The organism is Brevibacterium aurantiacum, from assembly GCF_007558825.1.
Classification (GTDB): Bacteria; Actinomycetota; Actinomycetes; order Actinomycetales; family Brevibacteriaceae; genus Brevibacterium; species Brevibacterium aurantiacum_A.
Genome location: NZ_VLTK01000017.1, coordinates 1 through 56,939, shown reverse-complemented (window position 1 = coordinate 56,939; position 56,939 = coordinate 1). Strand labels below are relative to the sequence as shown.

Here is a 56,939-nt window from a genome sequence, read left to right as displayed (position 1 = left end):
CTTGGCGATACTTTTGCGTTCGACTACATGCCCGAGCTCATGCGCCCACGTAAACCTATTGCGCCGCTCGACATGGCGCGAGTTGAGAACGATTCGAGCGGGCCGGCCCTCCGCCTTCGAGACGACTCCGGAGAGGTCGTTTCCTAGGTCAGCCGCGTACGCTTCGGCGTTCAATTCGTCGTTGAAAGGACGTAGACGCACCGGGTAGCGCCCGTCCCAACAAGTGTTGAGTAGATCTTGCGCCTCTCGTCTCGCCGCCTGATAGACAAGCTCGGCCATTGCCGCCCCCTCTCCTGTATGTACCTCTAAAAGCGCCTTGGAAGATGTAAGTATTCCACTCACCACTGACGCGGGCCTCTTAATCACCATACTTCACCTCGTCTTCGCGCATGCCGTGCCACGCTAGGTTGAGAAGTGAACGGCCCCGACCCCACCGTGAGGTGAGGCCGGGGCTCTGCTGCGACTGCGTGCGTTAGTCTGTTGCTATGCTCTCAACGCCGAGCCCAGTATGAGCGTCTGCGCTGTCGTGTGGTGTGACCGTGTCCCGGTGGCGCGTGGCCTGTGTATGCGCTGCTATGCACGGTACAAGCGTGGAATCGGTCCGAACGAGACAAGGCAGTACACGACGCGAGAGACCAAAGAACGACGGCGCTATGAGGTTACGGCACGGCGCGAGGCAGGCGAGTCCATAGCCGACATAGCCGCCTCAGTGGGTGTCAATGAGTCGACGTTGGGCAAGTGGTTCGGGGAATGGGGTGTGCGACCGGCAGTCGGTAAGCACGGTCGCTCGTTGGCGCCGAACCGGTGGAAACCGTGGGCACGTGAAGATGCGGTGGTCGCGTACACGCGCACGGATCTGCCGATCGCGGAGCGTGCTGCTATGCTCGGTCGGTCATACAGTGGCGTCGCTGGTTTCGTCCGCGACTACCGGCAACGATCGAGCGACCCATACGGGATCAAGTAAGCGCGAAAGGGCACCATTCGGACGAGCGAGGGATGGTCTCCAAGTAGGCAGCGGCGGTATGCCCCAATCCCGTCGCCCACCAGTATTGAAGGCTAAGGCTCATGGCTATTCCAGGCGATCGATTCAAGTTGGCTATTGCTCTGGCTGCCGCAACGGCGATGGTGGCTGGCATCACCACTATTGTCACCTTGGCACGCTCTCATAGAACAGACGGTGACCACGAATATCACCCGTGGGACCACACTGTTTCACCCTCTGACAGCGCCGAATAGTCTCGAAATAGTCTTGAGAACTCCACAGATGCCCTAGGTAGCCCATTCGAACTGTAAGGGCGAACCATGGAACTGACCCAGAACAGCCAAGACGAATGCACTCTGCGCAACGACGACGGTACGGTCGTTTACCACGTTGCGATCACAGGGGACGTGTTCAAGGACATCAATGTTCCTGAGCTTCAACCAGCCCAAGACGTCCAGTTCGAACTCGCCCCACCAGCCCACAACGGCGCTCGGACGAGTTGCGAGTCACGTGGGAGACACACCTCGGAGAGAAACAGGTACACACGCAGGCGGTTCACTAGTTAATGACGATCTGCCTGCTGTGCTCGCGGCTCTGACAAACTTTGTGACGGGCAGAATCTGGCCTAGAGTAACTCGAACTATTCGTTTATATCTGCGCCAGAGAGATTCGAGTTGTATACGCTCCTCAATAACACTGACGCTTCGAAGTTTGACTTGCATTTGGCTGGAAAACTCGTAGCTTCGCTGCACTACACATTCGACTCTTTCGAGAACGAATTTCACTTCTTCCACTGCGAATCGTTCGAATCTGACGACGCTGACAATCACTGCAGCGAGCTCGTAAAGCGGGCTATCGCTACAGCTCGGAAGAATTGGCTGAAAGTACACGTCACGTGCCCGATTGCGCTCAAACACATGGACTTGGGCGCTTAGAAAATGTCTGGAAACGACAAGGCCCCCACCGCGTTTTGCGGCGGGAGCCTAAACTTTGTCTACATCAGTGCCTCGGTTCGTAGCCGTCAAGCGGTGGGGCGTCGCCGAATTCGGCCACAAACTAGCTGCGCCTACGCCTCGAGTAGATGACCGCACACCAGATCAAAGTCGATCCGACTAGAGCTGCACAAAAGACCCACGAGACAAAAACCACCATCAATTGCAAAATCCACCCGTCTTCCGTACTGAGGTAAGTTACGGTCGCGGCGATGCTAAGCCCTACTGACAGAACGGAAAGAGCTACCAGGGCCCAGAACAGGATCTTCGCAATGATCGATTTCATAGTCAGTTATTCTTCCCCAGACCTTTGTAATGTCCCTTGCCGAATGTTCGCACGAAAGTCGAGTACATCGCAGCTTTTGAAAAGCAGTTAACCCTGCGGGACGATCATCGAGACCGGCACGCATTCCTACCGACTCGCCCACACACGACAGAACGCGCCTTGAGTAATCCTCGACGGGGCAGAACCGCCAGTGGTTCTGCCCCGTCCAGTGCTAAGGAAAAGCGTGCGTGCCTCGTCTAGTTGTCGATTTTGTCCCAGTCCGCGGGTTCATCGACGACTGGGAAGTTGCCATCCAGCCGAATGTCGCCAACGGTAATGACCTGAATATGACCAATCGCAAGCATTTTACGGGCGTTGGCCTGCTGGTACATCACGGACTCGATGGCTGCATCAGTCAACAGATCGAGAACTTCCCCCTCAGGGGATTCTCTGATCGTCGACATGTAAAAATAGCCATACACGGTATCGCCAGGCTCAACCCAATGCCCCTCCGAATCATTGATGAACCGTTCTTCCCAACTGACTTCGTACTCCGAGTGTTCGGCCTCGAACCGCTCACACTCTCGCTCGTCAGTCACAATCCCTATGAACGGATCGATCATCTCTTCCGAGTCGAACGGCGAAGGCTGTTTAGCGAAGAGTAAAAATACCTTCTGGTTACCCATAATCACCTCATCTGCATGTCAGCGGGCTCTAGTGCGGACCGCATTGCACTGAGAGTATCGGCGAAGTCACCCGCGCCCAAAGCGTCCGGCCCTGATACCGCAGTCGGTCGATCAATTCGGCTGCTGCGTCGACCAACGAGCAAACGACGAATGACCCCGGCCTCACCGAAGTGGGGCCGGGGCCAGCACGTCGGGAGTTCACTCATTGGTCAAACCGCTACGCCGGGCAATTTCTCTGGCGCATGGTCGCTCGTCATGTACGTCAGGGTGGAATAGATGGGTGGATCAGGGTTCGCGCCGAACCGGCGGAAGGTTCCGGTTGATTCGAATGCGGTCGGGTATACGAACTGTGCCGGCGGGTCGCCAACCGTCTGCGAATAGCGGGGAACTACAGACTTCGGTGAGCCTAAGAGACGTGGTTGCTGCACTTTAGCCCTATGACCTGAAAGAACGCCATCGTGCCAGATCAGCAGGGCTGCAGATCTCCACCATTACGATTCGCGATCGCCCTCACACGATCAGGTCGACGTATACCACGGCCTCACAACCTGCGGAATATCAGGCACTTACCGGGCGCCTTTCAATCCTTCGCGAGAAGATGGAAACCGACTACTCGACAATCCTCAGCCCTGCTAGGACACCGAACAAGGACGGTTATGAGGCCGGTGGCGAAATCGCGCGAGGAGATGGGCCGACCTTCGAGATCAGCGACATCGATTCCAGCGGAACGATTACGGCAGTCGGCAATACGATCAACTCCCCTGCGGGACCCCAGACGTTCAAACCTCACGAGGTGAGCCTGGACCGTTCGTGGGTCCAACGCTCAGCACGCCAACATTCGATCAATCACTTCGGCGTGCCGCAAGATGAGGGTTGAGACCAACTTGCGCTATCGCCGCACGTAGAGAGGGTATGAGCAATCTCAATCGCGTACAGGCAGGCATCCCCGAGGGTGGGCAATTCTCTGAGGCTGCGAAGCCACGTCCGGACTTACCGCCACTGGATGAGAACCTAGCCCAATCGTGGTCTCAGGAATACGTGCCCTCAGTCGATGCTGATGCTTCGATGGACTCGTTGGAGGACTCGATTGCCCAGATGAGCGATGAGCAGCGCCGTGAGCTCTTGGAGACTGAGGAACTGGCCCTGGATTCGACTGATCCTGAGGAGCTGACCGAACTAGCTTCTCATCCATCGCCTCTGGTCCGTGGCGCCGTCGCTGCCAATGAGTCGATGGATGAGCGGGCGCTGGTGACGATGCGCGATGACCCGGACCCGTTCGTGAGGGTCTCAGCGTTGGAGAACTCGAACATGAGCGACCACGCGGTCATCCAATACGCGAAGACTCGAGCCGGTGACGATGAGCTGCGAGCCTGTCTGACCGGGCGCGAGGACAACGCTGCTGTCGCGGCAGCGGTGGCTGCCAACCCCAGGACTCCCCCAGAGACGCTGTCGCAGTTGGCCTCGGTTCGAGACGACACTGTTCAGGCCGAGATCGCGGCCAACCCCTCTGCGAGACCTGAGGCGCTGAACTATCTCTCCGCCCACTCCAATCCGGCCATTCGAGCAGCTGTGGCAGCGAACCCGAATGTGCCCGCGAGAACGTTCGGCACGCTGGAACGCGAAGGAGACCCCAACGTTGCCGGAGTCATCGACGCCCAGCGCCGCAACCATAGCTCAGCCTTCTACGACGGGAGAGACGTCTACGAAGCCAAAGCCTGGAACAACGAGCAGAAGGCCTACCGCAAGCATGTGAAGAAGATGGCCAAGCGGGGCCTCGATGAGAAGGGTCAGCCTCTCCCTCAGTCAGGGCTGAGCAAGGGCCGGCGCCGTGGTGGAAGGCTGAGGCGTCGCGTTGTCTCCTACTGGGTGCTGCGTGGCTCCTATGACATTCTGCGAGGCAGTGTGAGAGCATCCATGCGAATGTTCAAATAGCAGGCACGAACCGCGACTGGCCTCGACTTCCGATGAACGTGAAAAGCACAGCCTCAATCGCTCAAGGAGATCATGGCACTCCTCGGAGCGTCGAGAAGTTCAGGAAGATGGTTCTGGATAGGAACAACACAAGAGTCGGCATGGACGCGGTCTTCGTCGCGACACACGTCGATACGGTCACGAGGACTCATGGACGGCGAAAGAAGAAGTCTCCGTTTGCCGCCTTGGTCCTCTCCGTGATCATCCTTGTTGTTTATCGATCATCGCATGAGGCCTGCGCAAAGCATTCTCATTGAAGGATGATTGGCGGCCACTGACGCAATTGCACGCGGTTTGCTCGCTATATTAGGCCTGAAACTACAGACCAGCCACTGTCGGAGGTCAGACGCTACTGCCATCCTCAACAGAACCTGCAATACAACTACCCAGGTGATGGCGATGGGAGACTGACTGGTCGAATCTGTGGGCCGGCATCAAAATGCCCACACCGAAATCAGATCAACCCCTCCTCGCGATGTTCATCGGAGGATTGAGGTTCAACGACGGGAGAACACGATAGGACATACTGGACAAACACGATTTCATTCAGATCATGCGATCGCAACTCGCTCAATCTGGCTTTGTGCGTAGGCCCAGCAACCGCGTTGTTCAAAAATACTCGCCACAAAGAGAGGCGCTATGCCGACACATCCTGTCAATCTCGCCGCGGTGCATCGATCCCGATCACTGCAGAATGCCGGCAAAATACGCACCGATGGTTTCCCGGTCTTCGAGGGGGAGGACTTCGGCGACATACTGATCAGGCCGCACAATGACCACAGCGCCAGTGTCACGATTGATGTCACGCCCTGTGAAGATGTCACCATCGCTGCTGACTCCTGAGAATGCTTTCTCCTGGTCGACCAGACCGTATCGTCCCGTGTGCGGGCGCAGTAGGACAGGCAGTTCCCCGGGCTCAATTTCGCGGTGGGGTCGCTGTGAAATACCCCGGACGTCAATAACGCCGTCCACATCCCAACCGCGTGGAGTATGGCGGACGATTGGTGACTCGGGGTTCTGGGCCAACCAGTCGCATAGAGCGAGGAAAGACCTCTCGCTGACGTCGGCGAACATGTAGAGCCGAAATCGCCCGTCAGCGCGGTGCACATGTCCAAGCTCCATCTTCAACGCATCAGCGATACGCATCACGGGGAAAGAATGAAATCGGGTGCCGACCTCGAAGCCTGTCGCGAGTGATTGGTTCGACCCGCTGCCTGTCAACCGAGAAGCCGGATACTGGACACCCAGTCCTGCCGTGTATCTTCCGGCCTGGACGAAATAGTCTTTCAGTTCGTCCGGATCGACTCCACTACCGTTCGGATCATCCGAATCTTTGGGTCCCGCTGCCATCATCGCCGACCATTCCCTGTCGAAGTCAATCAGCTGCTGGGCCACTGGTTGTCGCTCCTGCGAGTACGTCTCGAGCAGACTCGAATCCGAGAGACCTCTCAGCACGGTACTGAGCTTCCAGCCAAGATTCAGAGCATCCTGCATCGAAACGTTCATGCCCTGCCCGGCCTTCGCGCTATGTGTATGGCAGGCATCGCCCGCGATGAATACCCGGGGGTCAGATCCACGGCCGGCAACATCGTCAAAACCGTCGGTCAATCGTTGCCCGACCTCGTAGATCGACCACCAAACAGTTTCGCGCACAGCAATCGTGTAAGGGTGCAGTACGTGATTCGCAATCTCGACGATCTGATCAGCAGTGTGCTGTCGCACCTCCTGTCTGTTGGTCTCATCGATTGGTCCGAGATCAACATATAGCCGCACAAGGTATCCTCCTTCTCGCGGGATGAGGAGAATGCTCCCAGCTCCGGCCGATTGGATTGCGGATTTCAGTCGTATGTCCGGAAAATCTGTGTCCGCGAGGATATCCATGACGCCCCAGGCATGCCCGGCCGTATCCCCGCGCAATTGACGGCCGATCGCTTTACGCACTCCGCTACGCGCACCGTCGGTTCCTACGAGATACTTGGCACGCACAGTATGGTGTTCCCCCGATTCGACGTCGCGTACCTGGGCAATGACCGGATGAGCGGAACCATGGTCGACGGTGAGCGAGACGAACTCCAAGCCGTAGTCCGGTACCAGACGGGTTGGACTGCGCTCCATGAAATCGAGCAGGTAGTCATGGATGCGTGCCTGGTTGACGATGACGTGTGGAAATTCTGAAAGTCCATCTTCGACATCTTGGACGCGGCCTGTACGAATAATGTTTTGCGGGTGCTCGGCGCTCGGCCGCCAGAACGTCGTCTCATTGACCCAATAGGCTTCGTCGGTCAACCTCCGCGCGAGGCCGAATGCCTCAAAGGTCTCGACAGTTCTACAGGCGATGCCGTCGGCCTGTCCAAGTTCCATCCGGCCGGAGCGCCGCTCAACTATGCGAGTGTTGATATCAGAGAACTGCGAGAGATGAGCCGCAAGCAGGTTTCCCGCGGGACCGCTGCCGACGATCAACACGTCGACCTCATCTCGCTCATTACCGTCGGCCGAACTAACTGTGGTTGCCCGACGGACCGTTGGGTCCCCCGGATAGAATCCGTCTCGGTAAAATTGCATGTGAATTCCTCTCACTTCTCATCGAAGTTATGTCCTGATTCTGCGGCCCCACCTGCCGTCGCAAGCGAGTATGCACATGTACTACACGGCGACGAGGCGAGCCGACAGGTGCCGAAGTAGCGGTCTCACGCTGGTTCACTTTGGCTCGGAAGTTGGCGAACAAGATAGTCCCAGGCTTGGACCATAGCCGCCTGACTATAGATGTTGTCACGTTTGGCCAGCGATTCCTCAGGTGCGGACCAACTGGGGTTGCCTTCATAACCTTGCGTCAGCAGTTGCTGTCTGCACGCACGATCAAGAATCACTGCAGCAACGGTGGCTGCCTGGAGATCCGGGCCCACCACAGCAACCCCGTGGTTCACGAGGAATAGGGCCTCCGCGCGACCGAGAGCTGCTGCGACAGATCTGCCGAGCTCGGCAGTCAGTATCAGATCGGCCGTCTCGGCAAATCGCGGCACTCCCAGTGGTGCGAAGTAGTTGGCCTCGTGGCTCACCGGACGAAGATCCACGCCGGCAGACGCCAGCGCTACCGAGTGTCTACTGTGTACGTGTACAACGCCACCCACTTCTGGACGGGCGGCCATTATCTCGGTATGGATGGGGTACTCGCTGTGCCTTTGACCGCCCCCTGCAAGCACCTCACCGTCCGGAGAGACAAGATGCACACGTTCCGGAGTGATCTCCTCTAGTCCCCAGGAAGCTTGTTTGAGCCAGACGCCGCGCCCCTCTGGGTCTCTCACGGAGACATGGCCCCAGATGAGATCACCACTGCCAGAATCCGCCATGACGCGGCTGGAGAGCGCGGCAACCTCGCGCAATTCAGGATAGTCGGTCATTGGTCGTGTACCTTTCAGCTTGTGTTGGTTCCGCGGAATTATCGCAGTCCGCTTCAGAGAATGTTGATGACTTTTTCCTCGGTGTAGCTCAGCAGTTCTTCGAGGCACTCCTCCTTGCCTCCGACTCCTGAGCCTTTCACTCCTCCGTATGGCACGTTTGAAAAATGCGTGCTCGATCCATTCACCCAGACGAACCCGGCTTCGAAGGTGCGGGCGACGCGAATCGCCCGTTGCAGGTCTCTGGTCCACACGCTCGCCGTCAACCCGTAATCAACACCGTTGGCGATGGCGACGGCTTCGGCTTCGTCGTCGAAGGGGATGACTGAGAGCACAGGTCCGAATACCTCTTCCTGCCCGATGGTCGAGTCGGGAGTGACGCCGGTCAGCACCGTAGGTTCGATGAAGAGGCCGTGCCCGAACCGAGCGCCTTCAGGTCTGCCGCCTCCGGTTACGACGGTCGCGCCCTCTGCGATCGCCTGCTCAATGTAATTGAGTGATTTCTCGTATTGAGCACGATCAATCATGGTCCCCTGTTGAGACACCTCGCTCAGCGGGTCATCGAGCCGCCTCTCTTCAACGAGTTCGACAACTCGCTTCACCAAGTCGTCATGGATGTCCTTGTGCACAAGCAGTCGAGAAGTCGATCCGCATGACTGGCCCGACCACGTGAAGTTCATCCCATTGACTGCGCCGATCGCGGCTTGCTCGACATCGGAGTCGGGAAAGACCACCATGGCATTCTTGCCTCCGAGTTCGAGAGTGACATGCTTGACAGCACTTTCGGCCGCTGTGCGCTGAATCAACCGGCCGGTGGGCTCGGAGCCGATGAATCCGATGCGTCGGATCGCGGGATGGCGAACGATGCGGTCGGGGACTTCAGAATTGCTGCCGACCACGACATTGACCACTCCAGGCGGGAACACTTCGGCTGCGAGCTCGGCGAGGGCGAGCGGAGAGAGGGGGGCGGTCTGCGGTGGTTTCGCGACGATTGTATTGCCTGCGACGAGGGGCGCGGCAATGCGGCAGAAGAACATTAGCGGGTGGTTGTAGGGCCAGATCTTTGCGACCACCCCGACTGGCTCCCGCACCGTGAGATGCAGCGCGTTGGATGCGGGTATGGTTTGACCTTTCATTTCGAGAGCAAGGCCCGCATACATCCGCATCTGGTCAAGCGCGACTTTCACATCATGGCGGGCGTTGACGATCGGTGAACCGGCATCCACAGCATCAAGCAAAGCCAACTCGTCACCGTGATGCTCCACAAGGTCAGCGAAATCCAGGACGTAGCGAGCCCGCTCCATCGCAGTCTTCTGTCGCCAAGCTTCCCTGGCACTATCTGCGCCGGTCACCGCAGCATCAACGTCTTCCGGGGTCGCGCTGGGAACTCGTGCAATGGGTTGCAGAGAAAATGGGTCGATAGTCTCAAACGTCTGTCCGTTGCTCGCCGCCCGTAATGTGCCGTCGATGAGCATGTGCCAGTCGCGGCTGAGCAGTCTCCTAACCTGGTCGGCATGTTCACGGCCTTCGAGCGCTGCTTGCAGAACTGCTCCGTTCATTCTTCCTCCTCGTGTGACTGACTCCGATGAGTGCTCGTGTCGGGTGTATTGCCTTTCGCGAGGGTCACGAAGCTCTCGCCGAACTCTCGCTGGCCAAGCGCAGCAATTCGCGAAGCTCTACGTCGGTCGATTCCCGGGCATTGTTCTGCCTGAACACATGTCCGCGGCTTGCTTCGATCATCGATTCGACCGCTGCCGACCCCAGGTCGAGCCGCGAATCGAACCCAATCAGGTCATAGAGCTCCGGGAGCCTCGCGACTATCTCCCGACCCTCGACCGACAGGACTTCGCGATTGAACTGGGCGATCTGGGGCAACAGAATGCCGTTCTGCAGACCATGGGGCAAGTCCACTGTAGGCGAGGACGACAGGGCGTGTACGAGAGCGAGTCCGCTATTGCCACACGCGATGTTCGCCAGACTCGCTGCCTCCAGCAGCCTCTGGAGCACCTCGTCATTTTCTCCTCGCACGTTGGCCCCGTTCGCCTGGCCACTCACAGCGAGCGGAAGTGCCCCAATGATCTCTGAAGCGGCGCGCAGGGCGCATGCATCAGTGAACAAACTGCGACCTCGAGACCAGAGTGATTCGAGCGCATGTGTCAGTGCATCAAGGGCAGCGAAGACTAAGGGTGCCCTCGGCAGACCTCTGAGCACAGTGGCATCAAGGATGGCTGCCACAGGTTCGTATCCATCCCCTCTGATGACAATCTCGCGAATCTGGCCCAACTCGTGCAGCACGAGAGCGTTGGAGACTTCGCTGCCACTTCCAGCCGTTGTCGGCACAGCCACTGTCGGAGCTGGCGGATGCTCGGCCTTGTCGTACCCTGCAAGATTGGCGATGCTGACGTCATTCGTCATGAGCAGGGCAACGGCCTTTGCAGCGCTCAGTCCGCTGCCGCCGCCAACGGCGATTACCGCCTGGGCCCGGAATGCACGGGCATTTGCGGCAGCAGATTCAGCGTGATCCGGTGCGGGATTGACATCGATGAGCGCCTTTCCAACAACTAGGTCGCGCACTCCTGCCTGGTCGAGGATCGCCTCGAGCATGCCAAGTCGGTCAAGACCGCTGTCTGCGACGACCATGACGCGGGAAACGTTGAGAGAGCGAAGAATCTGTGCCGCGTCATTCAGCGCTCCCAGTCGTGAGTAGATGCGTGTGGTGGAGGAGAATGTGGGTTTCATCGCAGTTCCACCGGGATCAGATCCGGTGCCCCGATGCGCGAGACTGCAGACCACAGCAGTCGCCCACTCAGCGGACAGAGATACTCACGCAGCTCCAGATTCTCATGCAGTGCGATGTAGGGTCCGTGCTCTTGCGCAGAGACAACTCGGCGAATCGTACCTTCGACCCAACTATTTGGGGCACCGAGGTACGCGCCTGCACGGGTGTAGACCCCGCTATCGGTCTGGAACACGTCAGGGGTGAGCCATTGTGCGTCGCGTGGCACAGTCACATCGTCGGTGTGCTCGGCGCCTACTACACGGTCTGCACGAAGTTGGTTCCTCCGAGCCTCCGTCGCGCTGGCGTCGATGCTGCCGTCGATAAGGACGACGCCGTAGTTATTGTGTGCGCCGTCAGTACTCACGTATCCGTTGCCGACATCTGCTGCAACTCGCTGCGGTTCACGGTCCAGCGGATCTCCGAAGCCGCCACCACCTTGGAAACTGTAGGCGATGACGTCACCATGGCCAATGTCGAAGAACCCTGGTTTTGCACCGAAAGACACTGTGCGTCCGGGCCAGTGGTCAAGGTCTTCGATGCCGAAGATCCGACCAACGGGACTCTTTCCGTCCCCATGCAGCTTGGCGTTGCGATTGCAGGAGCCCTCCAAGCCTCCGAACAGTCCCACACTGTTCGGCACCTCAACTCCGTGGCCGACGATCATGCCGTGCAGACTGTCTGTGTCGTGCGGTGTGATTGCGAGCCCCATTGTTGCGCCGCCGCGTTGACGGCCCGGTCCGCCGGTATCGGCGATGATGCTTCGATAGAGGAACAGGATCGGCCCGGCAGCCTCGTGTGATTCAACATTGGTGATTGCCGGTCGTGGTACACAAAAGTCACCCGATCCGTTCAGCCCGTCGTGGTCGTTGTAAGCGCCGCCACCTCCCGCAGTCGAGTCGAGGAGGAAGTTGCCGTAAGGGCTGCCATCTCGGTTCGCTCCGTTGATGACGAATGCACTCATCGATCCCTTGGTGACTGCAGTCGCATCTGCCAAGGTATCCGACGACGTCGCCGCCAAACGTGAGAGTGCCTGCACGACGATGTTCGTCACCACCCAGGTCGTTGAGATTGTTGCCGCTGACACCGGCGCGGGGAAACTGGCGTTGCAAACGATGCTCTCCGGCGCTTCGATCTCGATCACTCTCAGCAGGCCCTCGTTCCAACGAAGCGTCGGTGCCAAGGTCGGCAGGATCGCGGCGAAGACGCCGGCGAGCATTCCAGCCCAGGTGCAGTTGATGAAACCAGGAGCCTGTTCGCTGGTGCCGGTAAAATCGAAGACCAATCGGTCCCCTGTCTTCCGGACCTCGACCCGCAGATCATAAAGCTTGTTGGTGTGGCCATCGTGCTCAATGTAGTCGAGGCCACGGTAGACACCGTCTGGAAGTAGACGCAGTTGATCTCGCAGTTGTTCCTCTGAATGCTTGATATCCAGGTGCATCACATTCTGCACTACGTCGAGAGAGTACCGATCGAAGAGTTCAATCAATCTCATCGAGGCGACATTGTTCGCAGCGACCATGGCCTTAAGGTCCAAGCCCACCGCCAGCGGCATGCGAGTCATTCCAAGCACCATGTTCCAGATATCGTCGCGGATTCCACCGCTCTCGACTATTCGCACGCCGCTCATCAGCACGGCTTCCTGCTGCACGAGCGTGGCACCGATGCCCCAAGAGCCGAAGTTAAGGCCGCCCATATCAATCTGGTGTGCACAGCAACCGACCCAGGCCACGCGGTCGCCGTGATAGAAGACGGGAGCGACGATAGATACGTCCTGTTGATGCAGTGCTCCCTTGTAGGGGTTGTTCAGGATGAACATGTCGCCCTCATTAATGCCAGGATTGTCGGAGCAATCGGCGACGATATTCCGCACGACGTTCGCCATCGATCCCGAGTGGAAGAGCACCTGCGGGCCCATTGTCACGATTTCTCCATCTGAAAGATAGGTTCCGACGTTGAAATCAGTGGCATCTGTGACAACAGGTGACCCCGACACGGCTTTGAGTGTGATCGCCTGCTCCTCGGTAATGGCGCTGAGTCGATTGCGGATCACCTCGAAGGTGATGGGATCGACGGCGGCTGACGTGTCGGTGCGTGGATTCGTTGTTGTACTCATTGTTTGTGACCTCCCTGTCACACGATGGGGGTGATGATGAGGTTGCCGATGGAATCCAGAGCAACCTGCTGTCCACTTGCCACGTATACGGTGGTTGTCGGATGCTCGATGACGGCGGGGCCAGGTACTGACTCACTACTGAGGCCGTCCCAGTCGAGAACGCTGGCATCGAACCAGGACTCTTCATTCACGTCATACACCTGTCGGCTGCTCGCCGTCGGGTCGCCGTGATGACGAGATATGGGGGCGAAGCTGGGCTTTGGAGTTCGGCCGATCGCAGAGACGCGCAGTGCAGTGATCTCTATTCCCGCCTCACGGAACCCGGCGCCACGGCCGTATGTGTCTTCGTATATGGCTTCAAACCGGGCTACCAGCCTCGAAACCGCCTCGGCGTCGATCAGATCCTCATCGGCCGGGACTATCAACTCATGAGTCTGCATGCGATATCTCATATCGACCGAACGGTCGATGTCGACCTGGTCAGGCTCGACACCTTCACGTTCGACCTGTTCTCTCGCGGTGACCTCGAGCTCATGGAGGCCTTCGAGCAGCTTGACCGGATCGAAATCGGACGAAGGGTCATGTGTGCCCGGGTTGGACTTATACGAAACCGAACGCTCGGCGCTGTGGTAAATGTCGGCGGCAAGGGCACCGTAGGCTGAATGTGCCATTGAAGTCGCCGGGACTAGGATGGTGCCCACACCGAGGTCGGCTCCGAATCCGGCACAATGCATCGGGCCGGCGCCACCGTAGGCGTAGATCACGAAGTCGCGAGGGTCGTGGCCGTGTCCGACAGTCAGCTCGCGCAAGGTGTCAGCCATTCGCGCATCGACGATCCTTTTGATGCCGGCGGCCGCCTCGACGATGGTGAGCCCAAGTGGCTCGGCAATCTGTGTCCTGATCGCTTCTTCGGCGCCTATCCTGTCAAGATTCATTCGCCCGCCAAGGAAGACTTCGGGGTCAATGACACCAAGTGCAACGTCGGCATCAGTGACAGTGACCTGGCGACCACCGCGTCGATAGCAGACGGGGCCCGGGAAAGCCCCGGCACTCTTCGGACCAACTCGCAGCTCTCCTCCGATGACCTCGGCGATTGAGCCGCCGCCCGCACCAATAGCGGTGATATCCACCATCGGCACCGATACTTGATACTGGGCAACCTCAGTCACCTGGGAGACAACCGGCCTGTCACCGACCACAAGACCAACGTCGAAACTGGTTCCACCCATGTCGGTGGTGATGATGTTCTCGTGACCGAGCTCTTTAGCGAGAAAATGCGACCCGAGCACGCCGCCGGTCGGGCCAGAGGCAAGCAGCAGCACCGCACGCTCCGCAGCATCACGTGCACTCATGACACCGCCGATGGAATTCAAAACACTGAACCTCCCAATCAGGCCAGCGTTGCGCAATTCGCTTTCCAATCGTTCGAGGTAACGCTCGACTGTGGGCCCGAGGTAGGCGTTGAGCACAGTCGTGGCGGTTCGCTCATACTCGCCGAGAATCGGATTCACCTCGTGTGACAGACTCACGTACACATCAGATCCGACCTCTTCCCGAATGATCTCGGCAATTCGTTCCTCGTGGTCCGGATTGCGAAAGGACCAGAGCAGGCTCACCGCATACGCCTCTGCACCTTCGCCGCCCAGACGTCTCACTTCAGTCCGAACCGCTTCTTCGTCGAGATTCAGCAGCACAGTGCCGGCTTGGTCGACGCGCTCAGGGACCTCGCCGATGAGTCGACGCGGCACCAACGGGTCTGGGTAGCTGCGCTCACTGAAGCGGCCAAGGAGTTCGTTCGGCATGCCCGCTGTGAAACCCATCAGACGCTGCACGAGGATCGTGTCGCCGAATCCTTGAGTGGTGAGCAGGCCAGTTGTACTTCCACGGCGCTCGATGAGCGCGTTCGTCGCCTGCGTGGTTCCGTGCCCGAAGCTGCGCACCTTGGCAAGCATCTCTGCCAGAGTCTCATGGCGGTGGTCAGCAATGAGTGTCAAGGCCGCAAGGACTCCCGCTTCGAGCGCATCGGGAGTCGTCGGAGCCTTATTTGTGACCACAGTACCGGCGCCGTCCATGACGACCACATCAGTGAAAGTGCCGCCCGTGTCGACGCCCACGTAGAGGTCGTCGCCTGCGGTGGGATCATTCATCAGAATCTCTCCTTCGAGTTCGCTTCGGCTGTGGAACGATGAAAGCTACTTTTCCAGTGCAGAACTAAATGAGCAATAATATTCTGTTATGAAGAAACCAGCCCTTCAGCAGAAGCCGCCGTACCCAATAGAATCCGTCGATAAGGCCCTTCGCCTGCTCCAGTTGCTCAGAGATGGAGGTGGTATCCGCCTCACCGCCGCCGCACAGGAGCTGCAGATCGCGCCATCGACCGCGCACCGGCTGATGGCAATGCTCATCTACCGTGGATTTGCTTTGCAGGATGACAGCCGCCGTTATGTAGCAGGGCCAGCCCTCGGTATGCAGGCCATTGGTGCACCGTGGTTGCACGATTTGCGCCGCAGGGCCCAGGAACCCATGGAAGTCCTGTCTTCCCAGCTCGATGAGACGGTCAATCTCGTGGTTAGAGTTGGGGTGAACATCCGTTTCCTGAACACTGTGGAGGCGTCTAGAACCCTCCGCATCGGAGATCGAAGTGGAACAGTCATACCGGCATTCGGTGCGTCGAGTGGAAAGGCATTGCTGGCGCTTGAACCAGAGGAACGCCTGGATATGCTTTACCGTGGGCACGCATCGCGGCTCGCTGGCACGGAACTGAGCGACCTGGAATTCGAGCATTTCAGCCGTGAGTTGGCCAATGTGCGCAGGCTTGGCTACGCGCTCAGTAGGGAAGAAACCGAGAGCGGTGTGGGAGCTATCGGCGTAGCAGTGCTCAACCCGCAGAACAAGCCTGTCGCGGGAATCTCGATTGCGACACCGATCGGACGCTTGGCTTCAATGCTGGAACCAAGACATCTGGGGTTGCTGTTCCACTGCCGCGATGAGATTGCCTCGTTGGTGGCAACACCGCACACTGATCCGATTTGACGTACGAACGGGTACCAAATTGAATAAAGAAATCGACCGCGAAGACAGCGCAGTGAGGGCACCCGGCATGAATCACCCCAACACACGCTCAGCTGTGCACGAGAGCGTCATACACAATCGGACCTGAGTATAGACTTCTATACATTGATAGCTTGGTCACAGCCTCGCAGCTTCCGCCGCACTTCGGCCGCAGATCGGTAGGGCGTTGTGGAACTGCAGGATTATTCGCCCTCGCTCCCAACTACACGAGCTAATCGCCCGGGTCAATGTGGTCCCCCAAATTCGTCTCCTCTGCCCTGATTTTCGGGCTCTTCGGAGTTGAGCGTGGGGTGAGGCGCCGATCACTCGCTCGGCAAGCCGGTGGCTCTGTACGGGAATGGACTGGCGAAATACCTCCAGGACGGTTCCAGCACGCAGGTGGCGTCGTCGATCTGGTCGTCGACCGCGTTCTTGTAGCCCTGGAACGGATCCAACGTAGCGATTTCGACCCCCGCACGGAACGAGCCGCCCCGGTCTTTGAGCCAGTCACGGTAGACCGTCCCGAAACGAGGTCCAGCAGCCGCGCGGTAGGGTGGGATCCGCGGGTCAAATCGACCATGCCGGTGAGCTCCTTCGGACCGCGATGGCGCAGATCGCGGTGATGCCACACGTGCTCGTCCACCCCCGGGACCTCCACGCCCTCGAATCCGGACGGACCATAGGCCGCTAGCGTCAGGAGCAGCACGACCTGAGACCACAGCGTGTTCCATACGGTGATGACTCTATCTANACTTCATCATTGAGTCGCAGACGCCCGTCGCCGATGAAGGTCAGGGCTAGCGCCGCAGTCAAGAGTTTACTCAGCGAATCCCAGACAAATAATGTCTCTTTCGTCATAGGTTGCATGGTGGAAAGGTCTTGTACGCCAACGGCTAAGAGGGAAGTGTCTCTTGCTCGATGATGTATTGCCACTGCACCAGTACTCCCCTAGCCACGTCTTTCTTGAGATGCCGCTCAACGGAGTCCTTGCCAGGATTGCTCAGATTCTCAGCTTCTGATTCGGTCATGTGTCCTCCTCTAAACAAGGAAAAGCTTGTGGAGTGAATGACTAATCCCAGGCAATTCTACGCGCCGTTGCGTTGCCACAACCGTGAAAGTTGACGGCAATTCTTCCAATTTATGCGCAACCACGACTGGCAGCGTTCTCTATAGCTGGTACGGGCGGCCAATCAAGTGTTCTCCTACCCTTGGCCGTCTGCCTCTCCCATCATCGCCCACCTAGTGTGCCCGGCACGCCGCATGAGGTGGGCGGTGGTGTATCTTCACGTTGCCGCACGTAGTGAGGGTATGAGCAATCTCAACCGCGTCCAGTCCGGTATCCCCGAAGGCGGCCAGTTCGCTGAGTCCACGAAGGCTCGACCCAGCATTGATGGGCTCGGCGGATTCTATGATTCCTTTACAGATGACCCACCCCAGCTCACGATCGATGACTTCGAGGAGCCCGAGCCACCAGCACGCCACATCGCCAGCGACTCGGAGTCAATGGCTGGCACCGTCTTGCCCGGCAAGCACCCCAATAATCCCAGTGCCATCGACTTACCCGGATTCGTCCATCCGCGCACCCGCAACGCTTTCTTCGACGCCCGGTGGGCCTCTGACAGCGGTGAAGACAGGCAGTCAGCGGCTCAGCAACTGAAGTCCCGGCTCCCGAGCCTTACTGACGAGGATCGCCAGGAGGTCCTGAATCGCTACCTGGAGGCCGGCGACAATGGCGAGCCAGCCGAGGACGAGGAGATCATTGCTCAGGCCGTTGAAGACAATGACACTGCAATGGGCATTCTCAATGTCTCTCGGCAACCTTTCATTCCGGGTGGAGTCAGGGTCTGCGACAACCGGTACGGGCATCAGTCTCCCGCGATGTATGGGAGCCGATACGAGCTGGGCATGTCGACGACTGAGGCGGCCAAGGCCATCCGGGCGGACATCAAAGATGCCAAGACGACTGGATACCTGCCCAACGACCTCACCTACAGTGTGCGTAAGTCCAGCGCATCGGCCATGAGCATTGAGGTCCAAGGTCTCACCAACGACCAGATCTATGCACCCGCCGACGACATGGAGCCGGCCTATCTTGGCAGGCGCCACCGCCCTGAAGCAGCCGAGCTGAAGGACCGCATCGACCGGATCTCCAACTCGTATCGAATGGACGAGTCAGACTCCATGACCGACTACTTCGAGACGAACTTCTACGCCTTCTCACGGATCGAAGACGAGGACGATGCCCGATTCCGGCGACGCGAAAAGGAGCGCCAAGCGGCGAATCGCCTGACCAAGACTGGCAGATAAGGCACAATGGAAATGTGCAGAATCGAATTGGCTCAGGAGTCCCCGATGGTGGTCAGTACGCCGAGACTGCCAAAACACGCCCTCACGTCAGTGGTTTCAGCCTGGACGGCGAAGAAGACTTCGGCCCTGATGATGGACCGACGCGTGATTTTCTCGACGCCGGACTTGCTGCTGGACGCCTGCCGATCGGTCCGTCATATTCGGTCTCACAGATCCTCACCCGCTCAGGCCAATCCGAGGTCGTGACGATCAGGAACATGCCTGCCCCGTTCGCCCCGACACCATCGCCGTCACTGGGCCGAGAGTATTCCCCTGAGACATCCGCCGCCGTTGAACACTGTAGCGCCCGGTCAAGCGTGAGAGTCATGACTGGTCCACGCGAGAGACTGCGCCGAGAGCTCATCACCGCCCGCCGATCCTGACTGAGCTATTTGCTTTCTGACCAGTGAGCGATCATGAGTTGATGAGCCTCGCTAGGCGTCAGTCCCGAAATCTGTTCTTCACTCATGTGTAGCTCTGCCCGTAGTCCCTGCTCAAGCCAGTCGGGCAAAGCAGTTGGCTTCGGCGGTTCTGGAGTCGCGTAGACGGATCCCTTGCGGCTTCCAAACGACTCCAAGATTTCAACCAGCGGCTTCGCGTTCGGATTACCGTGTCTCTTGAGCTTATCGGTCCTTGATTTCATCTCGGCGTAAATTTCGCTGTCCGACCTAGCACCAATAGCCCAAACCTCTGCGATCTCAAGAACCGGCCGATGGTCTTCATCAACAGAATGCCGCCAAATTATTCGCCAGTGCCGATTACCTACCGTCAGCTTTCGAAATGGGACTAAGTCTCCGAGCAGCGGCTGTCCCGCCTGAGGTGAGCGTTCGAGCAAAATCATCTTGGCGAATACATCGCGGACAATCTGGGGGTCCTTCTTCCAGAGCCGGTGCAGGTCGGTGATGGCATCTTCGGTCAGTCGGACTCGCGCATGTTGGTGGTTCACAATGGCGGATCAGAGCGTGTGGTGGCCGGCGTCGATTTCGGCTTCGAGGTCTGCGCGCTCAATGCCGAAATATTCCATGGCCTGATCAAGATCAGTTCGAGTTCCGCTGTCGGTAGCTATCCGAGCCATAACCAATGCTGCGGCATTCAACGATTCTCGATCTTCACGAAGACCAGCCAGCTCGTGAGTGGACACGACGGCAGCGACTGGCTCACCGTGCCGGGAAAGCGTAACTTCTTCCCCCGACTCCGCGGAGGAGACAAGGCCTGAAATACCGGTCTTGCTTGCTTCTGTTATCGTCAGATTCGTCATGCCCTCATTCTACACAGTTTTCTAGATAGGCGCGACGGGTCGGCGAGTCGAAGCCATTGTAGAGATGCCACGTACTTTGGACAGATCCACAAATACACTGTGTACCTGGATCCGGCCTCTGGTGCTTGACAAAGAGACGTGCAGAAATATTCGCCCCCACAATAGGACCGGCGCCCGTCCACTGTATTCATTACCGGCGCAACACGACCCGACAACATCGCGCTACGAAGTAGACGCCTCAGCCGTGGCGCAGGGAAGATGTACTCAAACTTGGATGGCCGAGATCCGTATTGTCAAAAATCCATGTCGCTTGTTCCCAAGGAGAGCATTCACGGAAGTAGATACGTTGACCGCCGACATAGCGGTGGTTCAACTCGGAGTCAGGATCGGGGTCGAAACTACCCGAAAACCGCAGATTGCCGCGAGGAACTGAAACAGCGAAGGGAACGTCGACCCAAACACTAGCATCCCAGCAGTCGCGCAACTGCGCCCGATGGAGAAAAATTCCCTCGACGAGGAGGATGCAATCGTCAGACAAGTCAAGGGGACATGGCTGCACAGGCACGTCAGCTTCGACGTCCCAAACTGCCGGAATTACCGATCGCCCAGCTCTCAAGGGCTCGACCACGAATCGCAGGAAGGCGGGGTAGTCATATGACGAGTGATAGAACGACTCGGGGCCAGTTCCTTTGGCGTACCGAGTTGCGCGCGGGTGGTGGAACCCGTCAATGCTCAGCCCCACCACCTCGCGATCACAACCTGCGGCGAGGTCAACAAGCTCATTCGTGAGCACACTTTTCCCAGCCCCATCAAGGCCGTCGATTGCGACGAGTGCACGTCTCCCAGGCGTGACATCGTTGATCAACCGCAGTAATTCGTTCAGGACGCCTCGGCGAGAGCTCATCATCCGGATAGTCTAGCGACGCTCCGCCGATTCTAATGATCCCGTGGCGGATGACTTGCGACGATCTGTACAAAGTAGGCGGCGTCTCTACAGTCACTTCCGCAAAATAGCTTATCTGACTCATTCTTCTGACTATTCGATCATCCAAAAGGACAAATGCTTCTGCCTCTCCTGAACGGCATTCTAAATAGCCACGGACATAGGCGTCCTCTGTATCGAGTATGACAACGAACCCCACCAATACCTCCACGAAGATCACCGTCGATGCCGGCGATCTGCTCAGTCTTATGACCACTTCCTACGCTGCCAACGATGCCGTAACCAACTGGCGTGCAACGAATGGGCCAGTCTTCCCCGTCATCAAAGCCCTGGCAGATTCACACAGGTCGTCGATGAACCTACTGGACTCACTGTCGGAGAGCATCGATGCCGGGCACCAAGACAACGCCCTTGCGGTACTGCGGGCCTCGAACTCTGATGAACCATCTGCTGACGTCGCCGGGGCCAGGCGGTGAGGCGGATGGTCCTCGAATCTCCGTTCGCTGGTGATACCACGACGAATTTGGCCTATGCCAGGGCGGCGATGCACGACTCGCTCATGCGCGGAGAGGCGCCGTTCGCCTCCCACATGCTCTATACCCAGCCAGGTGTCCTCGACGACTCCAACGAATACGAGCGCGGAGTGGGCATCGAGGCGAATCTCGAATGGATGGCCGGAGCTCAAGGTGTTGCCCTCTACATCGATCGTGGGATCACGCCGGGCATGAGTCTGGGCATCAAAGGCCGCCATTCGGGCAGGACTCGACGTCGAAGAACGCAGCCTTCCCGCTTGGTGCGACCACGTAGCCACAGACGGCCTTGATCCCAACCAACCAGTCCGAAAGGAACCCGTATCGTCATGAACTCCTCCAAGAACAAGGGCGACCGCGGCGAGCGTGAAGTCTTCGCTCTCTTCGAGGCCCGGCTTGCCGATCAACTCGTCCCCGGTGCGCAACGCGGGAAGAATGCTGGCCAACCCCATGATCGCGGTGACCTCTTCGTCCTCGACGGATTCGCCGTCCAGGTCAAGTACTTCAAGGCCCCCAACCTCGGTGGCGCTGTGAGGCAGGCCGCCTATGGAGCCGCCGAGCAGGCTGCCAATGGTTTCAAGGACTACGGCGTCGGGATGTCGATCATCGAAGGAGCTCGCAAAGACAGTGTGCGAGTCCTTGCTTCCTACACCCCTGACATGGCCTTGGTCATACCCGGTGTCGAGCCCGTCGCCGACTTCGGAACCATCTCGAAACTCAAGGCCTGGATTGCCGACGACGTCGGACCACACGGCTACCGAACCCACCCCCGCCGAAACCGGTGGGCAGCGCTGACCAGCGACCCGGTGACGATCGTGGGCACGTTCGAAGCCTTTGAGGCCTCGTATCGGGCCCTGACCGAGTCCCACACCCTGCCGATGACCACACACGCAAAAGGAGAAACCCTTGAATCTGTATAGCACCACCCGCCAAGACCTGCCGGCCGATGCCCCACGCAGGCAATTCCTTCTGCGTGCTGACGATTGGGCACTCCTCCCCCGTGACCCGGTGACGACATCAAAGCTCTACATGGCCTTCCACGAGGCCTCGGGCATCGATCACGAAGAGCTGATGACTTCGCCGATGTCGAAGCTGCCTCTGCCCTTCTTCCATCCCCACCTCATTTACCCCGGCGATGACTATGACATCCGCAAACGGTTCAGACACATCAACGCCTCGTTCATGTGGCACCCGATCATGTGGCTGCCGACGGAACTCACCAAACCCCGGTTCTCAGAAAATGACAACGGCTACGTCGATGCCATCGAAGACAGCGAATCGGCGATGGTGCGCATCTTCCTCGAACTCTCGGCAGCGGGCATATATGACACAACAACCGGTGGCTGGCTCGATGTGCTCGGACTCTACGGACTCGATTCAACCGATGAACGCACGCACTCACGAGTTGCTGCTTGGCTGGCAGGTGAGGCAGATCGAGTGCTCGACACCATCGACCTCAGCCCGTACTTCGCCTACCCCGAAGCCCAAGACTGGGCGCTGCTGACGACGACCGAGATCCGCGAACCGCTGCTGGGTGCTTCCTACTACCGGGTGGCCGAGGACTCACTAACGATCCTCGACGTGTTCTCAGACCCCGTTCGCTACAAAGACCCGGCCCACAACGGGGACTCGCTCACCCCGTTGCGCACTGAGGTGACGTCACTGCTGAAGATGGCCGAGGTGATGTATCGCAGTGTCGATGCCTCGGACTTCAACCTGCCAGAGGGCTACACCACGATGGTCGACGTGCTGAGCGAACATCGGGCGAAGGTCGAGAACTTCTCCGGCACCCACGACGGGTTCATCAACGAGATCATGCCAGACCTGACTGACCTGTTCACCGAGATCCGGACAGAGTACGTCGGGTTCCTTCGCGTCCTCCTCGACATCATCCACGCCTACGAAGACCTCGGCGATCCCAGCGATCCGGCCTGGGCGAAAGCGGATACACCCGAGGACAACGCCACTGACGATGCGGGAGAAGGTCGGGAGCTCGAGCGGTGATGGATCTCGACATCGATGCCCTCATCGACCGAGCCGGTAGCCTCATCGACGTCATTGGAACGGCGATCACCTGGTTGTCAGCACACACGATGGCAACGCTCCTGCTGGTGGCTGTTCTCGCCGTGATCATCTTTGCCCGAACCATCGCACGGCGAACGTCGACGACTGACCCCACCCGGCTCTTCACTTCCGACCAACGCCGGGAGGGAATGGTCCGGGCTGAGAACCGGTGCGAGATGCCGAAGTTCTTCGGCCTTACACGGTGCCGGCGCCGAGCCGAACACGGTGACCACTTCTTCCCCTGGTCACGCGGAGGGGCAACGACGATGGACAACTATGTCGCCGCCTGCGCCAAATGCAATCTCGCCAAATCCAACCATGTGCCCACCCGACTCACGACTTTCCTCATTGCCATGCGTCGGCGCCGCTACTTCCCCGACGGCATCCCGATCCGGCCGGGCCAGCGATATCAGGGGGTTTGAGCACTGCGATCCAAATTCGGCGCATAGACAAGGTTGAGGGGGAATTTTGACCAACGACGACAAGACGACGAATGGGCCGTCAACACCCGCGCCTGAGCCGACTTCAAGCGGCTCTGGCGATAGCGGTCGCCTGTTTGCGCCCACTGACTCCGAACGCGCGAAGCGAAAGCAGGCTGCTCTCGACGAAGAGGCTGCGAATCGGCAGGAATCAACCGGCCCAGGCGGTTCTACTCCCTCGACCCCAGCCCGTCCTGCCTACGATTCGCAGAAGACAACCGATGGCTTACGTAAAGCTGCCGGCGCCGCGGAATCCTCTCCTCTGCCGTCCAGCGGGGACAAGACTCGAAGCCTCAACGACTTAGCAGACAACATCGATCGGGCTCAGGCCACGGGCGGCAAACTCAATACGAAGGATCCAGACGCCACTGGCATCGACAAGGTCACCGACAGCATTGGTGAAGGGCTTGCCGCGGGCACCGGTGCCATCAGCGATCTCGCCTCCGCCGATGCTCAATCGGGAAAGGGCAAGATCCCCTCGACACCCGATGGGCTGAGTCCGAAGAAGCCCAACTCCTCGACCCCCGATACCAAACCATCAACGGGCTCGCCTGGACCCGATTCCTCCCCCGCTGACAAGTCGCCGGGTCGCTCAGGTGCCACCAATCCACTTGGCAAAGGCGAGAAGTCCGTCGATGCTCACGTCATCGGCACTGCCGATACCGCCATCGATCAGGCCCTAGACGACCCCGCAAAGGGTCTGGGCGGACCTGCTGGCCGCATGGCTTCAGCCACTGGGATGACGAAGTGGAACCCGAAGACATCGGCAGGCAAGGCAGCTAAGTCCGATATCTCCACGGTCGCCAAAGAAACTGCGCGCGGAGCCTACGACGGCGCCAAGACCGGTAATGGCGAGCTGACGACCATCGGCGTCAAAGCCAGCGTCGGCGCACTCAAAGGCGTTTTCAAGACCCGGACGTTCAAGAACACCCTCAAGGTCGGGATCTTCGGCCTCGCCGGTGCAGGAGCTCTGGCACTCATCGCCGGTTTCATGGCCCTGACCATGCTCACAACGTCACTGAAGTCGATCGGTGATTCAACCCTGGGCGAATTCGCCTTCGGCACATATGAGAACTACCAACGGGCCATCTCTGGTGACGCTGCTGGAGCCGGTGTCGAGCAGGTCAAAGACACAGGCGTCTTCGCCTACAAGGGCGGCAAATGGGTCAAAGGCAAGATCAAGGACAAGGTCGACGAGACATCGACAACTGTCACGGAGTCCATCCACGACCACGCCAGAAGTGTGGGCAACAAAGCCGTGCACATGTTCGACGGCAAGGGTCAGGACATTGAATTCTCGCTGGGAATGTCGATCATCGACAAGTACTGGGCCAAGCCAGAAACTGCTGATGTGCCCAGCGGTGATGATGACGACGACTCTGACGACAGCGATGATTCCGGGGACGAGGACCCCAAGACTGTCGAGCCTCAAAGCTTTGATCCCACAAATATTGCTGCAACGACTCTGAGTCAATCACCGACATCGGCTCCCCTTGCAGTCCCCGTCGCAGCCAAGAGCGATGATGAGATCACTGGAACGCTGAGTTACGACGTTGATCTGGAGAAGGTCGAATCCCTCGGCGCCGATAAAGACGATCTCGTCAATGATGCTGCCTTTGAAACATTCATGGCCGAAGTCGTCGCCAAAGAGATCAAGCAGAACACCAAGAAGCCGGGACTCATCGCTACCTTGTCCCACGGCGCACACCGCGATGGCAAGGGCAAAGGCTACATTCCTGACACCGCCCGCGATGAGAATGCTTCAATGGTCGATGTCTACACCAACGCGGTGAAGAAGCTGCCGCTGACTGGCATCGAGGACACTGCCGAGAGCCTGGTTAAGAATGCCCAGAACTGGTGGTTCGGCGTCGACTGCGAGCCTCCAGGAGGCGGGTCAGGCTCCGGCGATGGTGGATCATTTGATGGCAAGGGTGTGCCGAAGAAGGCAATCCCGTGGATCGAGAAGGCAGCCGCATCCTCGAAGGCAAAGATCCCTGCCGCATTCTTCGCCTACATCATGGACCGCGAAACCGACTTCCGTCCCGACATCTTCGCCAGCGACAGCAACGGCGGCACATGGGGTCTCTTCCAGATCAATGAGGCCATCTGGACGGAAATCTACGGAGGCGGATTCTCCACCGACAAGAACAACAACGGCACCTGGGACGTCAAAGAACCCCTCATCCACTCCGAATACGGGGCGAAGTATTTCGACAAGCGATTGGCCACAGTCCGCGGTATGCGCAAAGCCAATCCGGGCGCCGCTTACACGAAAGACCTCACAGAGCTCGAAGCGTTGATGATTGCTCACAATTCCGGTGAGGGCAATCTGCAGAAATACCCCGATCTGCCCGCAGTAACGATGAGCTATCTCTCTGAGTTCCGCAAGAAGTTCAAGGAATACGGCGGTGGCGAGCCCGGTGGGAAGTCCGACGGAGGCAACGCTGACACTGTCGCCGATGAGCCAGGAGATTCCGGTGATAACTCGGGCAGCGACGGCGGCGAGTCCTCGGGCAAGCTGGCCAAGCCTCAGGGCAAGCACCCCAAAACCTCTGACCGCAAGGCCCGCTGGGGCAAATTCCACGCAGGCACCGACTACGGAATGCCCATCGGCACCGACCTGCCGGCCATGTTCGATGGCACAGTGACCTTCTCCGGGTGGATGAACGGCTACGGCAACTACACGATCGTGAAGGGAACGTGGAAGGGCGAGACCCTTGGCTACGCCTACGCCCACCAGGACAAGCAAAACGTCAAAGTCGGTGACAAGGTTCAGGCTGGCGACATCATCGGAGTCTCCGGCAACACCGGCATCGGCACTGGCCCGCACCTGCATTTGGAGTTGCGCACCAGTGAGTTCACAGGCCCAGGTCGAGAGCACAATACTGCCGATGCTGACGAGTTCCTCAACTCCAACGGTGCCAAGGTCGGCGGGAACAAGCCCAAGCCCGACAATGGAGGCGCTGACAACGCTGCCTGCGAGACAGCGGGCAAAGAGCCTGGCGATAAGGCCACGAGCGGGGATCTCAGCAATGAGGAGTGCCCGCGAATTGAGAAGCAGATCGAAGGCGCCCAGCCCGGCATTATCCGTCTCGCACGAGCCATCTGTGGTGAGTTCGACGAAAAGGAACTGAAGTCCTTCGGCGGTGTGCGCAAATCATCGTGGATCGGCAACAAATCCGACCACTACACCGGCAACGCCCTTGACATCATGATCAACGACTCAGGCAAGAATGACTCCGAGCTCGGCGACCGAGTGGCGAAGTATCTGCAACAAAACGCCAAGGAGCTGAACATGAAGTACGTCATCTGGGATCAGAAGATCTGGTATCCGGGCAAGGCCCCTGATGACTGGAAACAGATGGAAGACCGCGGATCGCCAACACAGAATCATAAGGACCATGTTCACTTCTCACTCAAGCACTAAGCGCCTACCTCTGGCAGCCGCTGCCAGTCTCATCGGACTGACGTTGGCACTGGCCGGATGCCAGTCCGGCGATGACGACACACTCTCACGAGACCCCGGCACACCGGAACAGGCCACGCAGGCCCAACCTGGAAGCGAAGATCCCACTGGCGAGGCAGACGAGGAGGCACCGGTGTCGATTACGCCCGCCGTGGTCAAGAAGCTCAGCACAGATGAGACCAAGGCCGCCAAGCAGGCGATCGGCTGCCTCTACACCTTCAATGGGGCGAAGCAGCATTCGGTCTCCGATTCCGTGGCCAATTGCACGCAGCTCATGACTGGTGATCTCAAGGGCCAGTTCTCATCCATGGGCGCCGTCGTTCCCACGGTGCCTGAGAGCTTCGACTGGGACGAAGCCATCGGTCATGAGGGGCAAGTGACCGGCATCGAAGCAACCGCCGTCGGTGATGGTGGGGAGCTCGGTGAAGGCGCGGCGAAGAACCTCAAAATGCCAACCTTTGACCTGATTTTGGAAATCGAGGGCTCAGAGACGACCGAGGTTACGTTCATGCTCGACCTGGCCATCAGCCGCGGCAAGGACAAGCAACCGTGGCAAGTTGATCATTTTGACGCTTACGAGCGCACTGATAGGCAGGAAACACTATGACCTTCAAGACAAGCCTTATCGTCATCGGCATTCCAGCGGCTATCATCGCAATCATCGTTGCTGCCTTCCTCGTTTTCTCAGGCCCCGAGGCCGACGAAGAGGATGCCGGCCCGGCTCCCACTCCCATCTCTGAAGGCGATGTCGAAAAGGAGTCGACACCGGCACCCGAGGAGTCTCAGGATCCGGCCAGTGCTGAAGAAGACGCGGCTCAAGAGGTCGCCAAAGACTTCACTCGCGCCTACGTGAGCCTGTCATACGAAGACGATTCTCCGAATCCGTGGGTGGATGCCATCAAAGAGTTCTCGACTCCGAAGTTCTATGACTCCCGCACCAAAGGTGTCGATCCCGATGATGGTGGGACGATGGTCAGCGAAATGGAACGTCGCCATATGAGCGAGTTCCCGGAGTTCGATAACACTTACGTCCAGAAGGACGATGCGAAGACCTACCGGGTCTATGTCCAATATCAGCTGGTCAACGAGTCCGATGGCGGCCGCTTCCTCACAGGCGACTTCTCAGTCGTCACCGTGGTCAAGTCTGGTGACAAGTGGCTGGTCGACGGTGAGGGCACGAGCGAAGAGGCCCAGAAGGGCTTCTTTGATCAAGGCCATGATCACTGACCTTCTTGGCCCACAACATGTCATCGCGCCGCCGAACCGGCACCGGTCGCCCACCAGGCCCTCGCCCACGACAAAATGAGTACAGTGGACTCATTATGCAGTACAGAGCAATGGCACTAAGTTTCACCGCACTCGCATGTGTATCAACCCTCTTGTCTGGGTGCACCCCGGAACCGGAACCCAACGGGCCTCCCGTCAAAGGAGAAGAATCGAGTGAGGAGCGGACCTACTCGAAGTCCTCCAAAGACACGCCAGCGTCACGGACTCCTAATAATGCGTGCTCTCAGTCAGGCGACGGCCTGAGAGAGCCCGTCTGGACTGACAGCAGCAGCGTCAATGTCAACATCTCCCCAGTATTCGCCGGGTCTCCAAATATGGATGAGGTGTCGTATGACGACACTCGCTCGGACGGATGGGACAACTATTCGGACGAATTCGACCCGAACCGCCTTATCCTTGTTGCGCTGAAGAGTTCAAGCCTCCCATTGAAAGCCGACGACCTGACAAGCTTTGCATTCCAACCCATCCACCGAGATGGAGCACACACTGTTTGTGAGGACGCACTCGACACCACTGTGCGATTCATCGGCAATCGCGACGCCGGCAACAATCAGGAGGCGTCAGTGTGGGAGATTACGTCCGACGAAGAGTTCTATCGCGAACCTGATTTCGGAAAAGTGAGCCTCACCATCCGACAAGCCCGTATCGAAGGGATGCCCGACCGGTACGTAAAGCGTCAGCAGAAAGTCGAAAGCGGGGACCCTAGCACGCCAAAGAGAGCCCCCGCTTTCGATGACCTCAAGTTCTACTATCAGAACCGCTAGGCACGACTACCTAGACATACGAGTCCACAGTTTCCCGTTGGCAGGATTGCGGATGAGTTGGTCGGCGCCGACTGTTTCGCTTGTTCCGTCATCATCGTCGACCAGCATGACGTCGATCTCATTGAACTGGTCGATTGCCCAGTTGTCTGGCATTGGCTGTCCGAGATTTCCAGTCCATCCGTACGACAGGTTGCCGACGAAGCTCGCCGAGGCCAAGCCTTTGTCGTGAAGTTCGTTGCACACAGCTCTGGGACCATAAACACCTACCGGGTTACTGCCCAAAGCTGTTGATTCAGCATTGAGCTCCTCGAAGTACGGCACGATGAGATCCGCAATCGTGGATCCGAAAGCGTCGAAATCAACTGCATAGAAGGAAGATGGTCACGTCGCCCGGCATACCGAGTGCGTCAGCCCTAGTGTGAGCCAGTTGTGCGTCTGTGGTCCCTCTCCCCGGAATGAAATAGTCGGGGCCATTGGCTGAGGTTTGCCATATTGGGGCGATACCGAAGCCGATGATCATGCCGGTGTCGGGGTCCTCAACGGTCATCTCAAGAAGCTGGTCGATCTCCTCGAGAGTCATCTCCTTATCGAGCACCGGGTCCGGAGCGTTTTGCATATACCGGCCAACGAATGAGATGTGCATCGAACTCAGCACCGCATCGTCATTCGAGAACGTGTCGGTCTTGTCTTCCAACCGAGTCGCAAGATCGATTCCCATCACGTGCTCTCCAGGCTCGGCGATGATGTAGTCGAAGCCGCGCGACTGATTTCCGTGGCTAATGAAAAGAGCCGTGATCATGTCTTCCGTCGCCACTCCTTCCCCAATAACGTTGAGGCGCATGAAGCTCGCGAACTGATACAGGGTCCTCTCCAAATCGATCCAGTTTGGAGACTGCACATTCACGAAATCGAATCCGTTCAAGTAAAGGCCATAAGTCAAGACATCAGCCCAAACGCCTGAAGAATCGTCCTGCTCTGTCATGACAGACGGGATCTCAGCCTGAGTGTTGTCGCCCCAATACCCGTCTGGACTCTTGATGCCTGAAATGAGCTGTACGGCGCTGATCAATGCTCGCGTCATCTGTGGCGTGACAATACCGTCGGCTGGCGCGAGTCCGAGCTGCGGCTGATATCCGGGTCCGTTTAGGCGCCTCTGGATGGTCCGAATTTCGGTGTCCCCACCTGAGACGAGGACGTACGCGTCCTGACTGCACAGCCCCTTCCAGATTTCGTCGGTGATCACTGGGTTGCCGTAGTCGTTTTCAGTTGCGTGGTAATTTGCGTCATCGCACATCGTCCCCAGTGCTTCCACAGTGAGGTCGGAAAAGTGGCCGAACTCTCCCGTCCCAACAGCCGGAGCGTTGTAGCCTTTCACGCGCAGTGCTGACTGCGCGATTGAGATGAATGTCTGGTCTTCACTGGTCGGTGGCGTGAGGTCAGGCACGGCAGCCTTGAGGTCATTGCCGAAGACGCCATCAACGTCAGTGCCGGAGAATCCGAGCTCCAGTTGCAAGCCACGAATGATGCCTCGGATAGTCCCCCACCCAGCGATTCCATCCTCGTCGAGGCTCTCCCACTCTGAGTTGGAACCAAAAACGCTGTTCAACCAAGCTTGAATCTCTTGTACGTCGTCGCGCCCATCAGCCATGACGATCACGTTCCTCTCAATTTGAGCTTGTGACTAGACGGACCCCATGGCCTGAAATCTGGCGCGTGAAATTCGAATGTACAAGCCTGTGTCCGGTTTTAGATACCATTTCAGCGCCTTTGATTTAAGTCAAGACCTCGGATGAAGGACACCTCCGACAGCAGGCTCACCACCGTGTATAGCCACCCTGACCCCAGCATCAGGGCCAATTCTGACGCGAAGCTACCGGCGTCCTGTGACGGTTTGTCATTTTGCCGCACGTATACCGGGCATGAGCACTTTCACAACCAACCGCGTCCAGGCTGGTATCCCCGAAGGCGGCCAGTTCGCGCAATCGGCCCGGTCGCGTCCTGATGTCTCCGATCTCATTGTCGACACCGATGACGACGGTGATGCTGGCCAGCCCCTGACCAACGATCACCTCTCCCATGTTGAGAAGCCGGTCAACTACCTCTGGAGCCGCTACGGTGCCTCTTCGTCGAACCCGGACTACACGCGCGAGGAGATGATGCAGAACTCCTACGTCAAGGTCATGGAATCCATTGCTGATGGAAAGCGTGCGAAGAACCCGAAGGCGTATGTGACGAAGCTGGTGAAGAACTGTTTTGCCGAGGCTTTCCGCAACGGGTCTGACTACCGCACGATCAAGACCCGTTCGGAGATCGACGCCAGGTCAGCGGCAATGTCTCAGAACTTGGGCCGCAGTCTTCGCCCGTCAGAAGTCGATCGCATCACCGAAGAGGTCCGGGCCTCGAAAGACAAGCATGATCGCCCCAGCAAGGACCGCCTGGCTCGGTCGAAGATGACAGTCTCAGCCACTGACGACATCACCCTGGTCGCCGAGCTCAATTCCGCGAACGTGGACTCAGCCGAAGAGGCCTACTTCACCAGCGAGGCACCGGAGGTCGCAGGATCTGAGGCTTTGCTGAGCGAGGCTGAGGAACGAGGGATGCACAACGCCTACGGTCTGCGCCGTAAAGCCTCCACTGCAATTCTTGCCCACCACGGGGCGCCGGCAGTCGTTCCCAACTCGGTGAAGTCCCACCGCCGCAACGCTGCTCGTAAAGTTCTCGAGTCCCAGGGAATCCACGAGGCGATGCAGGACCACAACAACGGCTATTCCACTGATGGCACCCAGGCGCTCTTCACTCCCTGGTCAGGCCGCAACACCCTGTCAGTCGACCAGAAGGATGCGATCGTCGATGCTCTTTCAACCGGTGACGGCGAGTACGCCTGGGATTTGTGGACAGGCAGTGCAGCTGTCTCTGACACAGCCACGAACAACAAAGACGAAGGTGTGAAAGCCAAGCCGAAGGCGTCAACTCACGATGCGGGGGCCCAAGATTCTCAGCTCTCGTTCGCCTGGTTCTAGCCAGTATCGAGACTGCGACGAAAATCAGCGCATAGATAGATGTAGAGGCATCAAAGCCTGGTCCTCGTACGCGAAAGTTAGGAAAGAACAGTGACTCCCTCAGAACCCGTCATCATGGCAGCAGAACTCAACCTCCGCGGCAACTGGGACACCATCTGGTCAGCCATCTCCGGAGACTCTGATGTCACCAAGCTGCTTGGCATCTTCGGCACCATCATCGTCATCGCAGCCATTGTCGGCTTCATCTGGGCCAAGCGCCGCGGTGATGGCGGCGGTGGTGGCGGTGGAAACGCTCATCAGGGCCGGACGAAGTTCCTCATCGGCGCTCTCGTCGTCGGCACCCTCATGGCCGCACCGTCGGTGATCCTTCCCCTTGCTCTGGGTGTGGCTGACCTCGTCGGCAATGTCGGTATCCGCCTGTTCGAAAAGATCTTCTGACCGCAGGCAGGACCAGGCAAGCCCTTGCCCATGTGGGCAAGGGATGACGACGAGAAAAGGGACGGTGTCTGCGAATGGCTAGCACAGATGAGAAGAAGACGTGTGTCAGCGACCTCATGGTGTACGAGCGACGCCTCGAAACGGCGTCCAGCCTCATCAGTTCGCTGACCAGACCAAGACACCTTGAAGGAGGTGACTACGTTGCACATACGACAGAAGACCGACCCTGGGATGCCTCCTCAGTCCCAGGCTCTCGAATCTGTGCCAGCAGACAAGGACGGGGTATCTACGAAACGGGGCACAGAAGTTGAAACCATTTCAGCACCGGGTGTTCAACATGGTCGAGAGGAGACAGCCGTACCCACACCCAAAGACGTGGTCACGGTTGCGCAACAGCGAAACCCAAACGGGAATCGCAGTCACCGGGGTAACTCGGTACAACCACGTGTCTTCGTCCTCGATAAGAGGAAGAAGCCGCTGGATCCCACCTCACCAGCTCGCGCACGCGAGCTCTTAAAGAAGGGACGCGCCCGTGTCCACAAGATGATGCCCTTCACCATCCGCCTCATCGACAGAATAGTCGCCGACTCAGTCGTCCACGACCACACGATCGGCATCGACCCAGGCTCCCGCACCACGGGCATTGCTGTAGCGCGAGAGACCCGAACCGTAGATGAGGCGACGGGCGAAATCACGACTGATCGCCAAGCGGTCTCTCTCGTTGAACTTGTCCATCGTGGGCCACAGATCAAGAAGAAGCTCCAGCAGAGGGCAGGGTACCGGCGGGGGCGCAGGTCACGGAATCTCAGGTATCGCGCACCGCGGTTCAACAACCGTACGAAGCCAAAAGGATGGTTGCCACCATCGTTACAGCACCGTGTGGATTCGACGATGACGTGGGTCAACAGGTTCCAACATCTGGCACCTGTGTCGAAGGTGGCATATGAGGCTGTGCGATTCGATACTCAAAAGCTTCAGAATCCAGAGATCACGGGTGTCGAGTATCAGCTTGGTACGTTGGCAGGATTCGAGGTTCGCGAATATTTGCTGGAGAAGTTCAACCGCACCTGCGTCTATTGCGACGCGACGAATGTGCCGCTGAATATTGATCATGTTCACCCGCGTGCTCGTGGTGGCAGTGACCGAGTTTCGAATCTCGTGACCGCATGTATTCTCTGTAATCAAGCTAAGGGCAAGTTGTTAGTTGAGGAGTTCGTTTCCGACCGCAAGCGACTGGAACATATTAGGAAGCAGCTGAAAGTATGTCTGCGTGATGCGGCAATCGTGACCGCAACTAGGTGGAGTTTGCACACAGCATTGATGACAACCGGCCTGTATGTAGTTGCTTCATCAGGTGGGCGCACAAAGTTCAATCGCTCCCGACTGGGTGTACCGAAAGAACATTGCCTCGACGCCCTGTGTGTCGGTGATGTCGACTCGGTGGGGCAGTGGCCCGACCACCGGCTGACAATTGCCACGACCGGTCGTGGGCTGCATCAGCGTACTCAGCCGAACAAGTATGGATTTCCGAGATCCTACCGGACTCGCCGGAAGGTCCATTATGGGTTCATTACTGGCGACTTTGTGCACGCAATTGTCCCGAGAGGGAAAAACGCTGGGACACATGTGGGCCGAGCAGCGGTGCGAAAATCTGGCAGTTTCGACATCACCACAACTGCTGGGACCCGGCAGGGGATCAGGTACAAATATGTGACTCTAATCCAGCGTGGTGATGGCTTCAACTACTCAATCAACAAACTGCTAGGCCGAAGTGAGGTTGCCAGGACCAATGGCAGTGCCTACTCCTCCCTACGGGTAGAGTCATCGACTATCTGGCGCACCTGATGGATGAGAAGAAGTCATATCCGATCATCTTCACTCTCACCGACCTCACAGGCAAGGAAGCACAGACTGGGCGAACGACGGTCATGTGGGGACAGAAGTCCCTCGCCGCTACGTCTACCTGGCCGTCGCCGGTTTCTTCCCCGGCATCATTGCCATGGCGATCACCGCACCCTTCCTCGGCGTGTACGCGTTTGGCGCATTTGCCCTCGTCATCGTCTCCATTATCGTCATGGTCGAGTGGCGGTCCCGCACTGGATTGAAGCAGCGGCTGTACAAGACGGTCTACGACTCAGTGACGGCCATTGAGAACGAGTTCATCCTCTGCGGAAAGCGCATCCCCGTCGCTGCTTACTCCCCCGGCGTCATCTACCGATCGACTGTCGTCACCGATGTAGGCAACCGGGAAATGAACAAGGCCTCATCAATGCCTGGGCTCGGTTCGGGAGACATCGATGAGGTCCACGACATCTTCTCCGATCTCGTCGGCGACGAGGATGCTCAGTCCATCACTCGGCGCAGCACCGAATTGCCCCACTTCAAGGCGACTCCTCCTGCCAAGCCTGGCAAGTTCAGACGACGAAACCCTCATGCCCCCAACGCCGACGAGGTCGAAATGGCCGCGGTCGCCGGCCACCTCACTGTCTCTGAAGTCAGTGACCCCGGCTTCGACGGGCTCGAGCTCGACGTCCCGTTGCCAGAGCTGTCGGCCGACACGGAGACACCCGATCCCCCGCCACGGAAGAGGCGCAGGAAGGCCAAGAAGACCTCACCCTCGGCACCCACCACTCCCCCAGACACAACCGATCTCGGACGTGTTGACGACGCACTCGAAGGGTTCCTGTAAGTTATGGCGTTCGTTCCCCGCACCACGCTGGATCTACCAGCACCGAAGCCAAAGGCCGCACGTTCCACCGCGGCTTCAAAAGCGTCCGGCTTTGATTTCAGGGACCGGCTCCTTCGTGCTCTCCAGTGGTCACTGCTCGGGGCCGTTCTGCTCTCATTCATCATCGGTGCCGCACCCTCGGCTGATACACCCGAAGACTGGATCGGAGGAGACCTCGCTGACACCTCGGGCCACCGGACCTCGATTCAGGCCTCCAGTGACTTCATCCTGGCAGCAGGTGATGGCAAAGACGGCGCGAACAAGGGTGACTGGCACGAGAACTGCTTCGTGCAGCCGGACCCGAAGGATCACAAAGAAGGCTTTGTCGATGATCCGGGATGTGTGAAGACCATCGGCAAGACGGCATGGACTGAGCCGTGGAATCAGTTCTTCTCCGGTGAGACAAGTAAACACAAACTCGGCTCGGCCACGTGGAGCTCACGTCTCTTGCCTCTCTACCGCTGGGACAACGCCACCACAACCATCTTCAACAACGTTGCCGGCAATCAGATGTCGAACGCCCAAGCAAACTCGCACGCCATCGTCAACGGCGGTGTGATGGCTGTGGGCAACGGCGAATTCTCGATGACGACCACGTTGGCCCGCACCGCCTCAGACTTCGATTTCCTCGACGTCGCCGGATACTACGTCGACCTGTCGTTCGCCAAGATCGGAGAAATGCTCCTCAACGGCTTCGTCGGCCTCACCGTCGTTGCCGCGATCGTCATCGCCGCCTGGCGCTACTACCGGCGCGGTGGGGCGGGTGTGAGCTTGTTTTCCCTCCTGCTCAAGCCCCTCATCCTCGTCGTCGTCTTCGTCGTCCTCACCTCCGGAGCTCAAGACACAGTTAAGGATGGGAAGACGAATGACTCGAAACCCGGCACCGGGTCCCCGTGGTGGGTGGGCAAGACTTTGACCACCTCCGTCGAGACGCTGGCTGACCCAGTGCAAGGATTGGTCACCGAGACGCTCGAACCCTTCCATCCCAACTCCGAGGACGGCTACCACGAGAAGGTCAACTCGTGCTGGGCTCAGCGACAGTCCATGCAGGATGCCTACAAGCACTATGCCAAGAAGGCCGGTGGCAACGCCTCGACGGCTCAGACGATCTCGGCGATGTGGGAAAACACGGGTCTCATGGCGTGGATGACCTCGCAATACGGTACAGACATGGACACATACGAGTCCCGAACCTACTGCCGGCTCCTCGACGACCTCGGTAACATTCCAGCCAACGAACGCTACATCGCGCCGCTGGAGGATCACGATCTCAAGCCGAAAGGACTCGCTCCCTGGGGAAGCTACCCCGACCCTCAAGAACGCTCAGCAAACCAGTTCATGTGGGCGGCTTGCACGCTCGACGAGGACGACAACTGGTCACTCAGCGCTGCTTGGAAGCGGGCTCTCGACGATAAGGCCAAGCACATCAAATGTGACAGCTGGTACAACAACGCCGCATCCAGCAAAACTTTGCCTGAAGCGATCACGCCTTCGACCGAAGGGCAAAACGGTGTCACCGAACAATTTGGCGATGATCCGGGAGTGAACAGCTTCGTCCAGCGGTTTATGGGCTATGACCGCGGTGGATTCCAGACCATGACGCTGTTCTACCTGCTGGCAGCGACCTTGACCATGTTCGCATTCGGACTCATCTCGGTCCTCATCCTCGGGGCAAAGGTTATGCTCGTCGTCGCACTCATTGCCTTGATTGCAGCCATCCTCAAAGATGTCCTGCCATTTGCGACTGCTTCGGCAGTCAAAGAGACCGCGTTGACGTTCGTCGGGGCCACGATTGTGTCTGTCTTCGCCTCGCTGATCTTCATTGTGGTGACCATGATTGCCTCGGTACTCACGGCAGGCGGACTCGAACTTTTGGGACGCGGATCTTTGGCGGCGATGCTGTGGACCGGTTTTGCTCCGATCCTAGCCATTGTGGTCTTGCACATCATGTTCAAGAAGTGGTTCAAGAAACCGTCTCCGTTCACGCCGTCTGGCGCGATGGCGTGGGCAGGTGGCAAGCCAACCGGTGAAGCCTTCGGAGAGGGAGCGAATGCTTTGACCGGTGGCGGCGGAGGTGGGAAGGGCGGCCCTGGTGGTCGCAACCCGCTTTCCGGACTGGGTTCGGGCGGTGACAAGGGCTCTGGCGACATTCCCAACAGCAACCGCGGACTCGATGGCGAAGATGGAATGGACCCCAAGGGTCTGTCAGGCCCGAAGACCCCCGCAGTGGCCGGCGCTGGTGCTCGTGGTCTTGGCGCCGGAGCAGATGGGACTCGCGGGCCCAACGACGCCGCGAATGCGAGCATCGATGACACTCTGCTGCCTCCACGTACTCCGATGTCATTTGGTGAGGCCAAGTCCAAGCGAGAGGGCGACGAGACGGCTCGCAAGGAGGCTAATGCAAACGACAAGGCGATGCGTCAGGAAACCAAACGTGCCCGGCAGTTCGAGCGAAAGGATGCCAAGCAACGCGAGACTATGCTCAAGAACTACGCCAAGGAGGATGCCAGCAGAGGCATCGCCGGAGCGAAGTCCGATGCCAAGGACGCGCTGAAGGCCCGCGAGTCTTCAGGACTGCAAAAGTTCAAAGAAGGTCAGGCCATTCGCCGAGATCGTCGAGCCGCTGTCGACTCTCACAAGGAAATGAAGTCGCATTTGATGAACACCGCAGGCAGTGCCGCAATCGCCGGGCAGCAGGCGTCGGCAGCTAAAGCTGATGCCGGCATGACTATGGCCAGCATGGCCCAGCAGGCCTCAGCTGGGGTCATCAATAGTGATATGCCGGGGCCGGTCAAGATCAACGAAGCCAACGCGGGCGGAAATCGCGATCACCAGATGGATCCGCGGGCGTCGGAGAACACTCGTCCAGACCAGTTCGCCGAAGACCAGTTCATCGACGCACAGGAAGGTAAGTACTTCGACGATCCATATGCGGGCATTCCAACGACCGGTGAGGCAATGTCGGGTGGAGCCCCAATCGTCAACGGTCCGCCCGCTGGCCCAAGTCAGCCGGTCCAGCCCCAACAGCCGGTGGCCCAGCCGCAACCGGTCCACCCGGATCCGCAGCCGATGCCTGAGTCCCAGCCGGAACCGCGAGCTGAGCCGAGCCCAACGCCCCAGCCACCTCGGCCGGCAGAACCACGGCGGGAACCCTTCAAGCCGGAATCTCCGGTCGTGGGTCGTCCCGCCCGTTCATCAATGACACCCGACGTAGGAGATATGCCACCGAAGATTTGACCCCAAAGCCGTGATAAATTGGCGAAATCAAGAGATTACATGGGAGGAATCATCTTGGCATTCGTCATGGCACAGTTGCCACCAATATCAGGATTCGCCGCACCCGGCACGCATGGGTGCGGCGAATCGTCTTTGTCGCACATATGCGCAGGTCAGCACCAAACAGGATGCCGAAGGACTGTGGGTCCAACGTAAAACTCGGGCGTGAGAGTTATCCCAACACTTATTACGTGATTTCGCACCGACAAACAAGCACTGTTGACTATTAAACAACCGAGCGTAGTCAGTCTGTAGTCACCATAGACCTAACAACTTCCCGTCTTATCATGTGCCTAGAGAGGCTGTGTGACGGTAGACCTGCGACAAAGGACAAACGATGAAGTACACAAGACCTGTAGCCCTGACCGCGACAGCACTGATGCTGGCAGCTCTGACAGCCTGCGGAGGTGCCGGGAAGATGCCCGAGGACAACTACGATGCTCTCGCTTGGGCCGTCGAGAACTACACCAATGGGAACGCGAAAGACGTAGCCGAGGCTATCCCTGCAAATGAGGCGCCCGAAGACGGCTATGCCGAATCGATTGGCAACGGTTACGTAAATGAAAAATCCAAATGCAAGGTCGATCCAGGCAGCCTCAACGAACACGACGGAGGACTGGTAGTTGCCAAGATTTGGTGCGAGGACCCCCTACCAAAAGCATTGCAAGCTGAGGGAGACCCAGTCGCCTACCTTCGGGCGGGAGAAGACGGAACCAAGTACGATCTTATTTTCAACGACACCTATGCAGGGGAATTCGATACTGGATCGGGACCAATCGACCCCGGAGCATCGGACAACAGTTCAAACGTCACGGGCTGAGCTCGTGTGTCGAGCTGTGGTTGGTATAAACACGCCACGCGAAGTGGTCTCGTGGCAGAGTGACTGGAGTCCGCAGTGGCTCGCGAAGTAAGAGACAAGCTCGAGTTCCGCTACTCCCGACGCCTATAAGTTGACATGCAGTCTCCGCCTCGCTGGGCATCAGCGTTTCGAGGAAATTGAGCAACACAGAACAAGAGCAGTCATGGCCGTGCAGCGCGAAGCTGGGGCGGCCGCCGGTTTACGGAGACAAATATGAAGAGACGACTGCACCGCTTCAGAGGACTGTTCCTGGTGGTCGGGGTGAGTGCCGCATTGTCGGCGTGTGCCCAGGGCCAGAGCATTGAGTCCGCCTGCCAGGTCGTCATGGACAAGGAGCGCGCACTGACCGTCAACGCTAAGACCAGCGTTCGGGAGACTGTCGCGTCCATCCTCAGGGGCGACGACGCCGGAGTGTCGGAGTACTTCGTCACCACGCACGACATCATTGAGAAGGTGGGCGAGGACGTAACCAATGAAGACCTTGTCGGAGAACTCGAGAACTTCAGCGCGACCCTGCAAAAGGCCGAGGACGAACTAAACGAATTCGACCATTCGAAGTTCGCACTCGGCGGTAGCGGAACGGTGCGAGAGCTCTATCAGGTCCAGGATGCCCAGGACAGACACACTGACGCAATCCAGGACGCCGCCGACCAGGTGACGGAGTTCTGCGGCGAAGGTTGAAAGCTAAGAGCCCGACACAGACGATCAATCTGTGTCGGGCTCTGCATCTAAGAGCGCTTAGCTCGTGGCCTTCATGAGCTCGTCGTCGAGCCGGTCGAATTCCTTTCGGATGTCTTCGACCGTGAGGACCTCATAACCTCGCCGATTCGGCTCCGCCTCTTCGAACTTGGTCTTCCATATCTCGTGGGTGTGAGTGTCACGAACCAGGTCGAATCCATCCTTGTGCGCGTTCCTCTGGATTACTGCGTCAATAATCTTCTTCTGATCGGCACTCAGATGAGTATCGTCGGGGTTCCCGTGGTTCCATTCGTCGAGATAGTGCATACCGCCGTGCCTCTGATAGAGGGAGTAGATAACGGGGCCATATCGCCATGCACGGATTTCATCGTTAAAGAGAGGTTCTCGAAGCCATGCCAGGTTCCACCCCTGTGCTAGGTAACAGAGTTTCTGGAGCTTGATCGCCTGGATTCGCCCGGTCTTCTTGAGGATGTAGTTTGCTACATCATGAGCATTTGTCTGTACCATCGTGCCCCTCTCAAACTCGCCAGTTAGGCCAACACTAGCCGCAGCCCCTGACATGGATCGTCGGCCAAGAGAACAACTTGGGGCTGAAACCTTACAGTCAGGCGTCCTCGGTTGCGGGGATCTCTTCCTGGGCTCGACGCTTCTGCGCGACGATCTTTCGAGCCTCCTTCATCCGCGCAACTGCGAGGCCAGGGCTCTCCTCCATCTCGTCGCCGTATTCCCCCAGGGCCCCAAGTGCCCGGTATTGCCACGCTTTCCGCTCGTCTCGATACGCCAGAACATCGAGGAGGTTAACCCGTCGGTGAGCGAAGCGACCGTGGGAAGGAATTTGGCCGCTATCGATGAGATTGACGAGGACCGGCAGTGCGACGCCGAGAATCTTTGCCGCGTGCTGAAGCGTCAGCGATCGCGACAATGATGCGGTCGAGCGACCACGCCTATGGACAGAACCTGCCCGTCGCATAGCACGAAGAATGGGGTCAACTTCTTGGCCAAGATCGCGGTTGATCTGGTTGGCCTGCAACAGGGTGAGATGACGGCCCTCAGGTGCTTCGATCTTGCCACGAGCCAGCAGCCATTCTTCGACATCGGGCCAGTACCACAACCCTTTGACGATGAAGTCGCACTGTTCAGGGAAGTCGTAATCACCCGACGGCGATGTCCATGCTGCGACGATCTGCTTGGTCACACCTGCTCGTTGCGCGATTTCGATGCGGACAACCCAGTCAAGCTCGAACTTGATAACGCGGAGTCCCGCGGCTTCGAGACTGGAGATGACGGATTTCGACACCGTGATCGCATCGTCGCCATCTTCGTAGACGGTGACGAATTGGAACGGGCCACGCGAGTTGAAGGCGATGTCGAATTCTTCTGCCAGCTTCTCTTTGGCCTCTTCTGTGAGGTCGACGACTCGAAATTGGAGCCGAATCGGCAGGTCCCTGTGGGCCTCGGCTTCAGCAGACATGAGGCCCCTTTGGCCGCCATCGGCCAGTCATACCTTTTGCCATGAGTCCCACTGTACGGGACGAATCGAGCGCGTCGTCGGTTGAACGTGTTGTTCGTGATATGGCCAAGCATGGGGTCTTCTTTGAACAGAAGACCCCGGTCGCTGCTTGACAATGAATATAAAGGGGCAAGGGCCCCTACCTCCGTTATCTCGCGCAAACGCCAGGCACCACAAATTAAGCTTTGAGTTTCCCTCGCGCGATCGTCGAAGGGCTGGAGCCCGGATCCACCATCCATATTGTGGCCTGCGACAAACTCGTGTGGCACTACTAAGCGTTGAGCATGTGATCCAGGGTGTCCTCCTGCAACAGTCGCTTAGCCCAAAGCACGGCGTACATCTATCCCACGAAGGAGAGCGTCTGTCATGTACCCGAATAAGTGTTACCTGCGATGAAGATAGAGTCGGGCCTGCCTCCTCAACTCCGAGTCATGTTTCTTGGGATAGCGCATGTGAGATGACGTTTGTTGCCTGGTCGATACCGCTATTCGATATATCACTGTGCAGGACAAACCTGAGCTCCTGCCCCGAAGGACCACCGAGCAGAACCCCATGTTTGGCGGCAAATGAACGAACCCGAAAAGCTGGGTCAGAACCACCTATGAAACGCGCACGTACGATGTTGGTCTTGATCTTGTCATCGACCTCTATTTGTGGAATGTTTCTTAACCGTTCTGCCAGCAACTTGGCCCGTGCCTGATCAGTTTCGAGTCGATCACGATAGCCGCGCAATGCTATCAATCCAGCAGCTGCAACAACGCCCACCTGCCTCAACTGTCCGCCGAGAAGCTGCCGCATTTTTCTTGCCTCGGCGATCCATTCCGTAGGGCCGGCGAGAACAGAGCCCATTGGTGCACCAAGGCCCTTGGATAGGCACACCATGACGCTGTCACTAACAGAAGCCAACTGACTCAGCGGCACACCAAGCGCGACTGACGCATTGAAAAGGCGAGCCCCGTCGAGATGGATGGATGGAAGACTCGCGTGCTGCGTACGCAACGTTTCGACCTTTTCAACGTGCCAGGGGACGCCTCCAGCTGCATTGTGCGTATTCTCCAGACAGAGAACCTGAGCTCCGTCGAGGCCCCCGGCTGCAACTTCGGGAAAGCCGCAGGAATCCGCAAGTGGACGTGCGCGAAGGCCGAATACTTCTGGATCAAAGGCTCCTCGCTCGAAGCGAAGGATATGCGAATTGGCTCCAACAGCGATAGTAGCTTCTCGCTTGCACCACGTCCGAAGAGCTATCATATTGGCCAGCACACCGGTTGTAACGAATATTGCCGCTGGCTTGTCCAGCTCGAGCGCGACAGCTTCCTCAAGTCGACGAACAGTGAGATCTCCGTATTGGCCATCGGGCAGCATCCTGCCGTCATCGCCGACCTCGGCTGCGGCCATGGCGGCCCGCATTTCACCAGTCGGTTTGGTGACAGTGTCACTGCGCAGGTCGATCCACTCAACCATCGTTGTTTCCCCTTCCTGGCGTGATGCGCGTGTCGGATGATTGGTATGCGGACTCGCCCGGCACGTCTACGAAGAACTGCTCGCTGAGGAAGCCTGTGACTGCCCTATACCAATCTCGAATGCCGTGGATCGTCGAGATGCGGTGTCCTTCCGTTGGTAAGTAGAGGAACCGGTGCGGCGATTGGCCTTGGTCGTTTTCGGAGAGCGCCGATGAAGAGAGAAGCTCCGACCACTGCAAGAAGGCCTGTTCGCGTGGCACGCAAGTGTCTCGTCCGCCCTGGCTGATGAGCATCGGTATGTCAATTTCGTGTACCCACCAACGCGGGGAGTGACGTCGTCTCATCGTTGCTGGCATTCGCCTGCGGAAGCGGGCAGGATCATCGGTTGTGGGGTGAAAGAGCTCGAGGTCCCATATTCCGGCGTGACTGATCGCGGCTTGGAATTTCTTGGTGCGAGCAGCCGCCCATGTCGCCAGGTAGCCACCAAAGGACGTTCCAATGACCGCCTTTCTCGTTGTGTCAATATCGGAGCGTTGACCGACTTCGCTAGTCACGTCCAGGAGGTCATTTAGCGGAGTGCCTCCCCAATCTCCCCAACCACGATCTATGAAGTCTTGGCCATATCCTGTAGACATCGCAATGTCCGGCATGAGGACGGCCACGCCCTGCGCGACTAGTGGCCATGGAGACCGGGCCCAGCGCCAACCGGCCCACGACACCGCTGGTCCGCCATGGACCCATACAACGAGTGGGACTGGTGTCTCGCTCCCGGCTGTATGGGGCAAAGTGAGCCAACATTTAATCGGCATTCCTTCGCGATTCAATATTGTGATTGCGTGCTGCCTGCCTTCGAACTGAGGCTGATCTTCAGGTATCCCCAGTGTTGTTGATATGCGATTCCGAACCCGTGTGAGATGACCCGAGTTTCGCAGTGTTGCGTGGACTGAATAGATGTCGGCCGTTCGCGGGTGGATCAATGAGGTGCCGTAGGCACCTTCGTCATCCGCAAGTTTCTCAACGCAGTCATGATCGACAGAGGCTTTGAAAAGAGAGGTGCTCCCCTCGTCGTCGGCTCTGACTAGAATCGAATTTTCATAGGGATACCAGGCAAGTGGGGTTGGCCATCGGTCCCAACCTGATCCTAGAGAACTGCGGGAAAATGTATCCAAGTCGACTACCGCGAGTGATCGACGTTCGCTCCGCTCGTTGAGATGCATCTCTTGCACCGCCGTAAACTTCCCGTCCATTGAGATCGGACCAGCAAGAAGCCGGCTGTCTGCCTCCTCATGCACCACCTCGACTGTGCCATTGATGAGGTCGGCAAGTACTAAATCGATCCTGATCTCGCCCTGTAAATGGCGAACACGGTTGGCCAATACTCTGAGGCCGTCCGGGTGCGGGAAGGCCTCATGTTCTATAGACAGCTGGGCGAGGTCCTGGTGATGGCGACGTAGCTTTCGTGTCACAGTATCGAGTGTGAAGAATTCGAGTATCTCGACTGTGTCAGTGTCATTCATTCTCACGGGGTAATGCTGGCGCAATCGATGCTGCAAATAGTCGGACGATCGTCGCTCAATTCGATCTGGTGCAATGCATTGAATGAGAACAGAACCGTTGTCTTCATTTGAGTCCATAGACCGAACACGCTCGACGCGCGTAATTTCGCGTTCTCTTCCATTCTCTTCGATTTCAACGACTACGTTGCCGGACTGCCGCGGAATTTGTTCGCTGAGATAGATCTTTTCAGCTCCAACGGCGCACACAGAGGTCACGCGTTGCTGTCTGCTCGCTAGCAGAATCGGCACCTGGTTCTTTTGATCGATCTGATAGACCAACGATGAAATTTGACCAGATACTTCGACGGTGTCGACCACGGCAACTATTCGGGTTCCATCTTCGTTCATGGCAACATGAGTGAGTCGGGAAGAGTTGAGGAAGTCGTCGATTGTTTGAGGAATTTCTGTCATAGTTCAGTACCTGTCTGATGCGATTGAAAATGGGTGTTTAGGCCTGCCTGCTGTCGCCGATAGGTTCGACATTACTCGCCGCTACAGGATCTGCAGGCCCCTCTACTAGTGATGTAATAGCTGAAATTCGGGTCGCGAGAATACCGAGAACGACTACCGTGACCACGGTCGCTGCAGTGAGGATGTAATAGAAAACAGAATCGTTGACGCCAGCCAGGAGGCGAATGATCACCGCGGCTAGGCCTTGAGCGAGAGCGTTGTTAAGCAGCCATACGGCCATGCCCTGACCTTTGAACGCCCGGGGCATCAGCAGTGTTGTGGCCGCCGCTCCAACTGGTGAAATAAAGACGATGCCAGTCGTCTGGACTACGAACACCAACGCGAGAAACCACCATGGGGCAAGCGACTCGCCACCGGTCCATGTTGCAAAGCCCACGCCCATGAGGAGCGCAGAAGTCCCGAGTAGAACCGTGCCAAAAATGAACTTGTGGATCACTCCTGGAAATTTCCCGGCACGTCGAGTGAACCAATAAGCAAGAATTGGTGCAGCAATCAAACAAACCCAAGGATTAATTGATTGGTACCACTCAGGAGGAATGCCGAAGCCCCCTACGTTTAGTTGAGTGTTCGACAGAGCGAATGAGGCCATCTTCACTGCTGCTTGTTCTTCGATCATCCACACAACCATCGCTGCTAGCCACAATGGCAGATACGCGCGTAGATAGCTGCGTTCATCCGCGTTCACCTTTTTGCTACGAAACATCGTGACGAAGTAGGCAACGGCTACGATTGCGGCCACCGTTGCTACTGTGCCTACTATCGCATCGGTGATGTCCGGCAGAAGTACGATGAATCCGAGAAAGAGAGCTCCCACGGCGACCACGGAGCCTAGGGTGAAAATGAACAGTCGGCGTTGTCCACCATTGCTCAGCGGTTGTGATGCTGTCATAACCGATTCGGGCATCCTGGACCGGCCAACAATAAAGATTAGCAGCGATAGTGCCATGCCGATTGCCGCCGCTGAGAATCCGGCGTGATAGCCACCCGCTGCCCTCATGCCACCGATTACAAAGGGTGCAAGGAATGCTCCGATGTTGACTGAGAAGTACATGAGTTGAAAACCGCCGTGCCGACGTGGATCGCCCTCTGCATAGACCTCTCCGAACATGGCTTGAAGATTGGGTTTGAGCAGACCGGTTCCAAGCGCGATACAGCAAATGCCTACCCAAGACATCGGCGAAGTCGGCAAGGTAAGTGCGAGATGACCGAACATGATCACAACTCCGCCGTATAGTGTCGCCTTCCACAAGCCGACCACACGATCAGAGAGGATTCCGCCGACAATGGCCAGTAGGTATGCGCTTGCTCCATAGGCGGCAACCAATGCCTGGCCAATTGGCTCTGAAATGCCGAGGCCGCCGTTGATTCCTTCGTCAATCACGAAGTAGAGAAGGATGGCCCGCATTCCGTAATAGGAGAAGCGTTCACACATCTCCATTGAAAACAGCCACCCTAGCCCTGAAGGATGACCGAAGAACCCTCGATGGGACTTCCCGATCTGATAACTCGACATGGCGTCATTGCCTTTCTCTGACGTGAACTCCGGCCACATGCGCAGTGCAGCATGGGTATGTATCTGTGCTTACATCAAGATAGACGATCAACTGAAGCAAACATGCGAGAATCCGGACCTGCCACCGGCACAAGTTTCTATACATGTGTTTAGTTCTTCTAATATGCACTGGCCGGAACCCTGCTATTTTGGACAGCATGCTGAACATGGATTGGTTACACTGCCTGATTGAACTCGACCGCACGGGCAGCGTTAGTGGCGCCGCCAGAGCTCTCCATGTGACACCGTCAGCCGTGTCTCAGCGGCTCAAAGCGCTGAGTAGGGCACTCGGCATCGAAGTTGTGACATCATCCACCTCCGGCAGCTCGTGTACAGAAGCTGGTCGCGTTCTTGTCCAACATGGTCTGCAAGCGTTGTCGCAACTTACGGCCGCTGAAGAAGCAGCCCGCGCCCTTGCGTCCACACAGCAACATGAGATCGCGGTAGCCTGCTTTCCGAGCGGCGTTGGATCGCTACTGCCTCGAATCATGAAACGAATCAGCAATGAAGACGAACAGTTGCGAGTACGTTTTGACGTAATGACGAGCCATGAGATTGTAAAAGCCTTACAAGACGGGTCCGTAGACATCGGCCTTCTTGCTCGCTATCCCCTTGATGACCCCGCAGGACAAGGGCTTCACGAGGTCCAACTTGGTCGAGATGAGCTTCAGGTCGTGCTCCCGCGAGAACACAGTCTCGCGTTGACAGATGCGGTCGATCTGAGTGATCTCGAGGGGGTACCGATTATAGTCGAAGGTAAGAATAGCCAGTCGTGCAGATCTTTCCTTCAGACTTGTGACGCTGAGGGCGTCAACCCAAAAGTAGTAGCGTACAGCCCTGACGCTGGCGTTGCCATCGAAATGGTGGCGCAAGGAACTGGCATTGCAATAGTTCCTGGCCTTGCTATGAGCTGGACGGCCCCAAATATGGTCCTGCGCCGCCTCCGTCCTGAGGTTTCACGATCAATAGTTGTGTCGTGCCGAACGGAGTCTGCCGAAAGACCTCAAACTCTGGCGTTCACCGTTGCGGCGCACACGTCCTGGCGCGCGTACGAACTTATTTCTCGAATGGACAGACATAGTCCGCCTTATAGCTGACTGCAAACTACGCATTTGCGTAACGTTGGCGAGGAAATTATGACGATCATCGAGATCTAGGCGTCACACCAACATTCTATAATTGACTTCGTGCACAAGCGCTCGTCGGCTTCGGGGATTCTCCGATAGGCAGCCAACCGACCGCACCCGCTGCGATATTCCTTGTCGCTCCGCGCTGATCCGTCGCTAGGCACCATTTGTTGAGACCCCTGCGCATTCAAGTGCCGCAGCAGTCGTGCCACACTCGTTCTTATGTGTGGCAGATACACGCTAGACGTGTCCTCAGCAGAGCTTGGCCGGATGCTCGAAGCCGATGTGGCCGCTGAGTGGACTGCCTCATGGAATATCAAGCCCACACAGCGCGTCCCCGCCTTCTTCGAGACCATCACTGACGATGGCGAGATCACGCGAAAAGGCGAGATCGCACGGTGGTCGCTTCTGCCACCGTGGGCCGAGTCCACAAAGCTGAAGTTCCCCACCTTCAACGCCCGCAGTGAAGGGCCGGCGTCGAAGAACACATGGCGGGGACCGATCAAGCACTCCCGCGCAATACTTCCGGCGACCGGCTACTACGAATGGAAGACTGAGGGGAAGACGAAGACTCCGAACTATATTCACTTACCCGATGATCCGCTGCTCTTCGCCGGCCTCTATTCATGGTGGCGGCCGAAGGGCTCAGATGACGCTTGGACTCTGACGACGACAATCGTCACTCGCCCCTCCACCGGTGACGTCGCCGAGCTCCACGATCGGGCACCGGTCATCCTTCCACCCGACTTCGTCGACGAATGGGTTGATGCAGGAACAGAAGGCGACCAGACTCTCGTCGACGCCGCAGTCGCAGCCTCCACCCCACAGCTTGAACAACTGGAATTCCACGAGGTCGCCAAACTCACCGGCGACGGCCCCGAGTTGGTGAAGCCTTCAAGCTGAGATCGCGTTACGTGCAGCGCTTTTCAGGCTTCCTCACCCTTCCATGCCGCGCGGATGTGCTGCCACAGTGAGCGATGCTTTGGCTCCTTGATCTCCTCCTCGTCAACGACAACAGTTGGTACGGTGTCGACGAACTCCGGGTAGACCCGCGCATACGCCTCATTGATGCGCTGGCGCTTGGCATTAGGTTCCAGAGCCCATGTATATGGGAGGTCAATCTTCAGCCGCGGTGAGAACATGTGGCTGTACTTCGGCGGTTCTTCGTCGATCCACCCTAGCTTGGCAATCGCCTCCGCATGGCGACGCTCCTCGTCCGAATCAAGATTGATCACGACCTCATCTCCTGCCGCCAATGGTGAGTACTCAAACTCAACTCGAGCCGGAAACCTGCTCAGCCTCAGAGCTTTGACCGTGTGCACTCGATGGCGAGAATTCCCGGTCTCATAGATCGGGCCTTCTGGACCGTGATGGCGAAACAAGCGCAGTCGACCCATACGCGAGAACCAATCATCGAAATCCGGATCACTAGAGTCGATGAGGCCCTGGACGATCTGACGGTATGAGTCGCCGCGGTTATTCACTCCACCCCATTTGACTGCTTCACCCCCATCGACAATCGAGTCCACGTGAATATCTGTGGATTCATTCACCGTGCGCTGGTTGCCGTAGTTGCCGTTCATTAGCACAACGGGCGGGTTGGCGTTCATCTGATCCCACCGTGAGTCCAACCATTCTTGGGCCGTACCGAAGGCGACCACTTCACTCTTCACCTGCGCCAGCTCTTCGATCACTTCAGTCATGATTGGTTCGCCTCCTCTGCTTCGACAGCCTGCGATTTGCAAGCTCTCAAAACCAGTCTGGCATCTGGCAGGGGCAACCTTCGTGTCCTCGCGGTGCAGCGACTTTTCAAGGCGCTAGAGGCGACGCCCGCCCTGCCGCGCGACCGACAGTTGCAGCGAACCCGAGGTCAACGTAGAATCGTCGTTGTAAGCCCCGTGTGGACCGCTGGTTTCGACCATGTCGCCGGGGCACTGCTTTTTTTGGCATACTCGTCTCATGTCTGACCGTTGGATTGAAGCGTGGCTTGGAGCCGCACGCTTTAAACGATACCTAGATGAGTGTGCCGGCGATCGCGGTCGGGCCCTCGCTCTATACGAATGGAACGTCGAGCTTGGCCAGGCGCTCATGCACGACATCGCCCACTTTGAAGTGGCACTGCGCAATGTCTATGACACAACGATCTCCGCTTCCTGGCCTCACCGGACGCACTGGCTACTTCACCCGGAATCCCCTGCTGTAATGCCAATTTGGCGCACAAAGTCAGTCAAGGGCGCTAAACGGGGATCGGACGTCAACTTCCTCACCCGCAAGAATGTCGATGAGGCAATCAAGAAGTGTGGCTACGGAAATGCCAATCCTGGAAAGGTCATTGCCGAACTGACGTTTGGATTTTGGCGTCAGTTCACCACGGCTTCGATGGAGAAAAGCGTCTAGGTTCCATATCTGCACAAAGCATTCCCTCGCGGCACTTCGCGCAGCACTGTCGACGCTCAAATCTCGGCAGTAAATACGCTGCGCAACCGAATCGCTCATCATGAACCTTTGTTCGCGCAAACGCTCGATCCCAATGCCGTCCATGACGACATGTTGGAATGCCTTCTACTGTTATCGCCGGACGTACACGCTCATGTCTTGAGAACTTCCAGCGTCCTGCCGCTCTTGGCCGCCAAGCCGTAGCGGGCACCACCTGAGTTCAAGCTCTCGCTGGTTTTGTACTTCGCGTGACGTAACACAGGAGACAGAGGGCCATGCTGGCCTGCCGGACAGCATGGATACCAGTCTATTGGGACAGCGCCCGTGAACGCCGGTAAAACGTGGCCCTCGACATCCCGAGATCGCGTGCGACCGCGGCTGCCGGCTCACCGCTTTCGACCAAGCGAACAGCGTTGCGGATCTGGCTGTCAGTGATTCGGCGAGGCCGCCCACCAAGGTCGAGGCCTGCTTCTCTTCGTTTTTTGACTGAGTCGGTGACACGTTCACGTTTGATCTCGAGCTCCATCTGCGCCAAGGCTGCCATGATCGTGAACAGCATCGATCCCATGGGCGATGAGGTGTCGACGTCTCCCCCGCCGAGGTTGAGGACTCGCAATCCGGCACCACGGGTCCTGAGGTCTTCGGCAAAGGCGAGCATATTCTGTGTGGACCTGCCAAGGCGATCGAGAGTCGTAATCACGAGAGTATCGCCTTCGATGAGTGCCTCCAGAGCGAGGTCGAACTGTGGCCGTGAGGCTCGTGAACCAGAAACGCCGTGATCAACATAGAGGTCGTCATGGCGAACGCCAGCCTTGAGGAGATCCGCCTGTTGTCTGTCAGTGTCTTGGGCTCGTGTCGATACTCGTGCGTATCCGATCAGTTTCGCCATGGGCCGCTCCTGTGTGTCTCGTAACCAACTACGTGCACGCCTTGTTCAGCGTCAGGTTACAAGACATAGTTCTAAGAATCTGGGAGTTCGGACGCAACCCCAGAAATCCGCGATTGTCACCTCACTCGTCAGCAGCGAATTTTCAGACCGGTGAGACGCCTCATAACCCGTGAGTTTAGAGACAAGGGGGGTATTTGTACCGTTTCGGATATCCTCCACCCGTTCAGCAGCCTAGTGAATAAGTACAGAGGGTGGCGCTCCAGGCACCACCCTCTGTACTTCCGCTCTATGAGCGAGAGTTACTCTCGCGAGATGCCGGTAACAGTTACCTTCTTCGTCAACTGCACAGCCCGATTTTTGGGCTGCCACCCGTCCCACTTTCCACTGATCTTCACACGTCCCTGCTTGTTGCCGGTGTGGTACCAGCTGATGCCCTTCCATGTGGCGTTTAGAGTTCCGGTCCCTCTGAATCCATAGGAGTTAGCGCCTCGCATGCAGAAATGACCTGCTGAGGCATCGCAGCCCGGCCCAACGCTAGTGATCTTGAGTGCCGAGATGCCAGATTCGACTTTAGCGGCAACGATTTCACCATTGTCGGGATCAACAACTACCGTTGCTGGCGCTCCTGACTCATCAATTTTCGCAATTTTGGCGGGGTCAGTTGTGGCTCCCGGTACAAGTTCGAGCGGATCAGCTTCCGCACCGTCCGCGAGGAGCGCGTCGATACGGTCGTCTTCACTGACGGGCGCTGATGCAACCTGCTCAATGCCCCCTTCTGATGCCGCCATTGCAGGGGCGGCGACGATCGAGGAACCAGTGAGCAACGCGAGGCCACCAACAATAGAGGCGAGCTTCTTCATGATTATCCGTTCTATAGGGAGCGTCGGGGTCCAACCACCGTATCGAAGAATTTTGACTTCATCCATCGTTTTATGAGGAAACTCCGAATCCGGTCTTCTTGCTGTCCGACAGCCAAACGCGAAAGGCGTCACTGGTTGAGCGGTTTGACTCAACGGCCAGCAAGGTTGCGTGGCAAATCATAACCTTTCTAATCGCCCAACGTGCACACCCCCTTGACGTTGGGAATGTCGTGTATTTTCTGAAGCCTGCTGCCCCTCCAGCCCCATATCCTCGGTGTCGTGCGGTCGGCTACTGAACGCTGTTGTTCAGTACTCGTGTACACAACGCAGCGAAACGTTAGAAGTCGCCTGCGCGAACCTCACCATCCCCGATATGAAGGGCTGGTGTCAGTGAGAGACCCTCAACTGACACCAGCCCTTAGCACCATTGCGTGCAACCGCCTTCTGGAGCTGATAGATGAACTCAGTGCCGCCACCGAGCGTTGCCAGTTAGCCGCCATTTATCGCTGAAGCTCACGCTCGGACACAGCCCCGAAAATCTGCTGTTGCTTCCTCATCCGTCAGCAGCGAATTTTCAGACTGGTGAGACGCCTCATTTCCCGTGGGGAATGAGGCGCTTGAAAGGTTGGTCCTCTCACTCGGAATCCTCCGTCGGGTGGGTATTGCCAACCCATCACCTGCCAGCGAACAATGAAAGCATGAACTTCGACGACGACAGCGGCCCGATTACTCGAGCCCAAGAGACGTGGCTGAGGGAATTCAACGAAGCGTTCTCCTCGCTTCCATCGTCGGCAGACCTTGATCTTGCCGAGGGCGACATCGACGTCGAACCTTTGCCAATTGACCAGCTGCGCCGCGAGTCTGCCTACTCTCATATTGTCGCGTCCACCGATGTCATGGACGACGAGGTGCAGAAAGCGAAAGCTATTCGGGACCTCCAGCAGTGCAGCGTCAGGGACCAGAGACGATCCACTTTCGCAGACCTTCGGGCTGTCATCGCCCTTTCGCCAGTGTTGACGACAATGCTGACCGAAGACGCTGCCGATGACCTTCTCGACCGACTGGCCCCTCTCGTCAGGCCCGCCTCGAGTCAGCTCGCCCAAGCCAGGATGATGATCAAGGTCGTCGCCCGTAGAACCATTTCCACTGACGACGGGATCGGATCATTCGGAAATCGAGGGCGCGGGGAACTCGACCACACAGTCATCGGTGACGACCTTGGAAACAACGTCACCCCGCTACATCGGAAGTCATAGCTCTGATTGAATTCAGAATACGTTCTGAAGTATGATTGCCCCATGAAGACAGAAGCCCGTCCATCCTTCAAGTCCTCCGAACTCAGCCGCTCTTCTGCCGATGTTTTCGCTGAGGCCTCCGACCACCCTGTGACCGTCACCCGGCGTGACGGCGAGAACCTTACTCTCATGTCAGAGCGCGAAGACCGTGCACGCAACGAGCTTCTCGAAATCGCCGGCCAACTCATCGGCGCGGCCACCATGAACGACGGAAACCTGACCCGCTTCATGACTGACCACTTCCCTTGGATGCTCGCATTTAGCCCTCAAGATCAGGACGAATGCGCCCGCGACGTGCTCAACGCCGCACGAGCCAGCTTCTCTGTCGGCCAGTCCCATCTCGCACTCTCAACACTGACATCGTGGCGAGAGACTGCCGAAGCGATCGCCGCGGGGCTTGGAGAGTCGCCAGTCGAATGGCTTGAGGACGACGAACCCGTCGAGCGTCCCTGAGCTCCAATGCCCAAGGATCACAGGGTCACCAGACCGACGAAGAAGATCGAGTTTGAGCTGCGGTTTGCCTCACGCCAGGCAGAGAAAGGATGGCGTGATCTCTGCGCCACCATACGTGGCCCTCTCACCGACACCTGGGACTTCCTCACCCGGACGCCGCTGGAGAATACTCCCGCGAACTATCCGTTGAAAGCCAACCTCTCCACCGTGACACGGGACGGTGTCAGGCATCAGCGATGGCAGCATAAGCCCACCCAGAAGGGCGATGCACGAATCTGGTTCTACGTTGTCGGAAACGTTGTCTTCCTCGAAGATGTACACACGGCACACCCATCAGAGACAAAGAACTGACCCCCAACGCTTTTCAACGCTGAGGGCCAGCAAACAGCATTCGCCTGTCCGGCAAATTCAGGTTGCACTCGAAAGCTGCCGATTGATCCACGGGATCAGATCTTCGCGGTGATAGACACGGAACGGTTTCGGCTTCGCCTCGCGGAATTCCACGTACGGCGGAGTATTGTCTTTGCTGCTCATCGCGCGTTCGAACGCCGCCCGCGAGATGCCATTCTGTTCTGCGAATCGGATCGCACCGTCGTCATAGAAGTAGTCCACGTCCTTCTTCATGATCTGCTGTCCTTCCATCGTTGGCTGACCCCGCTGTGGGGCTCTGCGACCCAGTCTGTCGGTCTTGCCTGAGACTCCGCTCACTAAATTCGACACGGGAAACACCGGAGATTCAACGATTGATTCTCGATTGTGCTCGTATTCGAATCGATTCGAGGTGGCCAGAATCCAATCAACTGCATTTCAACCGAATCTTCTTGCTGCAAATTACCAGCTCCTTCCAGACCGTTAGTCAGCATCATTGCCGAACCACTAGGCCAGGCGGGCTCTGTCTAGAGAAAAAGCCAGAACTCGAACCCGACACACCAGTGATCGTTGGATCGCGCAAATCACTCCATTGTTCGATATAATAGCGATTGTCCGGACAATGTTACGGATCACTGACCTCGCGCAACCCCCACACGGTTGCCTTCGAAGGGTCGGGGTAGGTGCTACGCATCAGCATGAACAAGATGGTTACTGATTGACGACAGCTCAATATCTTGTGGTCTCATCAAGTCATCAAGTCTGTGTGGGAGGCGCGAGACACAAACAGATGAAAGGTCGAACACATCATGACAAAGAACGACGCTCGCAAGATTCAAGCCCGTAATTTTGCCGAGTCCTCTGACACTTCTTACAATCGCGCACTCAATTCGACGAGACGGCGAACGAGAAACCAGCGCCCCGAGACGCCGACGGGAGTCAAGACCCCGGTCGAGCGCACCAGTTCGATGTTCGATGACTCCCCGATTGTCGACACCAGTGAAGTCGAGGTGCCGATCGGACATTTCGGGTCCACTGAGTTCGTCTTCCCTCTTGGACGCGAGTCCTCAACGTGCGGCCTCATCCATGGGTGGAGCCGACAGGGCAAGACGGTGCTCGTTCGCGGTGCAGTCGCTTTCGCCAGAGAGGCTCTCCCAGACGCTGAGATGACTATCGTCACGAAGATTGATTCAGAATAGGAGTCTGTGTCAGACCAGGTTGACGAAGTCAGTTATGACGAAGCGGCAGGGGTTCTGAAGAAGATGGCAGATGGTCTCGACTTTGCTTCAACCAGACCACCTGCCCCCAGGCTGCTCGTTATCGACGAGGTGACAACCTTGCATCCGGACGCCATCGATCCACTGATCCGGTTGCTCGACGTCAGGAGCGTGCTGGGGTTGACCATCCTCATCACCTCACGGGCCTCCTTTGGCGACTCGCCCAACCTAACGTTGTCGTCCTCTATGAGGCGGCTGATGACCGTCTCAGACCGGCTGGCGGCGTGGCGAGTGACCTTTACCCAGACCATCGAGCTGAGCCACTATCAAGAGTCGCGCTTAGGTCCAGGTGCTCCCAAACACAAGATGCGCGGATACGCCGAATAGACTCCGACATGAACAAGGAGCTCACCAAGTTCCCGAACCTCACAGGACATTAACCGTCATGCGGCTTGCGGAGCCCCGTTACATTCATTGTCAAGCAGCAGCCGGGGTCTTCGCCTCGTAGAAGACCCCGTGCTTGACCATCGCGAAGAGCACGTTCAACCGACGGCGCGCTAGGCACATCACCGCCGCGTTATGACGCTTCCCCTCAGCACGTTTCCGGTCGTAGTAGACCTTCGATAGCGGGTCGTGACACGACGCGACCCACGCCGAATGGAATAACGCATTCTTCAACCGCTTGTTAGCCGCCCGCGACGGGAACTCACCCCGAATCGACGTCCCCGACCGACGCGTGACCGGAGCAATACCCGCATACGCTGCCAAATGACCGGCAGTTTTGAACGAAGAGAAGTCTCCGGCTGCCAGGAGAATCTGGGATGCGGTCTTAACGCCGACTCCCGGCATGGACGTTAAGACCTGAAGAAGAGGGAGCGAATCAGCTAACCCCTCAGCCTCTGCCTCGATCTCCTGACGCTCGGCCTTCAACGCCTTGATCCGCATCGCGTGCCGTGGCACCACCGACTCCGACGCCTCGGTACCCGGCACGATCACAGTCTGTTCAGCCAGAGCCTCGAAGATGGCATCGATGAGAACCGACGGGTCTTTGCGAGTGTGATCCTTCGCCCACCGCTTCACCCCCGACTTCCCAGCCGACCGCAGCCCGACCGGACCCCGATACCGGATCAACACATCCAGCACGATCGTCCTGGTCAGGACGGTGCCCTTGAAGACGCGCTCCAACGCCGGATGGATCTGCAATAGCAGGGACCGCAGCCTGTTGATCGCTCTCGTGATGTCATGAGCGAGGTCTTCGTCCGTGCCGGCCAGGACCTTCAGATTGGCCAACACGTCGGACTCACGGTCAACGGACCGAAGCGTGTGCGGCATAGTTCTGGCGGTGTCGGCAAT

General features: G+C 57.7%; 54 protein-coding genes and 2 pseudogenes (1 of these 56 running past the window's edge). 29 read left to right on the top strand and 27 right to left on the bottom strand.

What is annotated here, in order from left to right; translation table 11 throughout:
* Together FO013_RS20230 and FO013_RS20220 are read right to left on the bottom strand one after the other, a co-directional pair.
* Nucleotides 1-279, bottom strand: the 5' portion of a protein-coding gene (locus tag FO013_RS20230) for an ImmA/IrrE family metallo-endopeptidase (RefSeq protein ID WP_186293234.1). Its footprint begins 216 nt before the window's first position; only the first 279 of its 495 coding nucleotides appear in the window; the start codon lies at nt 277-279; the stop codon falls past the left edge of the window.
* A 2,217-nt stretch (nt 280-2,496) separates the two neighbouring features.
* Nucleotides 2,497-2,925, bottom strand: coding sequence for a hypothetical protein (locus FO013_RS20220; RefSeq protein WP_143924363.1), 429 nt, complete (start codon nt 2,923-2,925; stop codon nt 2,497-2,499).
* A gap of 598 nt (nt 2,926-3,523) precedes the next feature.
* Between FO013_RS20220 and FO013_RS20215 the strand changes: the two genes are divergently transcribed.
* Both FO013_RS20215 and FO013_RS20210 read left to right on the top strand, forming a co-directional pair.
* Entirely contained in the window at nt 3,524-3,802 is a 279-nt protein-coding gene (locus FO013_RS20215) for a hypothetical protein (RefSeq protein WP_143924362.1), read from the top strand.
* A gap of 35 nt (nt 3,803-3,837) precedes the next feature.
* On the top strand, nt 3,838-4,857 hold the full coding sequence (locus tag FO013_RS20210) for a variant leucine-rich repeat-containing protein (RefSeq protein WP_143924361.1): 1,020 nt from the start codon (nt 3,838-3,840) through the stop codon (nt 4,855-4,857).
* Between the two features lie 723 nt (nt 4,858-5,580).
* Here the strand turns inward: FO013_RS20210 and FO013_RS20205 are convergent.
* The 6 genes from FO013_RS20205 to FO013_RS20180 all read right to left on the bottom strand — a co-directional run bounded on the left by FO013_RS20205 (nt 5,581) and on the right by FO013_RS20180 (nt 15,330).
* Nucleotides 5,581-7,458, bottom strand: coding sequence for an FAD-dependent monooxygenase (locus FO013_RS20205; RefSeq protein WP_143924360.1), 1,878 nt, complete (start codon nt 7,456-7,458; stop codon nt 5,581-5,583).
* Between the two features lie 125 nt (nt 7,459-7,583).
* Nucleotides 7,584-8,294 (bottom strand): class II aldolase/adducin family protein, encoded by a 711-nt coding sequence (locus FO013_RS20200; RefSeq protein WP_143924359.1) that lies wholly within the window; start codon nt 8,292-8,294, stop codon nt 7,584-7,586.
* Nucleotides 8,295-8,347: 53 nt separating this feature from the next.
* Complete coding sequence (locus tag FO013_RS20195) at nt 8,348-9,850, bottom strand: aldehyde dehydrogenase family protein (RefSeq protein WP_143924358.1); 1,503 nt, start codon at nt 9,848-9,850, stop codon at nt 8,348-8,350.
* A 64-nt stretch (nt 9,851-9,914) separates the two neighbouring features.
* Nucleotides 9,915-11,030 (bottom strand): iron-containing alcohol dehydrogenase family protein, encoded by a 1,116-nt coding sequence (locus FO013_RS20190; protein ID WP_143924357.1) that lies wholly within the window; start codon nt 11,028-11,030, stop codon nt 9,915-9,917.
* On the bottom strand, nt 11,027-13,183 hold the full coding sequence (locus tag FO013_RS20185; protein ID WP_143924356.1) for a hydantoinase B/oxoprolinase family protein: 2,157 nt from the start codon (nt 13,181-13,183) through the stop codon (nt 11,027-11,029). Before FO013_RS20185 ends, FO013_RS20190 begins: the two co-directional genes overlap by 4 nt.
* A gap of 17 nt (nt 13,184-13,200) precedes the next feature.
* On the bottom strand, nt 13,201-15,330 hold the full coding sequence (locus FO013_RS20180) for a hydantoinase/oxoprolinase family protein (protein ID WP_143924355.1): 2,130 nt from the start codon (nt 15,328-15,330) through the stop codon (nt 13,201-13,203).
* 88 nt (nt 15,331-15,418) lie between these two features.
* Between FO013_RS20180 and FO013_RS20175 the strand changes: the two genes are divergently transcribed.
* Nucleotides 15,419-16,216, top strand: coding sequence for an IclR family transcriptional regulator (locus FO013_RS20175; protein ID WP_143924354.1), 798 nt, complete (start codon nt 15,419-15,421; stop codon nt 16,214-16,216).
* A gap of 404 nt (nt 16,217-16,620) precedes the next feature.
* On the opposite strand, the pseudogene FO013_RS23430 reads toward FO013_RS20175, so the two are convergent.
* The 3 genes and pseudogenes from FO013_RS23430 to FO013_RS23045 form a co-directional block, all read right to left on the bottom strand.
* Nucleotides 16,621-16,970: pseudogene (locus FO013_RS23430) on the bottom strand (transposase); the annotation flags it as partial.
* An 11-nt stretch (nt 16,971-16,981) separates the two neighbouring features.
* Complete coding sequence (locus tag FO013_RS23370) at nt 16,982-17,167, bottom strand: serine hydrolase (RefSeq protein WP_143924353.1); 186 nt, start codon at nt 17,165-17,167, stop codon at nt 16,982-16,984.
* Nucleotides 17,128-17,262, bottom strand: a complete 135-nt coding sequence (locus tag FO013_RS23045) for a hypothetical protein (RefSeq protein WP_260848298.1) — start codon at nt 17,260-17,262, stop codon at nt 17,128-17,130. Before FO013_RS23045 ends, FO013_RS23370 begins: the two co-directional genes overlap by 40 nt.
* Before the next feature lie 280 nt (nt 17,263-17,542).
* Here FO013_RS23045 and FO013_RS20160 point away from each other — a divergent pair, with 280 nt between their 5' ends.
* Entirely contained in the window at nt 17,543-18,541 is a 999-nt protein-coding gene (locus FO013_RS20160) for a hypothetical protein (protein ID WP_143924352.1), read from the top strand.
* Nucleotides 18,542-18,555: 14 nt separating this feature from the next.
* Nucleotides 18,556-18,963: a hypothetical protein gene (locus FO013_RS20155; protein ID WP_143924351.1), complete on the top strand. Its 408-nt coding sequence runs from the start codon at nt 18,556-18,558 to the stop codon at nt 18,961-18,963.
* A 5-nt stretch (nt 18,964-18,968) separates the two neighbouring features.
* Here FO013_RS20155 and FO013_RS20150 read toward each other — a convergent pair whose 3' ends face one another.
* The 3 genes from FO013_RS20150 to FO013_RS20140 all read right to left on the bottom strand — a co-directional run bounded on the left by FO013_RS20150 (nt 18,969) and on the right by FO013_RS20140 (nt 20,745).
* Nucleotides 18,969-19,526: a type II toxin-antitoxin system RelE/ParE family toxin gene (locus FO013_RS20150; protein ID WP_186293233.1), complete on the bottom strand. Its 558-nt coding sequence runs from the start codon at nt 19,524-19,526 to the stop codon at nt 18,969-18,971.
* Between the two features lie 9 nt (nt 19,527-19,535).
* Entirely contained in the window at nt 19,536-19,838 is a 303-nt protein-coding gene (locus tag FO013_RS20145; protein ID WP_143924349.1) for a type II toxin-antitoxin system Phd/YefM family antitoxin, read from the bottom strand.
* 238 nt (nt 19,839-20,076) lie between these two features.
* Nucleotides 20,077-20,745 (bottom strand): nucleoside/nucleotide kinase family protein, encoded by a 669-nt coding sequence (locus FO013_RS20140; RefSeq protein WP_260848297.1) that lies wholly within the window; start codon nt 20,743-20,745, stop codon nt 20,077-20,079.
* A 218-nt stretch (nt 20,746-20,963) separates the two neighbouring features.
* Between FO013_RS20140 and FO013_RS20135 the strand changes: the two genes are divergently transcribed.
* The 9 genes from FO013_RS20135 to FO013_RS20095 all read left to right on the top strand — a co-directional run bounded on the left by FO013_RS20135 (nt 20,964) and on the right by FO013_RS20095 (nt 29,371).
* Nucleotides 20,964-21,257 (top strand): hypothetical protein, encoded by a 294-nt coding sequence (locus tag FO013_RS20135; RefSeq protein WP_143924348.1) that lies wholly within the window; start codon nt 20,964-20,966, stop codon nt 21,255-21,257.
* A gap of 5 nt (nt 21,258-21,262) precedes the next feature.
* Nucleotides 21,263-21,604, top strand: a complete 342-nt coding sequence (locus FO013_RS20130) for a DUF7768 domain-containing protein (RefSeq protein ID WP_186293232.1) — start codon at nt 21,263-21,265, stop codon at nt 21,602-21,604.
* A gap of 36 nt (nt 21,605-21,640) precedes the next feature.
* Nucleotides 21,641-22,231, top strand: a complete 591-nt coding sequence (locus FO013_RS20125; protein WP_143924347.1) for a hypothetical protein — start codon at nt 21,641-21,643, stop codon at nt 22,229-22,231.
* Nucleotides 22,218-23,315 (top strand): hypothetical protein, encoded by a 1,098-nt coding sequence (locus FO013_RS20120; RefSeq protein ID WP_143924346.1) that lies wholly within the window; start codon nt 22,218-22,220, stop codon nt 23,313-23,315. The genes FO013_RS20125 and FO013_RS20120 overlap by 14 nt, the downstream gene beginning before the upstream one ends.
* The gene (locus FO013_RS20115) at nt 23,315-23,797 is read left to right on the top strand and encodes an HNH endonuclease (RefSeq protein ID WP_143924345.1); all 483 of its coding nucleotides are present in this window, start codon (nt 23,315-23,317) and stop codon (nt 23,795-23,797) included. The genes FO013_RS20120 and FO013_RS20115 overlap by 1 nt, the downstream gene beginning before the upstream one ends.
* Nucleotides 23,798-23,843: 46 nt before the next feature.
* The gene (locus FO013_RS23190; RefSeq protein ID WP_143924344.1) at nt 23,844-27,281 is read left to right on the top strand and encodes a M23 family metallopeptidase; all 3,438 of its coding nucleotides are present in this window, start codon (nt 23,844-23,846) and stop codon (nt 27,279-27,281) included.
* The gene (locus FO013_RS20105; protein ID WP_143924343.1) at nt 27,256-27,927 is read left to right on the top strand and encodes a hypothetical protein; all 672 of its coding nucleotides are present in this window, start codon (nt 27,256-27,258) and stop codon (nt 27,925-27,927) included. The genes FO013_RS23190 and FO013_RS20105 overlap by 26 nt, the downstream gene beginning before the upstream one ends.
* Entirely contained in the window at nt 27,924-28,547 is a 624-nt protein-coding gene (locus tag FO013_RS20100) for a hypothetical protein (RefSeq protein ID WP_143924342.1), read from the top strand. The genes FO013_RS20105 and FO013_RS20100 overlap by 4 nt, the downstream gene beginning before the upstream one ends.
* Before the next feature lie 374 nt (nt 28,548-28,921).
* A complete protein-coding gene (locus FO013_RS20095; RefSeq protein ID WP_143924341.1) occupies nt 28,922-29,371 on the top strand; it encodes a hypothetical protein in 450 nt (149 codons plus the stop codon).
* A gap of 6 nt (nt 29,372-29,377) precedes the next feature.
* On the opposite strand, the gene FO013_RS23035 is transcribed toward FO013_RS20095, so the two are convergent.
* From FO013_RS23035 to FO013_RS20085, 3 genes and pseudogenes are all read right to left on the bottom strand, one after another.
* Complete coding sequence (locus FO013_RS23035; RefSeq protein WP_260848296.1) at nt 29,378-29,524, bottom strand: hypothetical protein; 147 nt, start codon at nt 29,522-29,524, stop codon at nt 29,378-29,380.
* 33 nt (nt 29,525-29,557) lie between these two features.
* A pseudogene (locus FO013_RS23365) lies at nt 29,558-29,692 on the bottom strand (hypothetical protein); the annotation flags it as partial.
* 37 nt (nt 29,693-29,729) lie between these two features.
* Nucleotides 29,730-31,019: a glycoside hydrolase domain-containing protein gene (locus FO013_RS20085; protein WP_143924339.1), complete on the bottom strand. Its 1,290-nt coding sequence runs from the start codon at nt 31,017-31,019 to the stop codon at nt 29,730-29,732.
* 271 nt (nt 31,020-31,290) lie between these two features.
* On the opposite strand from FO013_RS20085, the gene FO013_RS20080 reads away from it, so the two are divergent.
* The 7 genes from FO013_RS20080 to FO013_RS20050 all read left to right on the top strand — a co-directional run bounded on the left by FO013_RS20080 (nt 31,291) and on the right by FO013_RS20050 (nt 40,373).
* Entirely contained in the window at nt 31,291-32,391 is a 1,101-nt protein-coding gene (locus FO013_RS20080) for a hypothetical protein (RefSeq protein ID WP_143924338.1), read from the top strand.
* Between the two features lie 90 nt (nt 32,392-32,481).
* Complete coding sequence (locus tag FO013_RS20075; RefSeq protein WP_143924337.1) at nt 32,482-32,829, top strand: hypothetical protein; 348 nt, start codon at nt 32,482-32,484, stop codon at nt 32,827-32,829.
* Between the two features lie 231 nt (nt 32,830-33,060).
* Nucleotides 33,061-34,674: an RNA-guided endonuclease IscB gene (gene iscB / locus FO013_RS23030; RefSeq protein ID WP_143924373.1), complete on the top strand. Its 1,614-nt coding sequence runs from the start codon at nt 33,061-33,063 to the stop codon at nt 34,672-34,674.
* A gap of 85 nt (nt 34,675-34,759) precedes the next feature.
* The gene (locus FO013_RS20065; RefSeq protein ID WP_143924336.1) at nt 34,760-35,518 is read left to right on the top strand and encodes a hypothetical protein; all 759 of its coding nucleotides are present in this window, start codon (nt 34,760-34,762) and stop codon (nt 35,516-35,518) included.
* A 3-nt stretch (nt 35,519-35,521) separates the two neighbouring features.
* Nucleotides 35,522-38,794: a hypothetical protein gene (locus FO013_RS20060; RefSeq protein ID WP_143924335.1), complete on the top strand. Its 3,273-nt coding sequence runs from the start codon at nt 35,522-35,524 to the stop codon at nt 38,792-38,794.
* 376 nt (nt 38,795-39,170) lie between these two features.
* Entirely contained in the window at nt 39,171-39,653 is a 483-nt protein-coding gene (locus FO013_RS20055) for a hypothetical protein (protein WP_143924334.1), read from the top strand.
* A 252-nt stretch (nt 39,654-39,905) separates the two neighbouring features.
* Complete coding sequence (locus FO013_RS20050; RefSeq protein WP_143924333.1) at nt 39,906-40,373, top strand: hypothetical protein; 468 nt, start codon at nt 39,906-39,908, stop codon at nt 40,371-40,373.
* A 57-nt stretch (nt 40,374-40,430) separates the two neighbouring features.
* On the opposite strand, the gene FO013_RS20045 is transcribed toward FO013_RS20050, so the two are convergent.
* From FO013_RS20045 to FO013_RS20025, 5 genes are all read right to left on the bottom strand, one after another.
* Nucleotides 40,431-40,898 (bottom strand): Panacea domain-containing protein, encoded by a 468-nt coding sequence (locus FO013_RS20045; protein WP_186293231.1) that lies wholly within the window; start codon nt 40,896-40,898, stop codon nt 40,431-40,433.
* Nucleotides 40,899-40,995: 97 nt separating this feature from the next.
* Nucleotides 40,996-41,862: a helix-turn-helix domain-containing protein gene (locus FO013_RS20040; RefSeq protein WP_143924331.1), complete on the bottom strand. Its 867-nt coding sequence runs from the start codon at nt 41,860-41,862 to the stop codon at nt 40,996-40,998.
* Nucleotides 41,863-42,330: 468 nt separating this feature from the next.
* A complete protein-coding gene (locus FO013_RS20035; protein ID WP_143924330.1) occupies nt 42,331-43,362 on the bottom strand; it encodes a beta-eliminating lyase-related protein in 1,032 nt (343 codons plus the stop codon).
* On the bottom strand, nt 43,355-45,328 hold the full coding sequence (locus FO013_RS20030) for an alpha/beta hydrolase family protein (RefSeq protein ID WP_143924329.1): 1,974 nt from the start codon (nt 45,326-45,328) through the stop codon (nt 43,355-43,357). The genes FO013_RS20035 and FO013_RS20030 overlap by 8 nt, the downstream gene beginning before the upstream one ends.
* A gap of 37 nt (nt 45,329-45,365) precedes the next feature.
* Nucleotides 45,366-46,901: a peptide MFS transporter gene (locus tag FO013_RS20025; protein WP_186293230.1), complete on the bottom strand. Its 1,536-nt coding sequence runs from the start codon at nt 46,899-46,901 to the stop codon at nt 45,366-45,368.
* 143 nt (nt 46,902-47,044) lie between these two features.
* On the opposite strand from FO013_RS20025, the gene FO013_RS23360 reads away from it, so the two are divergent.
* Both FO013_RS23360 and FO013_RS20015 read left to right on the top strand, forming a co-directional pair.
* On the top strand, nt 47,045-48,037 hold the full coding sequence (locus FO013_RS23360; RefSeq protein ID WP_143924327.1) for a LysR substrate-binding domain-containing protein: 993 nt from the start codon (nt 47,045-47,047) through the stop codon (nt 48,035-48,037).
* A gap of 252 nt (nt 48,038-48,289) precedes the next feature.
* A complete protein-coding gene (locus tag FO013_RS20015; RefSeq protein WP_143924326.1) occupies nt 48,290-48,970 on the top strand; it encodes an SOS response-associated peptidase in 681 nt (226 codons plus the stop codon).
* A 23-nt stretch (nt 48,971-48,993) separates the two neighbouring features.
* Here the strand turns inward: FO013_RS20015 and FO013_RS20010 are convergent, their stop codons facing one another.
* Entirely contained in the window at nt 48,994-49,770 is a 777-nt protein-coding gene (locus tag FO013_RS20010; protein WP_143924325.1) for a hypothetical protein, read from the bottom strand.
* A 256-nt stretch (nt 49,771-50,026) separates the two neighbouring features.
* On the opposite strand from FO013_RS20010, the gene FO013_RS23025 reads away from it, so the two are divergent.
* Nucleotides 50,027-50,464: a hypothetical protein gene (locus FO013_RS23025; RefSeq protein ID WP_260848295.1), complete on the top strand. Its 438-nt coding sequence runs from the start codon at nt 50,027-50,029 to the stop codon at nt 50,462-50,464.
* Between the two features lie 346 nt (nt 50,465-50,810).
* Here the strand turns inward: FO013_RS23025 and FO013_RS20000 are convergent, their stop codons facing one another.
* Both FO013_RS20000 and FO013_RS19995 read right to left on the bottom strand, forming a co-directional pair.
* Entirely contained in the window at nt 50,811-51,392 is a 582-nt protein-coding gene (locus FO013_RS20000) for a recombinase family protein (RefSeq protein WP_143924324.1), read from the bottom strand.
* A 299-nt stretch (nt 51,393-51,691) separates the two neighbouring features.
* On the bottom strand, nt 51,692-52,252 hold the full coding sequence (locus tag FO013_RS19995) for a hypothetical protein (protein WP_143924323.1): 561 nt from the start codon (nt 52,250-52,252) through the stop codon (nt 51,692-51,694).
* 698 nt (nt 52,253-52,950) lie between these two features.
* Between FO013_RS19995 and FO013_RS19990 the strand changes: the two genes are divergently transcribed.
* Genes FO013_RS19990 through FO013_RS19980 form a run of 3 tightly spaced genes read left to right on the top strand, consistent with a single transcriptional unit; the run spans nt 52,951 to nt 54,351 of the window.
* Nucleotides 52,951-53,508, top strand: coding sequence for a hypothetical protein (locus FO013_RS19990; RefSeq protein WP_143924322.1), 558 nt, complete (start codon nt 52,951-52,953; stop codon nt 53,506-53,508).
* A 42-nt stretch (nt 53,509-53,550) separates the two neighbouring features.
* Complete coding sequence (locus tag FO013_RS19985; protein ID WP_143924321.1) at nt 53,551-54,000, top strand: prevent-host-death protein; 450 nt, start codon at nt 53,551-53,553, stop codon at nt 53,998-54,000.
* 6 nt (nt 54,001-54,006) lie between these two features.
* Nucleotides 54,007-54,351, top strand: coding sequence for a hypothetical protein (locus FO013_RS19980; protein ID WP_143924320.1), 345 nt, complete (start codon nt 54,007-54,009; stop codon nt 54,349-54,351).
* Between the two features lie 57 nt (nt 54,352-54,408).
* On the opposite strand, the gene FO013_RS19975 is transcribed toward FO013_RS19980, so the two are convergent.
* On the bottom strand, nt 54,409-54,624 hold the full coding sequence (locus FO013_RS19975) for a hypothetical protein (RefSeq protein ID WP_143924319.1): 216 nt from the start codon (nt 54,622-54,624) through the stop codon (nt 54,409-54,411).
* 554 nt (nt 54,625-55,178) lie between these two features.
* On the opposite strand from FO013_RS19975, the gene FO013_RS19970 reads away from it, so the two are divergent.
* Together FO013_RS19970 and FO013_RS19965 are read left to right on the top strand one after the other, a co-directional pair.
* On the top strand, nt 55,179-55,568 hold the full coding sequence (locus FO013_RS19970) for a hypothetical protein (RefSeq protein ID WP_143924318.1): 390 nt from the start codon (nt 55,179-55,181) through the stop codon (nt 55,566-55,568).
* 6 nt (nt 55,569-55,574) lie between these two features.
* Nucleotides 55,575-55,973 carry an ATP-binding protein gene (locus tag FO013_RS19965; protein WP_143924317.1) on the top strand — a complete coding sequence of 133 codons (399 nt, stop codon included), beginning with the start codon at nt 55,575-55,577 and terminating at the stop codon, nt 55,971-55,973.
* A 90-nt stretch (nt 55,974-56,063) separates the two neighbouring features.
* Here FO013_RS19965 and FO013_RS19960 read toward each other — a convergent pair.
* On the bottom strand, nt 56,064-56,939 hold an 876-nt coding region (locus FO013_RS19960; protein WP_143924316.1), incomplete at its 5' end, for an IS110 family RNA-guided transposase.

What these genes read in the sequence shown, in the direction of transcription:
- FO013_RS19995 (WP_143924323.1), bottom strand. Translation starts at nt 52,252, where the DNA reads ATGAAGAAGCTCGCCTCTATTGTTGGTGGCCTCGCGTTGCTCACTGGT.
- FO013_RS23045 (WP_260848298.1), bottom strand. Translation starts at nt 17,262, where the DNA reads ATGACCGAATCAGAAGCTGAGAATCTGAGCAATCCTGGCAAGGACTCC.
- FO013_RS23025 (WP_260848295.1), top strand. Translation starts at nt 50,027, where the DNA reads ATGTCTGACCGTTGGATTGAAGCGTGGCTTGGAGCCGCACGCTTTAAA.
- FO013_RS20185 (WP_143924356.1), bottom strand. Translation starts at nt 13,183, where the DNA reads ATGAGTACAACAACGAATCCACGCACCGACACGTCAGCCGCCGTCGAT.
- FO013_RS20025 (WP_186293230.1), bottom strand. Translation starts at nt 46,901, where the DNA reads ATGTCGAGTTATCAGATCGGGAAGTCCCATCGAGGGTTCTTCGGTCAT.
- FO013_RS19980 (WP_143924320.1), top strand. Translation starts at nt 54,007, where the DNA reads ATGCCCAAGGATCACAGGGTCACCAGACCGACGAAGAAGATCGAGTTT.
- FO013_RS20210 (WP_143924361.1), top strand. Translation starts at nt 3,838, where the DNA reads ATGAGCAATCTCAATCGCGTACAGGCAGGCATCCCCGAGGGTGGGCAA.
- FO013_RS20130 (WP_186293232.1), top strand. Translation starts at nt 21,263, where the DNA reads ATGGTCCTCGAATCTCCGTTCGCTGGTGATACCACGACGAATTTGGCC.
- FO013_RS20015 (WP_143924326.1), top strand. Translation starts at nt 48,290, where the DNA reads ATGTGTGGCAGATACACGCTAGACGTGTCCTCAGCAGAGCTTGGCCGG.
- FO013_RS20190 (WP_143924357.1), bottom strand. Translation starts at nt 11,030, where the DNA reads ATGAAACCCACATTCTCCTCCACCACACGCATCTACTCACGACTGGGA.
- FO013_RS20100 (WP_143924342.1), top strand. Translation starts at nt 27,924, where the DNA reads ATGACCTTCAAGACAAGCCTTATCGTCATCGGCATTCCAGCGGCTATC.
- FO013_RS20115 (WP_143924345.1), top strand. Translation starts at nt 23,315, where the DNA reads ATGGATCTCGACATCGATGCCCTCATCGACCGAGCCGGTAGCCTCATC.
- FO013_RS20145 (WP_143924349.1), bottom strand. Translation starts at nt 19,838, where the DNA reads ATGACGAATCTGACGATAACAGAAGCAAGCAAGACCGGTATTTCAGGC.
- FO013_RS20035 (WP_143924330.1), bottom strand. Translation starts at nt 43,362, where the DNA reads ATGGTTGAGTGGATCGACCTGCGCAGTGACACTGTCACCAAACCGACT.
- FO013_RS20140 (WP_260848297.1), bottom strand. Translation starts at nt 20,745, where the DNA reads ATGATGAGCTCTCGCCGAGGCGTCCTGAACGAATTACTGCGGTTGATC.
- FO013_RS20095 (WP_143924341.1), top strand. Translation starts at nt 28,922, where the DNA reads ATGGATGAGGTGTCGTATGACGACACTCGCTCGGACGGATGGGACAAC.
- FO013_RS20195 (WP_143924358.1), bottom strand. Translation starts at nt 9,850, where the DNA reads ATGAACGGAGCAGTTCTGCAAGCAGCGCTCGAAGGCCGTGAACATGCC.
- FO013_RS20200 (WP_143924359.1), bottom strand. Translation starts at nt 8,294, where the DNA reads ATGACCGACTATCCTGAATTGCGCGAGGTTGCCGCGCTCTCCAGCCGC.
- FO013_RS20175 (WP_143924354.1), top strand. Translation starts at nt 15,419, where the DNA reads ATGAAGAAACCAGCCCTTCAGCAGAAGCCGCCGTACCCAATAGAATCC.
- FO013_RS20050 (WP_143924333.1), top strand. Translation starts at nt 39,906, where the DNA reads ATGAAGAGACGACTGCACCGCTTCAGAGGACTGTTCCTGGTGGTCGGG.
- FO013_RS20055 (WP_143924334.1), top strand. Translation starts at nt 39,171, where the DNA reads ATGAAGTACACAAGACCTGTAGCCCTGACCGCGACAGCACTGATGCTG.
- FO013_RS20085 (WP_143924339.1), bottom strand. Translation starts at nt 31,019, where the DNA reads ATGGCTGATGGGCGCGACGACGTACAAGAGATTCAAGCTTGGTTGAAC.
- FO013_RS19985 (WP_143924321.1), top strand. Translation starts at nt 53,551, where the DNA reads ATGAAGACAGAAGCCCGTCCATCCTTCAAGTCCTCCGAACTCAGCCGC.
- iscB (WP_143924373.1), top strand. Translation starts at nt 33,061, where the DNA reads ATGCCTCCTCAGTCCCAGGCTCTCGAATCTGTGCCAGCAGACAAGGAC.
- FO013_RS20040 (WP_143924331.1), bottom strand. Translation starts at nt 41,862, where the DNA reads ATGTCTGCTGAAGCCGAGGCCCACAGGGACCTGCCGATTCGGCTCCAA.
- FO013_RS20215 (WP_143924362.1), top strand. Translation starts at nt 3,524, where the DNA reads ATGGAAACCGACTACTCGACAATCCTCAGCCCTGCTAGGACACCGAAC.
- FO013_RS19970 (WP_143924318.1), top strand. Translation starts at nt 55,179, where the DNA reads ATGACAAAGAACGACGCTCGCAAGATTCAAGCCCGTAATTTTGCCGAG.
- FO013_RS20060 (WP_143924335.1), top strand. Translation starts at nt 35,522, where the DNA reads ATGGCGTTCGTTCCCCGCACCACGCTGGATCTACCAGCACCGAAGCCA.
- FO013_RS20045 (WP_186293231.1), bottom strand. Translation starts at nt 40,898, where the DNA reads ATGGTACAGACAAATGCTCATGATGTAGCAAACTACATCCTCAAGAAG.
- FO013_RS20220 (WP_143924363.1), bottom strand. Translation starts at nt 2,925, where the DNA reads ATGGGTAACCAGAAGGTATTTTTACTCTTCGCTAAACAGCCTTCGCCG.
- FO013_RS20105 (WP_143924343.1), top strand. Translation starts at nt 27,256, where the DNA reads ATGTTCACTTCTCACTCAAGCACTAAGCGCCTACCTCTGGCAGCCGCT.
- FO013_RS20205 (WP_143924360.1), bottom strand. Translation starts at nt 7,458, where the DNA reads ATGCAATTTTACCGAGACGGATTCTATCCGGGGGACCCAACGGTCCGT.
- FO013_RS20010 (WP_143924325.1), bottom strand. Translation starts at nt 49,770, where the DNA reads ATGACTGAAGTGATCGAAGAGCTGGCGCAGGTGAAGAGTGAAGTGGTC.
- FO013_RS20080 (WP_143924338.1), top strand. Translation starts at nt 31,291, where the DNA reads ATGAGCACTTTCACAACCAACCGCGTCCAGGCTGGTATCCCCGAAGGC.
- FO013_RS20030 (WP_143924329.1), bottom strand. Translation starts at nt 45,328, where the DNA reads ATGACAGAAATTCCTCAAACAATCGACGACTTCCTCAACTCTTCCCGA.
- FO013_RS23035 (WP_260848296.1), bottom strand. Translation starts at nt 29,524, where the DNA reads ATGCCAGACAACTGGGCAATCGACCAGTTCAATGAGATCGACGTCATG.
- FO013_RS19975 (WP_143924319.1), bottom strand. Translation starts at nt 54,624, where the DNA reads ATGAAGAAGGACGTGGACTACTTCTATGACGACGGTGCGATCCGATTC.
- FO013_RS20180 (WP_143924355.1), bottom strand. Translation starts at nt 15,330, where the DNA reads ATGAATGATCCCACCGCAGGCGACGACCTCTACGTGGGCGTCGACACG.
- FO013_RS20135 (WP_143924348.1), top strand. Translation starts at nt 20,964, where the DNA reads ATGACAACGAACCCCACCAATACCTCCACGAAGATCACCGTCGATGCC.
- FO013_RS19990 (WP_143924322.1), top strand. Translation starts at nt 52,951, where the DNA reads ATGAACTTCGACGACGACAGCGGCCCGATTACTCGAGCCCAAGAGACG.
- FO013_RS20160 (WP_143924352.1), top strand. Translation starts at nt 17,543, where the DNA reads ATGAGCAATCTCAACCGCGTCCAGTCCGGTATCCCCGAAGGCGGCCAG.
- FO013_RS23360 (WP_143924327.1), top strand. Translation starts at nt 47,045, where the DNA reads ATGTGTTTAGTTCTTCTAATATGCACTGGCCGGAACCCTGCTATTTTG.
- FO013_RS20000 (WP_143924324.1), bottom strand. Translation starts at nt 51,392, where the DNA reads ATGGCGAAACTGATCGGATACGCACGAGTATCGACACGAGCCCAAGAC.
- FO013_RS20125 (WP_143924347.1), top strand. Translation starts at nt 21,641, where the DNA reads ATGAACTCCTCCAAGAACAAGGGCGACCGCGGCGAGCGTGAAGTCTTC.